The organism is Aurantimicrobium sp. INA4, from assembly GCF_027924525.1.
Lineage (GTDB): Bacteria > Actinomycetota > Actinomycetes > Actinomycetales > Microbacteriaceae > Aurantimicrobium.
Genome location: NZ_AP027040.1, coordinates 803,044 through 860,714 on the forward strand (window position 1 = coordinate 803,044; position 57,671 = coordinate 860,714).

A 57,671-nucleotide genomic window follows, 5' to 3' on the forward strand; every position below is an offset into this window, starting at 1 on the left:
AAATTCGTTGATCCACTTGACTGCAGTCTTTTCACCAACCTTGGGCACACCAGGCAAATTATCGCTCGTCTCCCCGACCAATGCTGCTATCTCTGGATATTGATGAGGTTGAATGCCGTAGCGCTCGAAAACTTTTGTAGCGTCATATCGCGTTAGTTCAGACACTCCTTGTTTAGAGGGATATAGCAAGGTGACATTGTCATCAATAAGTTGAATGGTGTCTCGATCACCAGAGACGACGAAAACTTTATAGTTTTGTGCAGAACCCTGTGCAGCGAGTGTTGCCAAAATATCGTCAGCTTCGAAATCTTCTTTGGTGAGTGTGGTGATGCCCATTGCATGAAGAGCGTCTTGAAGAAGTGGCACCTGACCAATAAATTCTGGGGGTGTTTCGCCACGGGTCCCCTTGTATTCGGGGTATTCCCGGGTACGGAAAGAGAATCGGGAGATATCGAAAGCTACTGCTAGATGTGTAGGTTTCTCTTTGGCCAGCAGATTGAGCATCATGGAAATAAATCCGTGAATAGCATTTGTGTGTTGTCCATCTGCAGTTTTGAAACTGTCAACTGGGAGGGCATAAAAAGCCCTGAATGCTAGGGAATGACCATCGATGACCATCAAGGTAGGCTGAGCTGTATTCGACACGTGCCCAGCCTACACAGCGGGCAAGACCTATTCAGGAGGAAACCGAATGTCAGCTGAATACGTTCGTCCCCCCGTTCTCAGCCTCGAACAGTTTAGAGGTTTTTCTGCCGGACCTTTGTGGGAAAAAATGGATATTCAGATACACGAGCTCACACCTGAATACGCCGAAGCCACAATGCCGGTTGCTGGTAATACGCAATCAGTGGGCATCCTTCACGGTGGTGCCTATGTGGTTATTGGTGAAGGTTTAGGGTCAATTTGTGCAAATATGTTCGCCGGTGAAGGCCGAGTGGCAGTGGGAATTGAAGTGAATGCCACACATACAGGAAGTGCACGTGAGGGCTATGTCATTGCTACCTGTCGTGCACTTCACTTAGGCAGAACCCTCACAACACACGAAATAGTTTGCACTGATCAAGAAGGCCGCAGGTTGTCGACGGTGCGATTGACCAATTTCATCAAAGATAAAAAGTAGCTATTTCGTTTTCTTTTTATCTGAGCCGAGTTGTTCAACAATGGTGATTGCAACGTCTTTCATCGTCAAGCGACGATCCATTGAAGCCTTTTGAATCCAGCGGAATGCTTCAGGTTCTGTAAGTCCCATCTTCTCGTTGAGAATTCCTTTGGCAATATCAACAATTTTGCGTGTTTCAAAACGCTCTGAAAGATCGGCTACTTCGTTTTCTAGTGCAACGATTTGTGCCCAACGTGACAATGCAATTTCTACAGCAGGCAGAAGATCATTAGGAGTGAAAGGCTTGACTACATAGGCTAACGCACCGGCCTCAGTTGCACGTTCAACGAGTTCTTTCTGGCTGAATGCGGTCAGGAGAACAACAGGAGCAATGTGTTCTTTATTGAGCTGATCTGCAGCTGAAATACCGTCCAACTTGGGCATTTTCACGTCCATGACGACCAAATCTGGACGAAGTTCCTTTGCTAGCGTCACAGCGGTTTCACCATCTCCCGCTTCGCCGACGACATCAAAACCATTGTCACGAAGAGTTTCTACAATATCCATACGGATAAGAGACTCGTCTTCTGCAACAACTACTCGACGTTTCGTGGGAGTTTGGATTTCTTGGTCAGCCATTACTCAAGCCTAGGATATTCTTATAGATGTTAAGAGCCGAATTGGCGGAATGGCAGACGCGGAGCACTCAAAATGCTTTGTCTTCGGACGTGTGGGTTCAAGTCCCACATTCGGCACAAACAAGAAAAGCCCCTCACATGAGGGGCTTTTCTATTGTGTTCTAGAGGTTTTCGTATGCGGGAGCCGCTGCGTTACGTGCATCCCCTACTTTGTGAACACGAAGGTCGTTGGTAGAACCTGCAATTCCGGGAGGGGATCCAGCAATAACGACGACCTTGTCGCCTGCTTCTGCCAGTCCTTCACCCAGAAGAAGGTCATCTACCTGACCAAACATCTGGTCAGTGTGTGTCACTGCATCTACCAAGTAAGATTTGACGCCCCACGTCAGAGCCATGCGGCGACGAATGTGCTCATGAGGAGTCAGAACAATCATGGGGATGTCTGAACGCAGGCGAGCCATGCGACGAGCAGAATCACCAGATTCGGTAAAGACACAGAGGTACTTTGCATCAACGAATTCAGCAACTTCCTTTGCAGCCAAAGTTATTGCTCCACCCTGGGTGCGAGGCTTGGTGCCAAGCGCAGGAATACGCTCAATACCGTGGTCTTCTGTGGATTCAATGATGCGTGCCATTGTGGCAACGGTGATTGTGGGGAATTCACCGACACTGGTTTCACCAGAAAGCATGACTGCGTCAGTTCCATCTAGAACAGCGTTAGCGCAGTCGGAGGCTTCTGCACGGGTCGGGCGTGGGCTCGAGATCATGGATTCAAGTACTTGAGTTGCCACAATGACAGGCTTTGCCCAACGGCGTGCGAGTTCGACGGCACGCTTCTGAACAATAGGAACAGCCTCTAAAGGAAGCTCGACACCGAGGTCGCCTCGAGCAACCATGATGGCATCAAACGCATCAACGATTTCTTCTAAGTTATCGACTGCTTGTGGCTTCTCAACCTTGGCAATGACAGGAAGACGAACACCTTCTTCGTCCATGATTTCGTGGACGCGCTTGATGTCTGCAGCATCACGAACGAAGCTCAACGCAATGAAATCCGCCCCCAGACGGAGACCCCAACGCAGGTCAGCTTCGTCTTTGTCAGACAGCGCAGGAACGTTCACTGCTACACCGGGAAGGTTGATTCCTTTGTTGTTGGAAACAGACCCAGGAACCTCAACAACTGTGGTGACTACGGTTCCATCTGTTTCCAGAACGCGGAGTGTGACCTTACCGTCATCAATCAGGAGAGGATCGCCTGGCTTGACGTCCTGAGGAAGGCCCTTAAAAGTAGTAGAGCTGATCTCCTTATTCCCAACGATGTCTTCAATGGTTATCTTGAAGATGTCGCCTTCGGCGAGGTCGTAGGGTCCAGCTTCAAACTTGCCGAGTCGAATCTTGGGTCCTTGGAGATCAACAAGGACGGCAACGGGCTTGCCTACATCTTCAGCAGCCTTACGAACGTTGCGGTAAACCTCTTCGTGAACGTCGTAGGAACCGTGTGAGAGGTTCATACGAGCTACGTCCACTCCAGCTTCGATGATTGACTTCAAGCTTTCATAGCTAGAAGTTGCTGGACCTAAGGTCGCAACGATTTTGGCGCGTCTCATGAAATGTCTCTTTCGTTTCAGTGGTGCCTGGTCGCAGGAGGGAGTTGCGACACAACTATCGTACTAAACCGCGAAGCCGCGGTCTGTGGGTGCTACCGGAGCTGGAAGCAACGTTTCACCTTCAAGGTAGCGGTCAACTGCTGCTGCAGCCGCGCGACCCTCGGCGATAGCCCAGACAATCAGAGATTGTCCGCGCCCAGCATCACCAGCAACAAAAACTCCAGGTTCTGCGGTTGCATAGTGATCATCACGATTGATGTTTCCACGCTGGTTGAGGCTTACGCTAAGTTCTGAGTTGGCAATGTCACCTTCTGGGCCAGTAAATCCGAGCGCTAGGAGGACCAAATCTGCAGGGATCTCTCTTTCAGTACCCGCCTTAGGAACGCGGGCACCATCGACGAATTCAGTCTCAGCTACTCGTACAGCACGAACATTGCCGTCTTTATCGCCCAAGAACTCAACGGTTGAGACAAGGTACTCACGAGTACCACCCTCTTCGTGTGCACTTGCAACTTCAAAAAGGTTGGGGAACGTAGGCCACGGTTGAGAATCAGGGCGCTCTGTTGGTGGTTGCTTGCCAATAGCCAAGTTGGTCACCGAAGCTGCCTGGTGACGGTGAGCAGTACCTATACAGTCAGCACCGGTGTCACCGCCACCCAAAATTACAACGTGCTTGCCCTGAGCGTGAATCTGGTTAGGAACATCCTGACCATCAACTGCACGGTTGGACTGTGCAAGATAATCCATAGCGAAATGAACACCGTTGAGGTCACGACCAGGGATGGGAAGATCACGAGGAACCATGGCTCCCGTTGCAACCACGACTGCGTCATAACGTTTGCGTAGGTCTTCCCAGGTAATGTCTGTGCCGATGTTGATGCCAGGGCGGAAACGTGTACCTTCTGCTTCCATCTGCTCTAGACGTCGATCGATGTGGATCTTTTCCATTTTGAAATCCGGAATACCATAACGGAGAAGACCGCCGATCTTTTCGTCACGTTCATACACAGCAACTGTGTGACCGGCACGCGTGAGCTGCTGTGCAGCTGCAAGACCTGCAGGTCCTGAGCCAACTACAGCAACAGTTTTACCAGACAGACGTTCTGGAATGAGAGGTGTAACCCACCCTTCATCGAAGGCCTTATCAATGATGGATACTTCAACCTGTTTGATGGTCACAGCAGGCTGGTTGATGCTCAATACACAGGAAGATTCACATGGTGCAGGACACAGGCGTCCAGTGAATTCTGGGAAGTTATTGGTCGCATGAAGGCGATCAATTGCATCTTTGTCATCTCCGCGCCAGGTGAGGTCATTCCATTCGGGAATGAGGTTGCCTAGAGGGCATCCCTGGTGACAGAACGGAATTCCACAATCCATGCAGCGGCCTGCTTGACGCACTAGCGTTTCACGATCACCTGCTTCATAGACCTCTTTCCAGTCCATGAGTCTGATGGGAACGGGGCGACGAGCTGGAAGTTCACGCTGACGAGTGTTTAAGAAACCTTTGGGATCAGCCACCGGTCACCTCCATAATTTTTTGCCAGGTTGCATCCCCGTCTGGGTCAATACCTGCTTTCTCAGCATCCTGACGTACTTCTAGTACCGCCGCGTAATCACGCGGAACAACCTTGGTGAAGTCATTAACGGATTTCTCAAAGTTGGCTAGAAGTGAAGCAGCTCGTGTTGACCCTGTCTCTGCAAGATGAGATTCGAGGATGTCCTTGAGGATTTCTGCATCTGCGCTTCCCAACTTCTCTAAACGAAGCTCGCCAGAACCAAGCGAATCTGCATTGACTTTATAGGGGTCTAGTGAATGTACGTAGGCAGTGCCACCAGACATGCCAGCGCCGAGGTTGCGACCCGTAGAACCGAGAATGACGGCAAGTCCACCGGTCATGTATTCAAGCGCGTGGTCCCCCACCCCCTCGGCAACAGCGGTTGCACCAGAGTTACGAACCAAGAAGCGTTCACCAACAAGACCGCTGATAAAGATAGAACCGCTGGTAGCGCCATAACCAATAACGTTTCCAGCAATAACGTTCTCTTCCGGAGCAAACGTTGCGGAAGGTGAAGGCTTCACAACGATAGTGCCGCCAGAAAGTCCCTTACCTACGTAATCGTTTGAGTCTCCAACCAAGCGCAAGGTGATTCCTGCAGGAACGAAGGCTCCGAAAGACTGCCCAGCTGTACCGGTTAGCGTGATGTCAATAGTTCCATGTGGCAATGCGTCCTGACCATACTTTTTGGTCAGTTCATGACCTAGCATGGTCCCCACAGCACGTTCTGTATTGCGGATAGGAAGCTCTATCGAGACAGGCTTGCCCTCAGACAATGCAGCACGAGACAGGTTAATGAGCTCGATGTCGAAGTGTTCTTCGAGTTCGTGGTCCTGTGCACGTGCACGGATACGAGGTTCATCTGCAAGGAACTTTGGTCCAACAAGAATGGGCTCAAGGTCTAGACCCTCAGACTTCCAGTGTTCAACTGCATCATTGACATTCAAGAGATCATTACGACCAATGATTTCGTCAAGGCTGCGATATCCCAGCTCTGCAAGGTATTCACGAACTTCCTGAGCGATGAACTCAAAGAAGTTAACCACGAACTCTGGCTTACCCGTGAAGCGTGCACGTAGCTCAGGGTTCTGTGTTGCAACACCCACAGGGCAGGTGTCTAGGTGACACACGCGCATCATGATGCAGCCAGAGACCACAAGAGGAGCAGTTGCGAAACCAAACTCTTCAGCACCCAGGAGTGCAGCAACAATAACGTCCCGGCCGGTCTTGAGCTGACCATCTACCTGAACGGATACGCGGTCACGCATACCGTTGAGCATGAGGGTCTGCTGTGCCTCTGCAAGCCCCAGCTCCCACGGCGTTCCAGCGTGCTTGAGAGAGTTCAGTGGGCTTGCGCCTGTACCACCGTCGTGTCCTGAAATCAGAATGACGTCAGCAAGGGCCTTAGAAACACCTGCAGCAACAGCACCAATACCGGACTGGCTTACAAGCTTCACATGCACGCGAGCAGCGGGGTTAGCGCGCTTCACATCGAAGATCAATTGCTTGAGGTCTTCAATGGAGTAAATGTCGTGATGTGGAGGTGGAGAAATCAGACCGACGCCGGCGGTTGCGTGACGTGTGCGCGCAATCCAAGGGTAAACCTTGTTGTTGGGTAGCTGTCCTCCTTCACCAGGCTTAGCACCTTGTGCCATCTTGATCTGAATGTCATCAGCGTGAGTGAGATACATGCTGGTGACACCAAAACGACCAGAAGCAACCTGCTTGATGGCAGAACGGCGTGTGGGGTCAAGAAGACGGGCAACGTCTTCACCACCCTCACCGGTGTTGCTCTTGGCACCAATAGAGTTCATCGCAATAGCGAGTGTCTCGTGAGCCTCAGGTGAAATCGAGCCATAGCTCATCGCACCAGTTGAGAAGCGTTTCACGATTGACTCAACTGATTCAACTTCATCGAGAGGCACAGGGTTACGCTTGCCTGTTTCGAGGGTGAAGAGACCTCGAAGGGTCATCAGTTCACGAGTCTGATCGTCGACCAGCTTGGTGTACTCACGGAATGTGTCGAAACGACGTTCACGTGTGGAGTGCTGAAGCTTGAACACAGTTTCAGGGTTGAACAAGTGCGGTGCTCCATCGCGACGCCACTGGAATTCGCCACCAGTGGTCAAACGCTCAGTTGTCAGCGGCGCACCATCGGAGGGGTAGGCAGAAGCATGGCGAGCAAGGTTTTCAGCAGCAATAACATCGATGCCCACTCCCCCAAGCTTGCTGTTGGTTCCAGTGAAGTACTGGTCAACAAATTCCTGAGAGAGACCAACTGCTTCGAAGGTCTGCGCGCCGGTGTAGGACGAGACGGTTGAAATACCCATCTTCGACATCACCTTCAGAACACCCTTACCGAGTGCCTTGATGACGTTCTTGGTTGCCTTCTCCGTCGTCACACCCGTGATGAATTCATCACGGACTAATTGCTCGCACGTTTCCATCGCGAGGTAGGGGTTGACAGCAGAAGCACCATAACCCAGCAATACAGCGACATGGTGAACTTCACGAACGTCACCGGCTTCAACAACAATGCCAACTTTGGTGCGGTTTTCAGTACGAATCAGGTGGTGATGAACCGTCGAAACCATCATCAAGGATGGAATGGGGGCCATATCTGAGTTCGAGTCACGGTCAGAAAGCACGATGAACTTGATGCCCTGAGCAATTGCCTCATCTACTTCTTCACAGAGCTGCGCTAGGCGCTTCTCCATGGCACGAGGACCCTTGTTGACTTTGTAGAGTCCCTTGAGTTTGATTCCTTCACGGGCACCGTTCTTTCCGCGAATGTGGAGAACCTTTGCCAGTTGATCGTTATCAATCACAGGGAAATCGAGAACAACCTGTTCGGTGTGCTCGGGACCAGCAGCGAGCAAGTTTCGCTCGGGACCCAGACCCAACTTCAGGCTGGTCACTACTTCTTCACGAATGGAGTCAAGAGGCGGGTTGGTTACTTGAGCAAACTGCTGAACAAAGTAATCGAAAAGTAAACGTGGACGAGAAGAAAGAACAGCAATAGGAGTATCTGTTCCCATAGCACCGAGAGGCTCTGCACCGGTTTTTGCCATAGGAGCAAGCATGATGCGGAGTTCTTCTTCGGTGTATCCGAAAGTGCGCTGACGACGAATAACCGAGCTACGGGTGTGAGCAATGTGCTCACGCTCGGGGAGTTCTTCGAGGTCAATACGCGACTGGTCAATCCATTCCTGCCAAGGACCAGAAGCGGCGAGCTCGCTCTTGATTTCATCATCGGAGATGATGCGACCTGCAACGGTGTCAACGAGCAACATCTTGCCTGGCTGCAAACGACCCTTTTGAACCACCTTTGCGGGGTCAACGTCGTAAACGCCAATTTCAGAACCCACGACAATGAGACCGTCATCGGTAACAAGGTAACGTCCAGGGCGCAAACCGTTACGGTCCAGCGTTGCTCCGACAAGAGAACCGTCAGTAAAGCAGATTGCTGCAGGACCATCCCAAGGCTCCATCAAGGAGGAGTGGTACTCGTAGAACGCACGACGTGTGGGATCCATATCTGGCTGGTTTTCCCATGCCTCGGGAACCATCATCATGATGGCGTGAGGAAGTGAACGGCCAGCCAAAGTGAGAAGTTCAACTACCTCGTCGAAAGATGCACTGTCCGAAGCGCCAGGGGTGCATATAGGAAGTAAATCCTTCATGTCGCCAAGGAGTTCGGACTCTAACTGCGACTGACGGGCACGCATCCAGTTACGGTTTCCCTGAACAGTGTTGATTTCACCGTTGTGACAGATGAAACGGAAGGGGTGTGCCAGCGGCCACGAGGGGAAGGTGTTCGTGGAATAACGAGAGTGCACCAGAGCGAGAGTGGAAGCAAAACGCACATCACTGAGATCAGGATAGAAAGGCTCCAGCTGCAAGGTGGTAACCATGCCCTTGTAAACAAGGGTGCGCGAAGACAAAGATGCAAAATAGATTTCACATTCACGTTCAACGCGCTTGCGTAAACGGTAAATCAGGCGGTCCAGTTCGATGCCGGAACGGTCTCCTGAAGAAGATGTCACGAAAGCCTGTTCAATAGCAGGCATCGCTTCACGTGCGAGCTTTCCGAGGTTCTCAGGAGCAGTTGGAACAACACGCCACCCTAAAACCTTGAGTCCTTCGCTGTGTGCAATTTCAGCAAAGCGAGCTTGAATCGCTGCTCGTTCGGATTCTTTCAAAGGAAGAAATGCATTACCAACGGCATAAGTACCAGCAGAAGGAAGCTCGAAGTCAACGACTTCACGCAAGAACGCATCAGGAATCTGAGTCAAAATACCGGCCCCGTCACCAGTACCAGCATCAGATCCAACAGCACCTCGGTGCTCGAGGTTACGAAGAGAACTCAATGCGACATCAATGATGTCGTGCCCAGGAATGCCTCGCAAAGTGGCGACCATGGCTAAACCACAGGCGTCTTTCTCTAGTGCGGGGTCATAAAGACCTTGGGCAGTGGGTGCTAATGAAAAGCGTTGATGGGGAGTCGCTAGCGACATGGAACCCTCCTCTCGAAACCGTTAATCGGGAGGGACAACGTTGGCCCTTAAGTCATCAGGAATAGTGGAACGTGGGAGTTTGTCGCTCGTGGGAACTTCCTTGCCGCTTGTGGCGGGGCGAAGTGTCGAAGTTACATCGATAACGGGGGCATCTTTGCCCGGATCCGACTGAAATAACTTACTTATCCAACTTTACAGCAGGACCACCCTCTACGTAGACACTGGGCTCTTTACCCGAGTGCCGACGGTTCTGAATGAAAATAATCAACACACCGACTAATACAGCAAGGAGGGCCGCCCACACATTGGTACGGATAGAGAAGAACGTTTCGCTCGAATCTAGGCGATATGTCTCGAAAACAGATCTACCAATCCCATACCAAATCAAATACACACCAAATGCTTTACCCCAACGAAGGTAGAACTTGCTTTCGAGTGCAAGGATGACAAACACTCCCAACAGATTCCACAGAATTTCATAGAGAAACATCGGGTGGAACAAGGTGCCTTCGGGCAATCCAACAGGGAATGCTGGGTTGGTTGATTCGATTTCAAGGCCCCACGGCAACGTGGTGGGCTGACCGAAAAGTTCATGGTTAAAGTAGTTTCCTAAACGGCCAGTTGCTTGTGCAATCAACATCGCAGGTGCAAGTGCGTCTGCGAATGACCAGAAACGAATACCGGTTTGCTTACAGCCGATCCACGCTCCAACTGCTCCACCCAAGAGTGAGCCGAAGATAGCGTTTCCACCTTCCCAGATATAGAAGACTTTCATCAGGTCTGCACCCTCATAAAAATAGTCAGCGGGGTGGGTGAAGACGTGATAAAAACGAGCGCCAATGATCCCTAAGGGCACTGCCCACAAGATGATGTCTAGGACAACACCTCGTTCAGCGCCACGCTTGGTAAGGCGCGCATCTGTAATCCACGCTGCCAAGGCAATGCCGGCAAGAATACACAGCGCATAAATGTGAATGCGAAGTAGACCTAGCTCGAAATATTGAATCGAGGGACTTGGAATACTCGTAATCAGATGCACAGTGCCAGTTTAGGTTGGAAAGAGAGCAAGAGGTTATTTCCCTCGAGCGAGTTCTTCTGCAACGGATCGAAGTGAATCAATACCTCCATCGTTGAGAGACTTGACAAGAGCAGAACCTACTATCGCACCATCGCCGTAAGCCAAAACCTCACTCACTTGGGCACCGTTCGAAATGCCTACGCCGACGCCGACATGGGTAGCTCCAACTGTGCGAAGACGTGCAACAAGAGATTTCGCAGCTACATCTACGTCTTGACGAGCACCAGTAATACCCATCGTTGAAACCGCATAAACAAAACCTCGACTGTTCTGTACCGCCTGTGCAAGACGTTCATCTGTGGAGGACGGAGCTGCCAAGAACACGCGATCTAGGTCATACTTTTCTGCAGCAGCAAGCCACTCTCCTGCTTCATCTGGGATGAGGTCGGGAGTAATAAGACCCGCACCACCAGCAGCAGCAAGATCAGACGCAAACTTGTCCACGCCATATTGAATAACCGGGTTGAAATAGGTCATCAATAGAACAGGAATATCAACACGAGCGGTGATTTGCTTCACTGCTTCGATGGCTTGGGGCAATTTGAATCCGTTTGCCAAAGCAACCTGAGTAGCTTCCTGAATGACCAAACCATCCATGACAGGATCAGAATAAGGAACACCCAACTCGAGGACGTCTACACCACTTTCGACGAGAGCTACTGCAGCTTCAATACTGTCTTCAAGGGTGGGGAAACCTACAGGAAGGTAGCCAATCAGCACCTTGCCTTTAGCGGAGATAGCTGCTTCAACCTTGGAACTCATGCTGCTCCCCCATCGAGAATGCCGAAGTACTTAGCAGCAGTTTCCATATCTTTGTCTCCGCGACCAGAATTATTCACCAAAATTATCGCATCAGGACCAAGCTCTTTACCTAGCTGCAGAGCACCTGCAAGGCCGTGTGCAGTTTCGATAGCGGGAATGATGCCTTCCGTGCGAGCTAAGAGACGCAACGCATCCATAGCCTCAGCATCTGTAATGGGGCGATAGTGTGCGCGACCAATGTCGTTCAACCAGGAATGCTCAGGTCCAACACCGGGATAGTCCAAACCGGCAGAGATGGAGTGAGACTCAATTGTCTGTCCATCTTCGTCTTGGAGCATGTAGGAACGAGCACCGTGTAGAACACCGGGGCGACCCTTGGTGATCGTTGCAGCGTGTTTAGGTGTGTCTACACCGCGACCCGCTGCTTCAAAACCATATAGGCCAACCGTGGGGTCGTCTAGGAACGCATGGAAGATACCTATGGCGTTTGAACCACCACCAACGCAAGCAGCGACAGCGGTAGGAAGTTGTCCAGTGATATCAAGCATCTGTTCACGAGCTTCTTCACCAATAATCTTGTGGAAATCACGGACCATGACTGGGAACGGGTGAGGTCCAGCTACAGTACCAAGCAAATAGTGAGTGGTGTCCACGTTGGCAACCCAGTCACGAAGTGCCTCATTGATGGCATCTTTGAGCGTGCGAGAACCGGTGGTGACCGGAATGACTGTGGCGCCGAGAAGACGCATACGGGCGACATTGAGCGCCTGACGTTCAGTGTCAACTTCACCCATGTAGACAACACATTCCAGACCAAAAAGGGCAGCTGCAGTGGCGCTGGCAACACCATGCTGGCCTGCACCGGTTTCTGCAATAATGCGTGTCTTTCCCAATCGCTTTGCTAAGAGGGCTTGCCCCAAAACATTGTTGATTTTGTGACTGCCAGTGTGGTTGAGATCTTCGCGCTTGAGGAATATACGAGCTCCCCCGGCGTGCTCCGCAAAACGAGGAACTTCCGTAATGATGGAAGGTCGACCGGTATAGGTGCGGTGAAGATCCGCTAATTCCTTCTGAAAACCGGGGTCAAATTTGGCAAGTTCATAGGCTACTGAAAGCTCATCCAGTGCAGCGATGAGTGATTCGGGAACAAAGCGTCCGCCGTATTCACCAAAGTAAGGACCAAGTTCATCGCGAAGAGCCATTTATACCGCCAGGAAGGATTGGAGGGTTGCTGCAGGGTCAGAGGTGACGAGAGCTTCACCTACGAGCACGACGTCAGCACCTGCGTCTCGATAGTGCTGAACATCTGTTGCGTTTCGTACTGCTGATTCTGCCACTTTGATGACGCCAGCAGGAATCTCGCCAACGAGTGAAGCAAAGAGATCTCTATCAAGCTCAAAGGTATTTAAGTTTCGCGCATTAACACCAATCAACTTCGCATCAATATCTAGCGCACGATGAAGTTCTTCACGTGAGTGTGTCTCGACCAATACGGTAAGGCCCAAAGAGAGAGCGAACGCGTTCAATTCGGCCAGAAGTTCTTGATCTAGTGCAGCAACAATGAGCAGAACAAGATCAGCTCCAGCAGCACGAGCTTCGAGGATTTGATATTTTTCGGCAATGAAGTCTTTACGCAAGACAGGAACAGAAACCTCGGCTCTGACAGCACGCAGATCATGAAGAGTTCCCTTAAATTTCCGGCCTTCTGTCAAGACACTGATAGTAGAAGCGCCATTGGCAGCGTAAGTGCGTGCAAGTGCAGCGGGATCAGATATTGGGGCAAGGTCGCCACGAGATGGACTTGCTCTTTTTACTTCAGCAATCACTTTGATGTGATCGCTAGGTGCAAGAAATTCAAGACCATTCAGTGCAGGAGTCTGCGCTAATGCTGCTGCTTCAACTTGTGCAAAGGATACAAATTCACGCCGTGCAGCCGCGTCAGCCAGTGCACCAGCTGTCAGGTCGGACAGCATTTAGTAGTGGTGTGGCTTGGGGGTGAACTTAGGACCGTTCACACCATAACCAAGCTTTGCCAGAAGGAATCCAAGTCCCCATCCGACAAAAATTCCGACGGCAGAAGCCCAGACAAGCCATTCAATCGCGAGGAAGAATGCGGTTGTCCCAATGACAAAAAATACCAACATGGTAATTACAGCGGTCCATGCTGCGGGCGAGTTGCCCTCTCCTGGATCAGCGATGTCGTTGCTCATGTCACTCCTCAGTAAAAACTTCACTCCCAATTCTAGTTGATAGTTGGGTCGATTCCGTGGCTCAACGAGTCCCAGGCATCAATATTTACCGAGGAAGTATCTTTGTTTTCTCCGACAGTGCTCTGTCGAGGCTTTGCTTGTAAAGAATCTGAGCTGCTTGGGTCAACTCTGTCAAACTTTCGACTACCGGTACCCCATTTACCTGCGGTGAACACAATGATGATTCCCAAAGGGACAAGAAGGATTCCTGCAACTACGGAAATACCCGGCCAAGCCGTTAACCAAGATGAAAGAACGAAAGTCCGTAACGTTTCAATGTCGCTGATTGCACTCAACGAAGTCAGCAATGGTGCTGCTGCAAGAACTGGGTCAGTCCAGGCAGAAAGGCTGATAAACACAACAGCGATGCCAAGTCCCAAGAGCAAAACACCCAGTATTCGACGAATGACAACTGATGACAGTGCAAGCGCTGCGGTAATTGCAAAGCCAGCTAGTCCAAATGCGCTCAAACCTGGTGCGGCTATCTGACCGGATACTGCCAGACCCTCAGAATTCTCAGTTGGAAAGGTAACTTCAAGGAAAAACCATGTTTGTGACCAGCTAATCAGAATTGCTGCTGACAGGACGAAAGCCGCAAACAGAGAGTATGTCTTGAACTTTCGGTAGTTCATGGTCACACCTTCTTCAATGCGTTAGCGATAGCCACAGCACGCAAGGGAGCAGCTGCCTTGTTTTGAGTTTCGAGATATTCGGTTTCAGGTACTGAATCCATCACGAGGCCAGCACCTGCCTGGACATAAGCCTTGTCGTCTTTGAGTACAACCGTGCGAATAGCGATAGCCAAATCAGCATCCCCTGCGAAGTCAAAGTATCCAACTACTCCCCCATACACGCCACGTTGAGCAGGTTCGAGGTCGTCAATGATTTCGAGGGCTCGGGGTTTAGGAGCACCGCTGAGCGTTCCTGCAGGAAAAGTGGCCCGAAAAACATCAACGGGACCCTTTCCTGCAACAAGGTCTCCTTCAACTGAACTTACGATGTGCATGATGTGCGAGAAACGTTCCACACGCATGAACTCAGTCACCTCTACTGAACCAGCATCACAGACCCGCAAGAGATCATTACGAGCAAGGTCAACAAGCATTAAGTGCTCAGAACGTTCCTTATCATCTGCCAGCAGATCAGTCTCTAATTCCAGATCTTGTTCAGGATTTGCACCCCGTGGCCTCGAACCTGCAATCGGGTGTGTAAAGACACGCCCCGAGGACACTTTGACGAGTGCCTCTGGGCTGGAACCCACAATTGAGTAGGGATTACCATCAACAGTTTCCAGCGCCAACAAATACATGTATGGGCTGGGGTTCAAGCTCCGGAGCACGCGATACACATCTTCAGGAGAAGCTGAATTATCAGCATCGAAGCGTTGTGAGATGACTACCTGGAACACATCACCATCGACGATGTGCCTCTTTGAAGCAACTACTGCGTCAAGGAAATCCTGTTTGGGTGTGCGAAGACGAGGTTTGGCGGCCGTATCAAGGTCAATGTGCGCCAAGCCGACGGGTCCAGGAACGGAAAGTCGGAGTTGCAGATCATCCAATCGCGCTTGTGCACTGGTGAAGAGTTCTTCAGATGAAGGTGAATCACCCAGAACAAGAACGTTGGAGATCAGTGTGACTGTTCCAAATTTGTGATCGAGAACGATGACCTCGCGTGAAAAACTTAAACCCTGTCGAGGAATAGAGAAATCAGCAGGAGGTTCACTTGGAAGTTTCTCCAACTCTCGAATGGCTTCCCATCCGATAAAACCTACGAGTGCACCCGTCAGTGGGGGCATCCCCTCGATGTGAGGTGTCTTCCAACGTCGGTAAAGAGCATCCAGCGCGCTCAGACCTGTCGCTGGGATCTCACTGCCGAAAGCATCTTGTGAAGACAGTCCATAATCTTGCCACTGAGGAGTTCCGTCATGATCGGTAATGACGCCATAGCTTGAAACCCCGACGAAAGAGAATCGGGACCAAATACCGCCCTGTTCTGCGGATTCGAGTAGAAATGATCCTGGTACACCCGAAGCAAGCTTCCGATAAATGCTGATGGGTGTTTCAGCATCTGCAAAAAGTGACCGTGTGACAGGAATTACTTTGTGTCCCTCAGCAAGCAATGAGCTGAATGACTGCAAGTTGGTGTCGTGCTTAGCCACTACTCCCCCTGACCAATCACAGAAGAGTCCACATCGTCGACAGCGGCAACCTCATATTTTTCAAAACAAGTGCGTGATCCGGTGTGGCACGCAGCACCAATCTGTTCAACACCGATGAGCAAAGTATCAGCATCACAGTCGTGGTGCACTGAACGAACGAATTGAGCGTGACCGCTAGTGTCGCCTTTTCGCCAATACTCTCGGCGGGATCGAGACCAGAAAGTGACTCGCCCTTCAGCGAGAGTTCTTCGAACAGCCTCAGCGTTCATGTATCCGAGCATCAGAACATCGTTGTTGGCAACATCTTGAATGATGGCGGGGATCAAACCTTGCGAGTCATACTTCAAGCTGGATGGATCGAAAGCTGACATTTATCGCACCTCAAACCCATCGTTTTTCAAAACTGATTTTACTTCTTCAATAGTGACAGCTTTGGAGTGGAAAATACTTGCAGCAAGTGCTGCGTCTGCTCCTGCGTGAATAGCAGGGGGAAAATCATCTGCTGACCCGGCGCCTCCACTGGCAATAATGGGGACAGAACTAATCTCTCGAATTGCTGAGATTAATTCGAGGTCGAAACCATCTTTAGTTCCATCTGCATCAATTGAATTCACCAGAAGCTCACCAGCGCCCCGATTAATGGCCTCGCGAGCCCATTCAAGCGCGTCAATGTCTGTGAGTTCGCGACCACCATGAGTCGTCACAACGAAACCAGACGGGGTCGACGAAGACCGAGTGATGTCCAAGGACAGCACAAGTACTTGTGCACCAAAGCGACTAGATATTTCATCCACCAACTCAGGTCGTTGAATGGCAGCGCTGTTGACACCGACCTTATCTGCACCGTGAGCGAGTAACTGAGCAACATCCTCAACAGTGCGAACACCGCCACCCACCGTCAAAGGGATAAAAACTGCATCTGCCGTGCGAGCAACGACGTCAAACATGGTGGAACGGTTTTCTACCGTGGCTTTGACGTCCAGAAACGTAATCTCGTCTGCACCTTGCTCGTAGTAATAACGAGCAAGCTCAACAGGATCTCCCTGGTCTTTCAGATTCAGGAAGTTGACACCCTTGACTACTCGACCATCAGCTACGTCGAGGCAGGGAATGATGCGAACAGCTACTGACATGGTTACAGGCGAGCAGCGTGGATCGCAGAAACCAATATGGCGCGGGCACCAAGGTCATAGAGCTTGTCCATGACGTCATTACGATCCGCACGTGGAACCATAACACGCACGGCAACCCATTCGGGGTCGTGCAGTGGGCTAACTGTGGGTGACTCAATACCAGGTGCAATCGCACAAGCTTCATCTAAGAACTTCTTGGGTACGTCGTAATCCATCAGGACATACTGTTTTGCCACAAGAACACCCTGCAAACGACGCATCAGGGTGCTAATGCCATCGATGGAGGCATCGCGACTAATCAATACTGCTGTGGATTCGAGGATGACAGGGCCGAAGATATCCAGACCTGCCTTACGCAGAGTCGAACCGGTAGAGACAACATCAGCAACAGCGTCGGCAACACCTAAGCGAACGGCCGATTCAACAGCACCGTCCAACTTGACCAGGTGTGACTGCACTCCGGCTTGTGCAAGGAAAGTACCCACGAGACCTGGGTAGCTCGTAGCAACACGCTTTCCTGCAAGATCAGAAAGATCTGAGAAAGTTCCTGCAGGCCCAGCAAAACGAAATGTAGAGTCACCGAATGAAAGTTCGGCAATTTCTTTAGCTTCTGAGTAAGAATCAAGCAGTAAATCGCGGCCTGTGATTCCTACGTCCAGCGCACCCGAACCAACATATGTGGCGATATCTCTCGGACGAAGATAGAAGAACTCAACACCATTCCGAGTATCGGAGTAGTGGAGATCTCTTTGATCTTTTCGACCGGTGTAACCGGCTTCGTAGAGCATTTCAGCAGATATCTCAGCTAGAGAGCCTTTGTTTGGAATAGCTACGCGCAACATTTAAGTAAACCTTTGTGAAGTGGAAAAGAAACTCAGTGTTTAGAGATGATGGTTGACTTCGTCGAGCGAGATGCCCTTGGCAATCATCAAAACCTGCACATGGTAGAGAAGCTGAGAAATTTCTTCGGCAGTTGCCTCTTGAGATTGGTATTCAGCAGCCATCCAGACTTCTGCTGCTTCTTCAACGATTTTCTTACCAATAGCGTGAACGCCAGCATCAAGTTCAGCTACAGTTCGCGAACCTTCTGGGCGCTCGACAGCCTTTGCTGAGAGCTCGGAGAAGAGGGAATCAAAAGATTTCACCTCTTAAGGCTACCCTGCTCGAACTAGTGCTTGTGCGCAGAGTGAGCTGCAGCTCTCAAACCAGCAATGGCCTTTTCTGGATTTCCAGAGTTATAGACGCTTGAACCAGCAACAAAAGTGTCTGCACCGGCTTCTGCGGCAATCACGATGGTGTCCAGAGTGATACCACCATCTACTTGCAGCCAGACGTCTAGTCCTGATTTCTTTCGAGCTTCATCGAGCAGCGCAAGCTTAGGCATGACATCGGGGATAAATGATTGACCGCCAAAACCTGGTTCAACGGTCATCACGAGAATTTGATCAAATTCGGAGATGAGTTCCAGATATGGCTCAATATCTGTCCCAGGTTTCACAGCAAGACCAGCGCGAGCACCGATTTCACGCAAACGGCGCGCGACTGCAACGGGATTGACTGTGGACTCAGCATGGAAGGTCACCGAATACGCACCAAGTTCTGCATAACCGGACGCCCAGCGTTCTGGATTCTCGATCATGAGGTGAACATCAAGTGGGATCGGCGAAACATCCTGTATGCGACCAACCATCTGAGGCCCAAAGGTGAGGTTAGGCACAAAATGATTGTCCATCACATCTACGTGCACAAGATCCGCAGTTGCTATGGAACCCAGGTCTCGCTCCATGTTGACGAAGTCAGCGGAAAGGATGCTGGGATTGATCCGAATGGCCATGTTCCCAGCCTATTCCGACTTAGTCAGAAGTGAGATGAACATGGCATCTGTGCCATGTCGATGCGGCCACAGCTGAACAGATAATGAATCTCCGGCAATATCCATGGATTCCATTGCTACTTCAGATAACACAGAACGCGCATCAAGCTCAGAAACATTCTGATTCTTTCGAAGTGCGCCTTCGACTACTGCTCGAGTCTCGGCAAGGTGCGGAGAACACGTGACATAGGCAAGAACTCCCCCGGGCTTCAGCGCTTGAAGCGCGCTGGTGAGAAGTTGAGACTGCAGCGCGGTGAGATCACCAACATCCTTAGGAGATTTTCTCCATCTGGCCTCGGGACGCCGTCGCAGAGCTCCTAATCCAGTACATGGAGCATCAAGAAGAATACGGTCATAGTTATTGGGCTGGACCAGTCCAATATCAACACCATCTCCGGTAACAACGTTAACGTCAGGAAGGATGGCTAAGGCTTTACGAACCAGGTCTGCACGTCCAGGAATAACTTCATTAGCTGTTAATACAGCTCCACCTAGTGTTGCTTCTGCAGCCAGAAGTGCCGCTTTGCCGCCTGGACCTGCACACATATCCAGCCACTTCTCGCCTGGTGTGATCTCGTGGTGACGAGAGAGCACGAGTGCAGCAAGTTGAGAACCTTCATCTTGAACACGAACGACACCTTCTCGCACGCGAGAAAAACGCGTTGGGTCACCACCAGTATTCAACGACATCCCTAGAGGTGAGTAGTTCGTGGGTTCACCTTCTACTTCGTCGTTGGCATCAACGAAACCTGGAAGCTCAACTAGAGTCACTCGAGGATTGAGATTGTCACTTGCGAGAAGACTCTCGAGCTCCTCACCTCTACCCTCTGCTTCCAAACTCTGTTTGAGAGCACGAACAATCCACACTGGATGCGAATACAGAGCAGCGAGTCGCTCATCTGAATTCGAGATGTCCTGGGTGATGAACTCTTGCCAGTCTTCTAGGTCGTGACGACTTGTGCGACGAAGGACAGCGTTGACAAAGCCAACCGCGCCGAGTGACGCCATGTGTTCGGCAAGGTTCACACTTTCATCAACGGCTGCATGCTGTGCCACTCGCATATTAAGGAGCTGATGAACTCCCATGCGAAGAATGTTCAAAACAACTAAATCAATGGTGTCGATATCACGAGCTGCGGCATTTGCAATGACACGGTCATAGAACCCTTGCATCCGCAATGTGCCATAAGTGAGCTCTGTGGCCAGGCCAGCATCATTTGAGCTGAGTCCAAACTCTTTGATCTTTGCGGGCAAGGCAAGGTTTGCATAGGCGTCATCAACATCAACGGCCATGAGTACCTCAAAAGCGACCAGACGCGATGGCGTAACTGGCCGTGAACGTCGTGGTCCTTTTGTATGCGGTCTTTTGTCGTTGTTCACGAAACGTGTACTACTTCCTGTCTGAGGCCACGAAACCAGTCCATGGCAGACATTCCTTGTTTACCAGCCGGTTGAACGCTGATCAGTTCTAGAGAACCAGTAACGCATCCCAGATAAAGCTTTTTAGAAACTGAGGTGATTGCAGAAGGAACTACCTCTTCATCCGTCCCTATTCGGGCCTCAATAATCTTGAGACGTTCGTCACCGATGAGGACGAAGGCACCAGGTTCTGGAGTAACACCTCTGAATTGGTTATAGACAAATTCTGAATCCTGAGAGAGGTTGAGGTGAGCATCTTCTAGAGAAAGTTTTCGAGCGTAGGTTGACTCACCAATTTGAGGCTTGGGCTCTGCAAACCTAGTGTCAATAGATCGCACTACATCTAAAACTTGCCGTGCACCAAGAACCGAGAGCCTCGTCAGCAACTCCCCCGCGGTTTCATCCGGAAGGATGGGCCACTCCCGTGAGTCATATACATCACCGGCATCTAGTTCTTGAACTAGTTGAAAGACAGAAGAACCAGCCTGTGATGCACCAGAAATGACCTGCCACTGAACCGGTGCAGCACCACGCCAGTGAGGCAAAGTTGAGAAGTGAAGATTGATCCAGCCTAGTTTCACAGATTCAAGAGTCTGCTGTGGGAGTAAAGCACCATATGCAACCACGACACCTAAGTCTGCCGCAGAATCTTCAATTGCTTTCTGAACTTCATCTTCAATGCGATTGGCGTAAATCACTGGAATACCCTGGGCAATTGCAACCTGTGCTACCGGAGACGGAGTCAAGATGCGCTTGCGACCTTGAGGTGCATCTGGCCTCGTCAACACGGCAACAACCTCGAAGTCACTGCTGATCAGGGCTTCGAGGGTGGGAACAGCGGCCTCTGGAGTGCCTGCGAAAATAATCTTCACAACACCCACCTCACACGAGAAAACATTAGAGCGAGTCGATATCAGGGTCGTCGAAACGCACTCTCAGTCTAAGCACTCGCGCAGCACGCTCTGACGAGGCAGGCGGCTTCTTCGAGCGTGTAGCAGACGTAATTACTGCTGCACGGAGATGTGTAGCTAACTTTTCGCCGTCTTTATACTCAAAGAAGACGAGAGCGCGGGAAGAACCATCTGGTTGACCGACCGGGCCAAGAACACGATAGTCCGCAAGCGTAGGCAGTTCATCACAGGTCGTCCGAACCATCTCTGCAGAGCCAGAAATCGAAACCACGCGCACGGCTGGTGGCAAATGTAGCTGCATTCGATCAGCTAACTCATGCGCTGCCCACCGAACTTGTGCAGAATCAACCAAAGTCCGACCAAGAGCCACTCCAGCACCATTAATAAACACTCTGGCATCTGGCTTAGCCAGGGCAATGGTGTTACTCCAATTACGAAGTACATCTTCGTCAACTCGGAAGGCCTCTCTTCCTCTCAGGCGTTCACCGTCTAAGAGCAAGATGGCAGCATAACCACCTTCAGCAACCGGTTCTGCACCAGGAGTCGCAACAACAACTGCGGGTGTAGCTGGAACGGACGTGATGATGTGCCCACCATCCGCAACAATCACTTTCACACCAGGAAAAGCTCGACCTATTTCATCAGAAGTTCGCTCTGTACCAGCAGCAATCGGTCGAAGTTGTTTTCCGCCACAGCCCTGGCATGTCCATGCAGCATTGAGATTGCCACACCAACGACAGCTAGGAGAGAAATTGCGATGAGCTAAGTGCAATGGCCCATTACAGGAAGAACATGTTGCTCGCTCATTGCATCCGCTACACACCAGTGCGGGTGAAAATCCTGGACTAGCAACTTGAACGAGCACAGGACCTCGTTCCAATGCTTTCCTAGCGCCTAACCATGCGGCACTTGGAATACGTGAAGGTGTGGTTCCCTCCTCTAGATGTGCATCTGTGAGGACAATCTCGGGCTGAGCAACATCGCGGACTGGCGCCTCAGTGAAGAACCCAAGTTCAACTAGGCGCTGGGTTTCAAGTGATCGTGTGTGCGAAGCAAAGAGCAATGAGCAGCCAGTGAGTGACTGACGAACTAAGGCGACATCTCGTGCGTGTGCGTAAGGAGCAAGAGGTTCCTCGAAGTTGTGGTCTCCGTCATCCCACACAACCACGAGTCCCACATTATGGGCAGGAGCCAGAGTTGCAGACCTGTTTCCGAGAATGATGAGAGGTTCTTCTGTGAGAGATCGTAAGTAGTTGACGTATCGCTCTTGCCCCGAAAGCTTTGCGTCAACACGAATGAAATGACCTTCTAGACCTGCCTCAATAAAGACTTTTTCAAGTTTCTCTATATCCCTAAAGTCAGGAACAGCAAAAATAGTGCTGGAACCCTGAGCTAACTGTTCTGCGGCAAGAGCGACAAACAGTTCTACCCAATTCGACGAGGTTGCTTGTGAGGTGATTTCAAGCCGGGGTGGCACTTTGAGGGCAAGTCGAGAACCAGCAGAGACATCGAGTGCGGTGAATTCAGCGGGTTTCTCGGGAATTTCGCCACTGTATTGCTCTCGCTTCACAGATTCTGCAAGAAAAGCCTTTTCTGCTCGTACATAGCGTGCGGGGATGATCAAACGGAGAACATCCATGGCAGATCCTGCTTGTCGGTCCGCTATTTTGCGAGCGAGTTCGAGTGTGTCAGGTTTCAACAACGAAACAGGAGAAATAACTTTCTCGATGAACTGCAGGTCTCCGGTGAACTCAGGTTTTTCGCTCAGGGCAGTGACATACGCGTCAGAAAATCGTGCGCCGCCCCGCAGTGGGACAGAGACTTTTGAACCCACACGGACATCGCCAAGGAGTGACTCAGGGATACGGTATTCAAATACGTGGTCAAGCTGAGGTAACGAGGTGTCTAACAACACACTCGCAAACCCAGGTTGTGGGTTCACGTATTACAGACCAGCCAAACGGCGAAGTTCGTCAACCTTGTCGAGCTTTTCCCAGGTGAAATCAGGAAGTTCACGGCCAAAGTGACCATATGCAGATGTCTGACGATAGATCGGACGAAGAAGGTCTAATTCTCGAATGATGCCTGCTGGGCTGAGATCAAAGGTGTCCCGTATTGCCTTAATAATGACAGAGTCATCAACCTTGCCCGTTCCAAAGGTTTCCACGTAAAGACCTACTGGCTGTGCCACACCGATGGCATACGCAATCTGTACTTCAAGCTTTTCTGCAAAACCTGCGGCTACAGCATTCTTTGCGACATGGCGCATTGCATAAGCAGCCGAACGGTCGACCTTTGAGGGATCTTTTCCAGAGAAGGCACCGCCACCATGACGGCTTGCACCACCATACGTGTCCACGATGATTTTGCGCCCTGTGAGACCAGCATCACCCTTGGGACCGCCAATTTCGAACTTGCCCATGGGGTTGACCATGAAGTTTGTGTCGGCAGAGCTAAAACCAGCGTCTGCAAGAACAGGGCGAATGATGTGATCAATGACATCTGCGCGCAGGCTCTCAAGTGACGATTCTGCCTGTGGTGCATGTTGGGTAGACACCACTACCGTCTCGATGGTTCGAGGAATGATTCCCTCATAACCCACAGTGACCTGAGTTTTTCCATCAGGACGAAGATAAGCGAGCTGTCCGCTCTTGCGAGCTTCAGTCAAGCGTTCAGCAATGCGGTGTGAAAGATAGATTGGCAGCGGCATGAGCTGTGCAGTCTCTGTGGTGGCATATCCAAACATGATGCCCTGATCGCCAGCACCCTGCTCTTCTTGTCCGAATACGAGGTTGGCAATGTCAGGTGACTGTTGTCCGATGGAAACTGAAACACCACAGCTATCGCCATCAAAACCGATGTCTGACGAGGTGTAACCGATGTCTTTGACCACGTTGCGGACGATCTCAGGAATCTCCGCATAACCTTCGGTTGTAACCTCACCGGCAACGTGGACCAAACCGGTAGTAACAAGGGTTTCAACGGCTACTCGACTGCCCTTGTCCTGTTCGAGCAGATTATCCAGAATGCTGTCTGAAATCTGGTCACAAATTTTGTCGGGGTGTCCTTCTGTGACAGATTCGGAAGTGAATAGTCGTAAAGCGCTCATGGCGATTAGTCCTCTCGTGCGTAGACGTTGGATTGTGCCACGCGAATTACGCGATGTGGAATGGCGGTGTTGCGATGCAATCGAGAATAGTGTCCGCTACAGACATCTTTGATCCGGTTGCAGTAATCAGAATATCTCCACCACAAGCTAACACTGTGACGGTGTTACTTTCTGTTCCAAAGCCTTGATCCCAACCAACCTGATTGAGGATCAAAAGGTCGCACCCCTTACGGGCAAGTTTTTCCTGCCCGATTCGAATGAGTTCATCTTCCGTTGCGGTTTCTGCTGCAAAACCAATAATGAGTTGCTTTGCTGATTTAGACGAAGACAATTCTTTAAGGATGTCTGGGTTTTCAACGAGAGTGAGGTGGAGCACTCCACCGTTGTCTGATTTCTTCAACTTTGAACCAGAGACTGTATCCATACGATAGTCAGAAACTGCTGCTGCCATGATGACAATGTCGAACTCTGGTGAAAGAGTCATAACTTCACTGTGCATCTGCGCCGCAGTGGATACAGAAACGAGATCCACTCCGGCAGGCGGTTCAACTTCGAGATGTGCTGCTATGAGTGTGACATCAGCACCACGTTGCATCGCACGTTGAGCGAGTGCAACCGCTTGCTTACCCGATGAGCGATTGCCAATAAAGCGAACAGGATCTAGTGGTTCACGCGTGCCACCACCGGTGATCAAGATTCGCTTACCGACGAGGTCATGCTTTGTTTCACCGGAAACTGCCTCGTAGGCTGCCGCAATGATGTCTTCAGGTTCACTCATTCGACCTGGGCCAGAATCTGAACCAGTGAGTTGGCCCACACCAGGACCTACAACGACAACACCACGAGACCGCAACGTAGAAATATTCGCTTGTGTTGCGGGATTTTCCCACATCTCCGTGTGCATTGCTGGTGCTACAACAAGCGGACCACGTCGAGCGAGAACAGTGTTCCCCAGAAGGTCAGGAGCTAATCCAGCAGCAAATTGTGCGAGTGTATTTGCGGTAGCTGGAGCTACTACGATGACGTCTGCTTGCTGTCCCAGGGCAACATGGCGAACTTGAGCTACATCGTCATACAGGCCGACATTAACGGGGTTACGACTGATTGCTTCGAGTGTAGGACGACCCACAAATTGCAGTGCGGCTTCAGTTGCTACCACGTCTACATGGTGTCCGTCTTTGACAAACCCTCGAACGACAGAAACTGCCTTATACGCAGCAATGCCGCCGGTTATCCCGACGACAATGCGTAAAGGTGTGCGCGACACTTCAGGTGTCGATTCGGTTATTAGGCCGAAAGTGGACGAGCGATGAGCTTGTCCTCGTTGATTTCGTGCAGAGCGACGGAAAGCGGCTTGTCGTCAATGTTGGAGTCAACGAGGGGACCAACATTGTCGAAGAGGCTTCCTTCGTGAAGATCAGAGTAATAGTCATTGATCTGACGAGCACGCTTAGAGGCGAAAATCACCAAAGCATACTTTGAATCAACCTTTGAGAGCAGGTCATCGATTGGTGGATTGATAATTCCTTCAAGCTTGGTAGCCATGTTTTACTCCTTGATAAGTCCCATTAAGTCTACGACCTGTTGGGCAGCTTCGGTGACGTCACGGTTAATTACTCGTACGTCAAATTCATCTTTCGCAGCAAGTTCGCCGTAAGCAGTTTCCAATCTGCGTTGGATTTCTTCTTCGGATTCAGTTCCACGTTCGCGTAAACGTCTAACAAGTTCATCCCAGTCGGGAGGCAAAAGAAACACGAGACGAGCCTCTGGCATGGTTTCGCGAATTTGTCTCGCACCCTGAATATCAATTTCAAAAAGAACACTTCTGCCCTGAGACAACGCATTCTCAATAGGCCCACGAGGTGTTCCATATTTGTGTTGTCCGTGGACTTCCGCCCATTCGAGGAGTGCTTCTGAATAGATCATGGCGTCGAATTCTCCATGATCAATGAAGTAGTAGTTGACGCCGTCCACTTCACCTGGGCGAGGGTCGCGCGTGGTTGCAGAGATGGAAAGGTGAACTTGAGGATGGTTGCGAACAATGTGGTTGACAACTGTTCCCTTACCTACACCGGAAGGACCCACGAGTACAACAGCTTTTGGCGGCCAAGTCTCTTTTCGTTTTGCTTGGTAGGCAAGTATCCATTTACGCAAACCTGCTCGCTGGTGTTTTCCTAAACCACCAAGGCGTTTGCGGGGAGAAATATCTAGCTCTTCAAGAATGCGTGGAATCTTGTTGACTCCCACACCACGCAGTGATTTCAAGAAATCAGTAACCCGAATAGTTGCTTCGGAAGACGACGGATCAATCGTGGCAACAACAAAGACATCAAGCGCAGATCTGCGACCCTCAAAAACATCCGCCTTAATTGCGGCACGTTTGCGACGCGCCACGACTCCCGCCTGCGCTGCAGCGCGGCGGTCAACCTCAGGCATGACGTTAGGCAAGGGCGGAAGCGACCTCTCCTGCACGACGAGTAACTGATTCAACAACACCCTCACGACCAGCTGAGAGGACACTTCTCGTTTCCGACACAATCAAGTTTGTCGAAAGGTTCCCAAACAAGCGTTGAGCATCTTCAACACGAGCGCCCTGGAAGCCGAAACCTGGAGCAAGTACGGGAAGTGCAGGATAGTCATCTGGCTGAATTCCCAAACTTGGCAGGTCGAGGGTTGCGCCGAGAACTGCACCAACTGAATTCAGCGGCGTTGATTCAGTTGCCAACCTTGCAACGTCACTCAACATGGCAGCCGCGACAGTCTTACCTTGATGAATTCCTTGAGTGACCTGTGCAGTCTGCAGAAGCGCAGCTTCCGGGTTACTGGTCGCAGAAAGAATGAAGACACCCTTATTGTGTGAGAGCGCATACTCAACGGTCTGTGAGAGGGCTCCCGAGCCCAAGTACGGGCTGACAGTAATGGCATCAGATTCCAGATTCCATCCTGGAGTCAGCCATGCCTGAGCATAAGCTTCCATGGTGCTGCCAATGTCTCCGCGCTTACAGTCGGAGATCACCAACAATCCAGCATCACGAGCACGTCGAATGATGTATTCGAGGGCTTCCATGCCTTTGGCGCCGTGACGTTCATAGAAGGCAACCTGTGGTTTGATGATGCCAACTTGACCGACACACGCATCAATGACTCGCAGTGAGAATTCACGCAGGCTCACAGAGGTGTCTTCAAACTCCCACTCTTTGAGTAGGAACGGATGTGGATCAATACCCACACACAAGTGTCCAAACTGCTGGAAGGCAGCTTGGAGACGATCCCCGAACCCTACTTCACTCATACTTTGGCCAGAGCCTCACGACGCTTGATGGCATAGTCCTGCAAACTGCACACATCAAAACCTTCGCGGATTGTGTCGATAGATGCAACAGCTGCACTAACCTGAGCCATGTTGGTAAAGAGAGGCTTATCGGCAGCAATAGCGGAGGCACGAATCTCATACCCATCAGCACGAGCAGTTGAACCACTCGGTGTGTTGATCACAATGTCGACCTCGTTACGGTTGATGAGTTCAACTATGGTGTCATCGCCCAACTTTGCGCTTACCTTGCCGATGATGCTTGCAGGGATGCCATTGCGCTGAAGTATTTCAGCAGTTCCTTCTGTGGCCACAATCTTGAATCCCAATTGCGAGAAACGAAGTGCAGGCAAAATGATGTTGCGCTTGTCTCGATCTGCAACCGAGATGAACACTGTGCCTGATGATGGTAGCCCACCGTAAGCTCCAGCTTGAGCTTTAGCAAAGGCAATGGGGAAATTCACATCCATACCCATGACTTCACCGGTTGAGCGCATTTCTGGGCCGAGAAGCGAGTCCACTACCTTGCCTGCAGGGGTGCGGAATCGCTTGAACGGAAGGACTGCTTCTTTCACCGCGATAGGGGCATCCATAGGAACTACAGAACCGTCTTGAGCTGGAAGAAGACCCTCGGTTATCAGATCACGAATACTCTCCCCCACCATGATGCGGCTCGCAGCCTTGGCAAGAGGAATACCTAGCGCTTTAGAGACAAATGGAACCGTTCGAGATGCACGTGGGTTGGCTTCGAGCACGTAGAGAACTCCGGCACCGATCGCGAACTGGACGTTGAGCAAACCTTTAACGCCGATTCCCTTGGCAATAGCCAAAGTTGCTTCACGAACGCGATCAACATCTTTCTTTCCCAGTGAAATGGGGGGAAGAGTACAAGCTGAGTCACCGGAGTGAACACCTGCTTCTTCGATGTGCTCCATCACACCGCCGACGTAGAGTTGTTCTCCGTCGAAGAGCGCATCCACGTCAATTTCTATAGCGTCATCCAAGAAACGATCTACTAACAGTGGAGATTCTGGTCCAACAATGGCTTGGCCATCGATGCGGACGAAATAATCACGCAAAGTGGCGGTGTCGAAGACAATCTCCATACCGCGACCACCGAGCACATAAGAAGGACGGACGAGTACGGGATAACCGATCTCTTCTGCTACCTTCACCGCACCTTCGACATCCGTTGCGGTTCCATTTCGAGGAGCCAGAAGGTTGGCTGCGTCCAGTATGCGACTGAATTCACCACGTTCTTCGGCAAGGTCAATTGCTTCAGGAGTGGTTCCCAATATAGGAACACCAGCTGCTTTGAGGCCCTTCGCAAGCCCTAGAGCTGTTTGCCCACCGAGCTGAACAACAACCCCGACAAGTTCTCCCGACTTGCTCTCGGCATGAATAACCTCGAGAACATCTTCCAACGTGAGAGGCTCAAAATAGAGGCGATCACTGGTGTCATAGTCTGTCGAGACTGTCTCAGGGTTGCAGTTGATCATGATGGTTTCGTAACCAGCATCCGAAAGTGCAAACGAGGCATGAACACAGGAGTAGTCGAACTCAACGCCCTGACCAATACGGTTCGGACCAGAGCCGAGAATAACGACCTTCTTACGATCACTCGGCATCACCTCTGTCTCAAGGTCATAGCTTGAGTAGTGATACGGGGTGAGGGCCGGGAATTCACCTGCACAAGTGTCTACCGTCTTGAAAACGGGTCGAATATCGAGGGCATAACGCTGGTTACGAACCTCCTGCTCGGTTAGTCCACGAAGCTCTGCGATTTGGGCATCAGAGAAGCCAAAGTCCTTGGCATAGCGGATGACTGAGGCATTCAGTTCAGGTGCTGCTTGAACTTCAGCAGCAACTTCGTTGATCAAAACGATCTGGTCAATAAACCAAGGGTCAATCTTGGTGGCATCGAAAACTTGTTTCGGCGTTGCGCCCTTACGCAAAGCCTGTTGAACGGTCACAATACGTCCGTCAGTAGGAACCTTGGAGATAGAAAGAAGCTCTTCTACAGAACGGGTTTCCTCTCCCCAGTGGAATGAGCTTCCACGCTTCTCCAGAGAACGAAGAGCCTTCTGAAGCGCGGTCGCATAATTACGGCCAATAGCCATTGCCTCACCGACAGATTTCATGGTGGTGGTCAATGTGGCATCTGCTGCAGGGAACTTCTCAAAAGCAAAGCGAGGAACCTTGACCACAACGTAGTCGAGGGTGGGCTCGAAGGAAGCTGGAGTCACCTTAGTGATGTCGTTAGGGATTTCATCGAGGCGATATCCAATTGCCAACTTGGCAGCAATCTTGGCAATGGGGAAACCGGTTGCCTTGGATGCCAGCGCAGATGAGCGAGAAACACGAGGGTTCATCTCAATCACGATGACACGGCCATCCTTGGGATCGACAGCGAACTGTATGTTACATCCACCTGTGTCAACGCCAACGAGACGAATAATCTCTATGCCGATGTCACGAAGGTTTTGGTACTCACGGTCAGTTAGCGTTAGCGCTGGCGCCAGAGTAATGGAGTCACCGGTGTGAACACCGACGGGATCCACGTTTTCAATGGAACAGACGACAACGGTGTTGTCGGCGGTGTCACGCATGAGCTCGAGTTCGTATTCTTTCCAACCCAAGATGCTCTCTTCGAGAAGAACCTCACTTGTAGGGCTTGAGTGAAGTCCATCACCAGCGATGCGGATGAGATCTTCCTCGTTGTAAGCAAAGCCTGAGCCCAAACCACCCATGGTGAAGGACGGACGAACAACGAGGGGGTAACCCAAGTCTTTTGCTGCTTCGAGGCACTCTTCAAGGGTGTGGGCGATGTAGGACTTGGCAACATCAGCACCCGAGGCAAGAACGAGTTCCTTGAAGATCTGGCGGTCTTCACCCTTACGTATGGCTTCGACTTTTGCGCCAATGAGCTCAACACCGTGACGCTCAAGAGCACCATTCTCGTGCAGTGAGATGGCAGCGTTGAGTGCGGTCTGTCCGCCAAGTGTTGGCAAAATGGCGTCTGGCTTTTCCTTGATAATGATTGCTTCAATGACCTCAGGAGTGATGGGCTCCACATAGGTTGCATCAGCGAAATCAGGGTCGGTCATAATGGTGGCGGGGTTCGAGTTCACAAGAATTACTCGAATGCCTTCTTCACGCAGCACACGGCAGGCCTGTGTGCCTGAGTAATCAAACTCGCAAGCTTGACCAATCACGATTGGACCGGAGCCAATTACGAGGACTGAATTGATGTCTGGACGACGTGGCATTAGTTTGATGCTCCCGAGGTAGTAGCGGATGCGAGGACCATGTCGCGGAAACGGTCAAAGAGATAGTTGCTGTCGTGTGGTCCCGACGCAGCTTCTGGGTGGTATTGGACAGAGAATGCATTGATGTCGAGGCAACGAAGCCCTTCAACAACTTGGTCGTTCAAGCTGTAATGGCTCACCTCGACCCGGCCAAATCCGGCTGGAGATTCAAGCACTCCTTCGATCGGGGCATCCACTGCAAATCCGTGGTTCTGGCTAGTGATCTCCACACGACCAGTTGCCTTGTCTAGCACTGGCTGGTTGATACCGCGGTGACCGAAGGGCAGTTTGTAAGTCTTGAAACCAAGCGCGCGACCTAACAGCTGGTTACCGAAGCAGATACCGAAGAACGGAATTCCTGCCTTGAGGACGGTGCTCAGAAGTTCCACATGTTTGTCACTGGCTGCAGGGTCACCAGGACCGTTAGAGAAGAACAGTGCTGAAGGCTTCATGGCAAGAATTTGCTCTGCCGTCACTGTCTGTGGCAATACGTGAGCATCAAAGCCGCGCTCTGCGATGTAGTTGACCGTGGAGGTCTTGACACCGAGGTCAAGAATCGCGACAGAACCGATCTTCTCCCCCACTGCGGGAACGACATATTCTTCTTGGGTAGAAACCTGGGCAGAAAGGTTCTTTCCAGCCATTTGGTCGGCTTCAAGCACCTTTTTCAGTTGAGCTTCAGGAGTTTCTGCCGCTGATGCTCCTGAGAATATTCCAGCGCGCATGGCACCCTTTGAGCGAATGTGGCGGGTAACTGCGCGGGTGTCGATGCCTTGAATACCGACGATACCTTCGTGATCAAGGTCGTTATCCAGGCTTCGTTCAGCACGGAAGTTCGAGACGATACGTGAGGCATCTCGCACGACATAGCCGGCAACCCAGATACGTCGAGACTCCATGTCCACATCGTTCATTCCAGTGTTACCAATATGCGGCGCTGTCATGAGAACAATTTGTCCCGCATAGGAAGGGTCAGTCAGGGTCTCCTGATAACCGGACATGCCAGTGGCAAAAACGATTTCACCGAAGGTGGTTCCTTCGGTGCCATAGGCACGGCCTTCGAAACGTGAACCGTCCTCGAGAACTAATACAGCATTGGGGGTCGTCAGACTCACGAGGAAACCTCTTTCGATGTGGCGTTGGGGAAGTTGGAAACGAGTGCCTTTTCGCAGGCGAGACGGATTTCAGGGATTGAAAAGCGGAAAAAGGAGGTAAATTCGACAGATTCACCTCGTGCGGTATCCCAAGCTGACCATGAAATTGCCGTGAGGCCGTCTTTTTCAACAGCCTTGTCTATAGCAACTTGTGTTCGATGAATCTGAACAATCTGGGCAGAAGGAATAAACGTATTCTTTTCACCTCGCGGAGCAATAGTAATTCCATCTGAACTAACCAAAAGATGGGCATCGGCACGGAAACCCAAACCTGGAAGTGTAAGTCGATAAAGAGGATCTGCAGCCAACGTTGTTGCGACGTAGAATCCGGAAAATTCAACCGGTGCAGAAGTGTGATCAGTGACAGAGGTTCCAGGCAACACTATTTGAAAACGAGAATCCCGCTTGACTTTCTTTCGCCAAGACAAGACCATTCCCAGTATTGCCAGTACAACAAGTACAAGAACGATTCCTGTTACGAGTGCTTTATCCACGTGACACCTCCAGTGCAGAGGCAGAAACAATTGATGAATCCACTACTTGCTTGTCAGCTGCAGTCAGATAACCCTGGTGAATGGTAGTGACAACTTGTCCAGCAAGTTCAACACCTAGGTATGGAGAGTTGTGTGACAGGCTAGCAAGGTCCTCAATCCCAAAGTTTCGACGAATCGAAGGATCCACCAAAACAAGTTCTGCTTGAACTCCGGGTTGTATTTTCTGACCGTGGGTCTCCAATCCCCCAATTTGAGCTGGGGTTTCAGATAGAACGCGCGCAACGTCATTCCAGCCCATCAACCCTGTTTCAATCATGGTGGTTTGGACGACCGCGAGAGCTGATTCAAGTCCTACCATTCCGAAAGCAGCCGCACCCCATTCACAGTCTTTGGATTCAACTGGATGAGGGGCATGATCCGTTGCAACGATGTCAATGGTTCCATCTGCAAGAGCGTCACGCAGGGCCATCACATCCTCAGTGCGTCGAAGAGGTGGGTTTACCTTATACCGAGCGTCGTAACTTTCTGCACATTCGTCAGTGAGGAGCAGGTGATGTGGTGTGACTTCTGCAGTGACGTTGATGCCTCGTTTCTTCGCCCAGCGAATGACGTCAACGGAACCTGCCGTGGATAGGTGACAGATATGTAGACGAGATCCAGTGTGTTCAGCCAGGAGAACGTCGCGAGCAATGATGGATTCTTCAGCAACCGCTGGCCAACCTGCTAAACCGAGGCGAGCAGAAACTTCGCCCTCGTTCATCTGGGCGTCAACAGTGAGACGTGGTTCCTGAGCATGCTGAGCAATGACACCGCCAAATGTCTTCACATATTCAAGTGCACGTCTCATGATGAGTGGGTCGAAAACACACTTTCCATCATCGGAGAAGACGCGGACTGTAGCGCGCGAGTTGGCCATGGCGCCCAACTCAGCAAGCTGGAGTCCTTCCAGACCTTTTGTTACAGCACCAATAGGGCGCACTGTCGCATAGCCGGCTTCATCGCCGAGGCGAAGCACCTGTTCGACTACACCTGCAGTGTCTGCAACGGGAAGTGTGTTTGCCATCGCAAAGACGGACGTGAATCCACCCAGTGCCGCAGCTTGTGTGCCGGTGAGTACTGTTTCAGACTGCTCGTAACCAGGCTCACGAAGGTGGGTATGGAGATCAACCAAACCAGGAAGTGCGATTAAACCATCTGCATCTATCTTGGTAGCTGAGGTCGAGCTGAGTCCTTTACCTACTGCAGAAATACGTGTTCCTTCAACAAGGATGTCGGCACGAGTTCCATCTGGGAGGGTCGCTCCGGTGATGAGTAGATCTGGATTAGTCATGAGTTACCTCTCGTTCACCGGTGAGAACCATGTAGAGAGCTGCCATGCGCACGGACACACCGTTGGCAACCTGTTCAAGAACTGTTGATTGTGGTGAGTCAGCAGCTACAGAGCTGATTTCTAGACCTCGGTTCATAGGACCGGGGTGCATCACCATAGCTTTCGCTGGAAGTGAGAAAAATCGCTCTTGAGTCAGTCCCCACATATTGGAGTATTCACGCTCATTGGGGAAGAAAGCATCGTGCATGCGTTCTTGCTGAATACGGAGCATCATCACCACATCAGGTTTGCTCTGAGCAAGAGCTTCGTCAAGGTCATAGCTAAAAGAAACTGGCCACGTGTCGACAGCATGAGGCAAAAGTGTGGGCGGGGCCACGAGCTGCACCTCAGCTCCCAACGTTTGCAAAAGCCACACATTAGACCGGGCCACACGAGAGTGCAGGATGTCCCCTACGATCGTCACCTTCACACCGTCGAGACCTTTACCGCGTGAACTAGCACCATGTAATCGCTTGCGCATCGTGAAGGCATCCAAAAGCGCTTGTGTGGGGTGTTCGTGGGTGCCATCACCGGCGTTGATGACAGGTGCGTCAATCCATCCACTTTGAGCAAGAACTTGTGGCGCACCAGATGCACCATGACGAATCACAACTGCGTCGATTCCCATTGCTGCCAAAGTTTGAGTGGTGTCCTTGAGGCTTTCCCCTTTAGACACGCTTGAACCTTTCGCAGCAAAGTTAATGACGTCTGCAGAAAGGCGTTTCTCGGCTGCCTCAAAAGAGATTCTCGTTCTAGTGGAGTCTTCGAAAAAGAGATTCACAACTGTTTTGCCACGCAGGGCTGGGAGTTTTTTTACCTCGCGCTCATTCACAGCAGACATGTCCTCAGCGATATCGAGGAGTTGTATTGCTTCGTCGCGGGAGACATCTCGGGTGCTCAGAAGATGCTTCATGCGCTCACCACCTCTTCGATCTCTACGCCATCTTCGCCATCGTGTTCGACCAGAAGCACGTTGATCCGCTCGCCGTGAGCTGAAGGAAGATTCTTTCCAACAAAGTCGGCACGAATGGGAAGTTCTCGATGGCCACGATCTGCTAGGACCGCTAAACGAACAACCTTGGGTCGGCCAAGATCGGTGAGGGCGTCGAGCGCTGCACGGACTGTGCGGCCACTGTAAAGAACATCGTCTACCAGGACTACCGTTGTGTCATCGATGCTCACAGGAACTTCTGTGGGCGCTGTAGAACGTGTGGGCTGCTGATAAAGGTCGTCGCGGTACATCGTGACGTCCAAGGAGCCAACGGGCACTGAAGATCCGGGAACGATGGATTCAAGAATGACAGAAAGTCGGTGTGCAAGTGTCACACCACGAGTAGGAATGCCAAGCAGAACGAGTGACTGAGCTCCTCGATTAGATTCGAGGATTTCGTGAGCAATCCGCGTCAGTGCGCGTTGCATGTCAGTCGCCTGCATGATGGCTCGTGCAGTCATTCTGACCTCCTTCCCCGCCTCTCTGGACGGAAATTAAAGGATGTCTAATTGGTTCTAGTGTATCAGTTTGCAGTGGAAGCGATAGTAGCTAATAAGCCATTAACAAAACCGGCTGATTCTTCGGTTGATAAAGTTTTGGCAGCTTCAACGGCTTCATCGACAGCCACAGCTGTCGGAACCTCTGTGTTGTAAAGAATTTCCCACACGGCGATGCGAACAATGGCACGATCTACCGCAGGCATGCGCTCTAAAGACCAGCCACGGGCATACGTTTCAATCGTTTCGTCAATTTCCACACCGTGGTCAATAACGCCGTCAATGATTTCGCGAGCATAAAGCCACGAATTAGCACGATCGGGTTCGTTTACTGCCCTTTTTGCTTCTGCTTCGAGTGCTTCCGACAGTGAAATATCTCTCACATCAGCAGAAAAGAGCACATCTAGTGCGCGCTTTCGCGCTTTTGTTCGTGCGCTCATAAATTAGTCGTTTACGCGACCTTGGTATGAGCCATCTCGAGTGTCGACTTTGACCTTTGTACCGATTTCAAGGAAGAGAGGAACCTGAATTTCTAGACCAGTTTCGACTGTTGCAGGCTTGTTGCCACCAGTCGAGCGGTCACCTTGCAGACCAGGCTCGGTGTAAGTGATTTCGAGAACAACTGTTGCAGGAAGATCAACATAAAGAGGCGAACCCTCATGTAATGCAATCTGAACGTCTTGGTTTTCCAGCATGTAGTTTTTTGCATCTCCGACAACTGCAGCAGAAACAGGAAGCTGCTCGTAGTTGTCCTTGTCCATGAAGACATACTCATTGCCATCGTTGTAGAGGTATTGGAAGTCACGACGGTCAACATTAGTGATGTCAATCTTTGTACCAGCGTTGTATGTCTTGTCGACAACTTTGCCTGTCATGAGGTTCTTCATCTTTGTTCGGACGAAAGCACCACCCTTACCAGGCTTGACGTGCTGAAACTCGATGATGGTCCAGAGTGCGCCATCGATGTTGAGAACGATTCCGTTCTTAATGTCAGCAGTAGTTGCCATAAGTATTCCTTTAGATGTGAGTAAACGGTTGGGCTCTCATTTTTCAGCGCCAAACATCAATTCTATGTCTGGACTGTAAGTAGCAAGAACCTGAGAGGTTATCTGGTGAGTTGTGTCAGTGCGAGTCGATAAGAATCAAAACCAAATCCCGCAATGACCCCCGTAGCAACAGAAGAAATAACACTGTTATGACGGAACGTTTCACGGGCGTGTGGGTTAGAAATATGGACCTCAATAAGAGGGATACCTGCACTGGTCACCATTGAAACTGCATCACGCAAAGCATAGGAATAATGTGTGAAAGCAGCTGGGTTCAAAACAACCGGGGTACGGGTGTCAATTGCTTCAAAAAGCCACGACATAAGTTCGGGCTCAGAATCTGTTTGACGCAGGTCAATTTCGTCGTTTGGAGCATCAGAAACAAGAACTTTGCGAAGGTCATCCAGATTATGGGAACCATAGACTTCTGGCTCTCTGGTTCCCAGACGACCAAGGTTAGGTCCGTTAAGTACGAGGATTCTTGCCATGAAATAAGACTAACGAACTTATTCAGTGAGCTCTTGGTAAGCGGTGTAGAGGATTGACGTGTCTGGCACGTTCAAAATTGTTGGTTGAGCAATGTCTCTGAGAACTACAAAGCGCATCATTGAGCCACGGGCCTTTTTATCCCTTTTCATTGTGCCCAGGAGATGTTCCCAAGCTTCAGCCTTATAGGTAGTTGGCAAAGTTAATGATTCAAGTATCTTCTTTTGTCTATCTACAACAGAGTCAGGAAGATTTTGGGTCATACGCGAAAGTTCAGCGGCAAACATCATTCCAATACTGATAGCAGCACCGTGGCGCCATGTGTACCGTTCTGCATGTTCAATCGCATGACCTAAGGTGTGTCCGTAGTTAAGTATTTCTCGCTGTCCCTGTTCGGTGAAGTCCTCAGACACAACGCGGGCTTTAACTCCCACAGAAAGTTCAATTAACCTCTGAAATTCAGGTGATGCTGGATCAGTAGCACGGTCTATATCTGACTCAAGAATTGTGAGGATCTCTTCGTCTGCAATAAAACCGCACTTAACAACCTCAGCAAATCCAGCAAGTAACTCATTTCGAGGAAGATTTTCGAGTACATCAAGATCGCAAACAACTGAATGCGGGGCATAAAAGGCGCCCACCAAATTTTTACCCTCTGTTGTATTGATTCCGGTCTTACCGCCAACAGAAGCGTCAACCATTGCCAAAACAGTAGTAGGAATTTGGATGAGTTTTACACCTCGTAACCAGCTAGCAGCTACGAAACCTGCAAGATCGGTAACTGCTCCTCCGCCCAAACCAATGATGGCGTCGGAGCGTGTGAAATCGGCTTGCCCAAGAATTTGCCAACAAAATGCGGCAACCTCAATTCGTTTCGCATTTTCCGCATCAGGTACTTCAGCTAACAGAACTTCTCGTTCACCCATTAACTTTTCACGAAGTTTGGCTGCCACAGCCCCCAAGGTTGGCGGGTGAATAATGAGAACTTTGTTGACCGCGGGCCCGAGAATAGGGCCCAAAAAGGATTCTGCCTGGGAAAGCATGCCATAACCAATATTGACCACGTACTCTCTACCACCAGTTACTGTGATGTGCGAAACACTCATGACAAGCTACTTTCTCGGGGGTATCCGGCTCGAATCCATTCCGCAACACTGTGAGCTACAGCATCAAGATCTCCGTCTGACGTATCGAGAGTTAGCCAAGCAAGTTCTTGATAAATCGGCAATCGTTCAGAAACTAGTTTTTTCCATGCAGAAATACCATCCCGAAGTAATGGACGTTTCGGGTCCTGAATTCGTTCTGCAACAGCCTCTTCGCTAACTGTGAGAAGAACGACGGGAACTCTTCTCAATTCACTTTGGCTCTCTTCATTGAGAACAGCGCCCCCGCCCAAGCTCACTATTGCTTCCTCTTGAAGCGCATTTTTGACAGCTTCTCTTTCATATTTTCTAAAGGCAGTTTCCCCTTGAGTGTCAAAAATCTCAGAAATCGGCCCATATTCTGCAACAACGAGTTTGTCTGTATCTATGCGAGGAACATTGAGCACTGCTGCAACACGTTTCGCTACTTTTGATTTACCGGAAGCAGGAGGTCCGATAAATACAGCGAGAGGGATAGCCATACTGGCTACTTTGCTACTACCGTGTGCACAGAAGACGGGATGTTAGCGAGATAACCCTCTAGATTACGTTTGGTTTCAGAAATGTTATCTCCACCAAATTTTTCCAAAACAGCGTTAGCCAGAGTCAAAGCAACCATAGCTTCTGCGACAACACCTGCAGCAGGAACAGCGCACACGTCGGAGCGCTGATGATGAGCGGGAGCGGCTTCTCCCGTTGAAGTATCGATCGTGCGAAGAGCATGAGGAACTGTAGCAATCGGTTTCATTCCTGCACGAACTCTCAGCACTGTTCCGGTACTCATCCCGCCTTCTATGCCACCGGCACGATCTGTTTCACGCAAAATACCCTCTTCAGAGGCGAAGAGTTCATCGTGAGCTACTGATCCGCGTCGTCGTGTTGTTTCAAATCCGTCACCAACTTCAACACCTTTGATGGCTTGAATTCCCATCAAAGCTGCAGCTAGTTGCGAATCTAATCGTCGATCCCAGTGCACATGTGAACCAAGACCTGGAGGTAATCCATAAGCGAGAACTTCGACAACACCACCAATGGTGTCACCGTCTTTGTGGGCCTGGTCTACCTCGGCATACATCAGGGCGCTAGTTTCCTTATCGAAACAGCGCAGCTCATCAGCGTCCAAAGTAGCAACATCTTCTGCGCGTGGCAGTGGTTTACCCTCTGGAACAGAAACCGGACCAATCGCGATGGTGTGGCTTACAAGAGAAATACCCAGTTCAGAAAGAAATGATCGCGCCACAGCACCTAGGGCTACACGAGCTGCAGTTTCTCGAGCACTGGCCCGTTCAAGAATGGGACGTGATTCGTCAAAATCATATTTTTGCATTCCGACAAGATCTGCATGTCCGGGACGAGGACGAGTGAGGGCAGCACCTCTTCCGGATTGCAAAACTGCAGGATCTACTGGCGCAGGATTCATGACATCGACCCATTTGGGCCATTCACTGTTTCCTACCCGTAAGGCAATTGGTCCGCCTAGGGTTTTCCCGTGACGTACTCCCCCAGAAATGGACAATTCATCCTGCTCAAACTTCATTCGTGCACCACGGCCATAGCCGAGACGGCGGCGTTGGAGATCTGCCTGGATATCCTCTGCAAGCACTGGCACACCAGCAGGAAGACCCTCGAGAATTGCAACTAGTTCGGGGCCGTGAGATTCACCTGCAGTAAGCCATCTAAGCATGTTTCAATTTTGTCACAGTCACAGAGAAGTATTGACCGACTTATTCGTGCCGTCAGAGTGAAACCGCTTCAAACATTGCAGTTTTCACAGTTTCTTCGTTTGGTAGCTTCTCGAAGGGGTTTCCAAGAACAAAAATTCGCACCTGTATCAATGCTTGATGAGCAAGCATTCGAAGCCCACTGATAACCTCTCCCCCTAAGCTGGCCCATTCAGTTCCTCGCCGACTTGGCCAAGGACTGTATGCCACATCCAGGAGCGCGGCATGAGGAACTCGGGAAAGTTGATTAAGTGACTGCTCAACCTCACCCGGCAGAGTTGAAATAGCTAAGTCAACAGGCGAAACAGTTTGAATCTGTGACAGTGGAGTTACCGAAACGCTAACTCCTGCGCGTTGACCAACTTGCTCAAGTTTGAAGGCATTTTGCGGGGTGCGGGCAATAACAGAAACGTGTTCGGCACCTAGTTCTGCAGCGCCGACAACTGCAGATGAAGCCGTTGCACCACTTCCAACAACAGCAACGTGACGTGCGGATTGAACCCCAACATCATGACACGCATGAACAATTCCTGAAACATCAGTATTGAAGCCGTGTGTTACTCGTAGCCCAGAAGAATAATCGAACATCAACGTGTTCACAGATTGTGTTTGTTCAGCAATCAGATCAAAATGATCTGCAATTTCGAGCGCAGCAGTTTTATGTGGCATGGTGACTGAGAGGCCCCGGAGTGTGACATCAGCTGAATCAATAAAGTTAGTCAACTCTCCAGGCTGAACATCAACTGCCTCATACTTCCAGTCGAGACCGAGTGCCTGATAAGCAGCTCTGTGAAGTACAGGTGAAAGAGAGTGACCTATCGGATGACCAACGACAGCCAAGGTCGTTATGGACGTCATGATTTATTTCACTGCATTCGGGTTGTCTCGCCGCCACTGGAGGTATTGTTCAACAGCAGCATCGTGCTCTGCCGAGGTTTCTGAGAACACTGTCTCGCCGGTGGTGAGATTGACGGTCACAAAAAATAGCCATGGACCATCTGCGGGATGATACGCCGCATCTATTGCTAGAGCTCCAGGGTTTGAAATTGGTCCGATAGGAAGACCTGGGAGAACACGAGTGTTGTATGGATTTGTTTTGTCATCTAGGGCTGCCTGCGTTATATCCAAGCAAGCAATTCCAGTTAGGCCCGCTCCATAACAGGTCGTGACGTCAGAACCGAGAACTTCGCCAATATCCAAACGGTTATGGAAAACCCGAGAAACCTTATACGCATCTCCTTCGATCGGACCGCTTTCTCGCTGGATGATGGAAGCAAGTCGAATGACATCCCAACGCTCTTCAGCAGGCACGCCAAATTCGTCCAATGTCGCAATAGATTTATCGACCAGAGTGTGTAGGACTGTTTCCGCGGTTACACCCGGAGAAAAGGTATAGGTTGCAGGGAAAAGGAAACCTTCAAGATTGGTGGCTTCAGCAGGAACATTAAAGTTTGATGGTGTTGCTCCAGCTGATTCAAAATCTGAGAGAGGAATTCCTAGTTCTTCCGAAAGAATTTTGTAGACATTCTTGAGCGTGGTCCCCTCAGGGATTGTAGCTTTGAGCTCAACTCTGTTCGCAGGGTCCTGTAAGGCATCAAGAGCTGACTGTGCAGACATTTCTTTCTTGAGTTTGTATACCCCAGGGATGAAAACAACTTCGGGCTGTTCTAGAAGAAGGGAATAAAATGCTTCGAAGCTTTTTGTAACTCCAGCTTCGACGAGATTGTTAGCTATGGCATCGCCATATTCGCCTTCACTAATCGTGAAGAGGACTTCTTCCTGGCCGCTGCCTGAGTAGTCGTCTTGGGTGGACCCTAAAATCCCTGCCGCAAATAATCCACCAATGACAGCTCCACCAAGGGCAAATAATGCCAAGAAAGATCCGATAACCACAAAGACCTTCTTTGAGCTATTCACTGATTGTCCCTTTGCTGTGTGTTGTGGCGCAGAGACGCCGTTATTGGTTCGGTGACGAGGATTCAATCCAGAAGTGTTCTCTTCCATAGTTCGTCCCAACTTTGTAGCAATCTCTCATTTCGAGAGTACACACTCTTTTTAGGCTGGCTCTGGAAACTCGCTGAGAGCCTTACCCGCCGGTTTTCCCGTTGATCGTTCGGAATCAAGGGCTTGTTGCAAAATCAGTACTGCGGCTACTTGGTCAATAACAGGTCGTGATTTTTTCTGATTTTTTCCGACTGCTTTCATGGCCGAATGCGCAGAAACAGTGGTTAATCTTTCGTCAATCAACCTAATTGGAATCTCAGTAGCGGAACCTAACGCCCGAGCAACATCAAGTGCGTCAGAAGTTGATGCGGTGTGCTCTCCCGACAGTGACAGGGGCAAACCAATAACAATCTCGAAAACTGAGATCTCTTCTAGAATCGCCAAAAGCCTGTGGAGGTAGTCCGGCGATCTCTCGAGAGTTTCATAAGGTGTTGCCAACAGACCATCACGGTCGCTACGAGCAATACCAATTCGAACCGTGCCAACGTCTATTCCAAGACGTACACCCTCACGCATTAGAGGGAACGTAACTCCGTGAGAACAGCGTCCAGAGCTGTTTGGAGCTGACCAGTATAGGCACCTCCACCTTGGGCAAGGTCGTCTCTACCGCCACCGCCACCACCGAGAACTCCGGCAGCTAATTTTGCTAATGCACCTGCTTTGGCACCATTGTCACGAGCAGCTTCAGTAGTAGCAACGATGACAACAGGCTTGTCATCAACTTCTGCTCCGAGAGCAATCACGGTGTTTGTTGATTGCACTTTCTCACGGACCCCAGTGACCAAATTACGCAAGTCATCCACTGAGGCCACACCTGTTACGCGCTCAACAATTGCCGTGACATTGCCAGCTGGAGCTGCAGCATTGACCAAATTGGGAATCTGTTGACGCACTGCGGCAGCCTCGAATTCAGCAATTTTGCGCTCTGCTGCTTTCAAGTTCGCCATCAGATCTGCAACACGAGTTGTGACCTGATCTCGTGGCGCTTTGAGCGAAGAACTGAGTTCGTGCACGATAGCACGTTCCGCAGCGAGAGACTTGAAAGCATCAGCGCCAACCAGTGCTTCGACACGGCGGTTTGACGAACCAACAGAGGATTCGCTGATCAAATTAATGAGACCTACCTGCGACGAATGTGAAACATGTGTTCCAGCGCACAACTCACGTGACCATGGACCACCGATGTCTACCATACGAACGGTTTCACCGTACTTTTCGCCAAAGAGGGCCATGGCACCCATCTTTTTCGCTTCGTCCAAAGCCATTTCACGAGTGACAACATCGTAATCGGCCAAGATGGCATTGTTTGCAATCTCCTCGATTTCTGTCTTCGTTTCAGCAGACAGGGCGTCGTTCCAGGAGAAGTCAAAGCGCATATATCCAGCTTTGTTCAGAGACCCTGCCTGGTGAGCTGTTTCGCCGAGTACTTCGCGAAGCGCAGCGTGGACCAGGTGAGTTGCAGAGTGAGCTGCAGCTGCAGCTGCACGGTAGTTCTTGTCAACAACAGTGGTTGCAGCAGCACCAGCATTTACCTGACCACTTCGTACCTCGACAGTATGAGACACGAGTCCCTTAACCGGCTTCTGAACATCCAATACTTCGAGATCAAAGCCGTCGCCAACTATAGAACCAGCGTCAGAAACCTGACCACCAGATTCTGCATAGAGTGAGGTGGCCCCAACAATGACTTCAACTACATCACCGGCGGATGCGCTCTGCACAGGCAGACCGTCTTTGAGGAGACCCAAAATACTGGTTTCAGTTTCAAGGTCGGTGTAACCGGTGAAGACGGTCTCGCCCTTGGCGCGTAGGTCTGTGTAGATCGACAGGTCTGCAAGGATCGACTTCTTTGCTTTAGCGTCAGCTTTAGCTCGTGTTCGCTGGTCCAACATGAGCTTGTCGAAAGCGGCGCGGTCAACTGACAGGCCGGCTTCTTCAGCCATTTCTAGAGTCAGATCAATGGGGAAACCAAAGGTGTCGTGAAGAAGGAATGCAGTTTCGCCAGCAAGTGCATTGGCACCGGACTTCTTGGTTTCAGACACAGCGGTATCCAGAATCGTTGTTCCTGATGCCAAGGTCTTTAGGAATGTTTCCTCTTCGCCATAAGCAATCTGAGAAATACGTGAAAACTCAGTTTCAACATCTGGGTAAGCAGCCTTCATAGCGTCACGGGATGCAGTAAACAATTCTGGGAAAGTTGCGGTGTCGACACCCAACAATCGCATCGCACGTACAGAACGTCGTAATAGGCGACGCAAGATGTAGCCGCGACCTTCATTGGATGCCTGAACACCATCAGCCATGAGCATGAGGGCAGAACGCACGTGGTCAGCAACAACACGTAAACGAACATCGTTATCGTGATCAGAACCGTATTTGACCCCTGCAAGCTCTGCAGCACGGTCAAGAACTGGGCGAACCTGATCGATTTCATACAGGTTCTCAACACCCTGCTTGAGGAAAGCAACACGCTCAAGCCCCATACCGGTGTCGATGTTCTTGTTGGGAAGTTCACCTAATATTTCGAACTCGGTTTTGCTGGTTCCTTCTCCGCGAAGGTACTGCATGAATACGAGGTTCCAGATTTCGATGTAGCGATCTTCATCGGCAACTGGACCGCCCTCGATGCCATAGGCGGGACCGCGGTCAAAGTAGATTTCTGAACATGGTCCCGCTGGACCTGGTTGACCAGTAGACCAGTAGTTGTCTTCTTTGCCTCGACGCTGAATTCGCTCATCAGGAAGACCTGCGGTCTTTTTCCAGAACGCTATTGCCTCGTCATCGTCTTCGTAAACGGTGACCCAGAGGTCCTTTTCTGCAAAACCAAGTCCACCATCTGCTTCAGAAGTAGTCAGAAGCTCCCAGGCATAGTCAATAGCTTGCTCTTTGAAATAGTCACCGAATGAAAAGTTTCCATTCATTTGGAAGAACGTACCGTGACGAGTAGTTTTACCGACCTCTTCAATGTCTAGGGTACGAATGCACTTCTGAACACTTGTTGCGCGTGGGTATGGTGGTGGAACAACTCCCGAGAGATACGGAATAAACGGAACCATTCCTGCAACGGTAAACAGCAGCGTGGGGTCGTCGCTCACCAGAGATGCAGAAGGCACAACTGTGTGCCCGCGGGCAGCGAAAAAATCAAGCCATCTCTGGCGAATCTCAGCTGTCTGCATGATTAGCTGTTGCGGTTTGCGCGAAGTTCAGCTTCACGCTCTTTGTAGCCGTCGACGAGAGCATCTGTGAAGTCACGAGTTTTCGCATCTAAATTGGCAAAGAAGGCCCTGCCCTGCTCTGTTTCGTTCACCTTGTGGGCAACGATAAAGCCAGCAACTAAGCCGATAATGAGCCAAAAAAATTGCTTCATGATTTCTCCAGAGAACGTACGCAAATGCTAAAACCCAGTCTATGCGAGCAAGGGTCGAGAGTTAAACGCAGAAGGGTGCAGATCCAAAGACCTACACCCTTCCAGAAGGTTTGTTTAGCGGGCTGCGTAGTACTCAACAACCAACTGAACGTCACAGGTGACAGGAACTTCCGCACGCTTGGGGCGACGCACCAAAGTTGCGTGAAGTTTGTCGAGTTCAACCTCGAGGTATGCGGGCACGGGAGGAAGGACCTCTGCGTGTCCACCAGCTGCAGCAACCTGCAGTGGCTCAAGAACCTCAGAGCGTGGCTTGACGTGGATGAGCTGTCCAGGCTTTACGCGGAAAGATGGACGGTCAACCAGCTGACCATCAACGAGGATGTGGCGGTGCACAACCAGCTGACGAGCCTGAGCAGTGGTACGTGCGAAACCTGCGCGCAGTACGAGAGCGTCAAGACGCATTTCGAGGAGCTCTACAAGGTTTTCACCGGTTAGACCCTGGGTCTTGCGAGCTTCCTGGAAGACGTTGCGAAGCTGAGCCTCACGGATACCGTACTGAGCGCGAAGACGCTGCTTCTCACGCAGACGAACTGCGTAGTCAGAGTCTGCCTTGCGCTTGGTGCGGCCGTGCTCACCTGGAGCGTAGGGACGCTTTTCCAAGTACTTTGCTGCCTTAGGGGTCAGTGCGATGCCAAGGGCACGCGAAAGACGAGTTTTACTGCGGGTACGTGACTTAGTAGACACAATTTCCTTTTCGATTGAACAAACAAAATGAACACGCCACTAAGTGGCGAAAATCGAGGGATTTGTCACGGTGCCCGGCTACAGGGCGATCCAATTCTTTCGCTACTGTGTTGCAGCCGCGCTACACAGTCGAAATAGACGAGTAAACACTATCACGAGTTTTTAGTCGGAGAAGAATCCCGCCTAGTGATTGCTCGGAGTTTTTCAAGACGAGCACGAATATCTCGTTCACTGCCGTGTTCAGTAGGTTCATAGTAAATACGACCCTTCAACGAATCTGGCAGGTATTGCTGCTGTACGACTCCAAGAGGATTGTCATGTGGATACAGATATCCTTTTCCGTGACCTAGCTTCTTCGCTCCTGAATAGTGTGAATCACGCAGATGGATGGGGACCACACCTGTATTACCGGCTTTGACATCACTAAGGGCAGCATCGATTGCCAGATAAGACGCATTAGATTTTGGCGCCGTTGCCAGGTAGACCGTTGCTTCAGCTAAAGGAATACGACCTTCGGGCATTCCAATGAAAGCCACAGCCTCTGCTGCCGCTGTGGCAATACTCAACGCTTGAGGATCTGCTAAACCAATGTCCTCCGAGGCAGAAATGACAAGCCGACGAGCAATAAATCGGGGATCCTCCCCCGCAGCGATCATTCGCGCTAGGTAATGAATGGCGGCGTCAGGGTCAGAACCACGTATGGATTTAATGAATGCACTGATGACGTCATAATGTTCATCACCGTTGCGGTCATAGCGCAACAGCGCACTGTCGACCGCAGCGGCAACATGTTCTGGGCTGATCGTGACCTGTTTTGTCTTCTTTTTACTCGTTTGCTTCGCAATTCTTGCTGCAGCTTCAAGTGACGTGAGAACTCTACGAGCATCCCCAGACGCAAAACGAATAATTGCCTGAGCGGCTTCTTCTTCGAGCAGAAACTCCTTGTTGAGACCGTAAGGTTCCGTCAAAGCTCGATCAATCAAAGAAACCAATGCGTCATCGGTCAAAGGCTCCAAACGCAGAAGCAATGAGCGTGATAGCAAAGGGGTAACAACGCTGAATGAAGGATTTTCGGTGGTAGCGGCGATGAGTGTAACCCAGCCGTTTTCAACTCCAGGGAGTAGGGCGTCTTGTTGCGCTTTACTAAAGCGATGAATTTCGTCGAGAAAGAGAAGAGTTCTCACTCCATAGAGATCACGTTGATTTTGCGCCTCGTCCATCACTGAACGGACATCTTTAACACCGGCCGTTACTGCCGAGAGTTCAACACAGCGCCTGTCAGAGGATGCGGCAATGGCGTGAGCCAGAGAAGTCTTACCCGTACCGGGGGGACCCCACAGAATTACTGAAACTGAGCTGGTCGACCCTGGTTGCGCTAGAGCATGAAGAGGAGATCCTGGAGTCAATAGTTTTTCTTGACCTGCTATCTCACTTAAGATTCTTGGTCTCATCCGAACCGCAAGCGGGGCTGTGTTTCCGCCGAGTGTCGATTCGCCTTGGGCCATAAAGACAGATTAGCGTTGACAGCTATGGCACAGAAGAATGACAACCGCGTATCTAAAGATGTCCTCAACAGAGCGAAAACGTATGAAGAACGTAAAGCGGCTCACGAGAAGTCCCTTCAAAAGAAAAAGCGCATACAAAAAACTGCAGTCTGGTCTTCTGCACTCGTCGTTGTTCTCGCATTAGGAATTGGCATTTTCTCTGCAGTATTCACAACCTTGACTCCTGAACCTGTTCCCACCACGACAGAGTCAGGTTCTTCTGCTCCAGACCCTGCTTTGAGCGAAAATCGCACATGGACTGGTTCCATGGATGTAGCTGGTGTACCCATCACTTTTGAACTCGATGGGGCCGCGTCGCCTCAGGCAGTTGCAAGCACAGTTTCCCTCGTGAACAGTGGCTTCTATGAAGGGATAAGTTGTCACCGCCTCACAACTGAAGGGATCTATGTTCTTCAATGTGGAGATCCTAACGGGGACGGATCTGGCGGACCTGGCTACAGCTACGGGCCTGTAGAGAATGCTCCAACGGATGACTTCTATCCCGCCGGAACAATCGCGATGGCTCGGCAGGGTGGCAACGGATCTTCGATGGGGAGCCAATTCTTTATCGTGTATCAAGACAGCATTATCCCCAGCGATGAAGCCGGCGGATACACCGTCATCGGCCGTATTACTTCCGGGCTACCTGAACTCATCAGCAACGTGACAAGTCTAGGAACGGAAAATGGTGGAACTGATGGGAAACCAAAGATTCCCGTGACAATCTCTTCAATTTCTGTTCAGTAACGACAATGTTGAAACGTGACTCAGTGCCATAGGCTTAAAGCTCACGTTCTTCGTTCACAACTAGAGGTAGAAAAATATGTCTGAAAAGACACAAGCACGCGTTGATTCTGATGGCAATGTTTATGTTGTTGAAGGTTCGGGCGAACGGCTGATTGGTCAATATCCAGATGTAACTGCCGAAGAGGCCATTGCCTTCTTTGAACGTAAATTCAATGACACCAACTCCGCTCTCGTCCTCTTAGAACAGCGTGCGAAAAATGGCGCATCTGCATCTGAAATTGCAGAAAGTATTGCAAAAATCTCAGAACAGATTGAAGCGCGGGCAGGTATTGGAAACTACGAAGCTTTAGCTGATCGTGCAACCAAACTCTCAGCTTCCCTTGTTGAACTTTCTGCTGCTGAAAAAGAAATGCAAGCCGAGGCTCTCGAGAGGGCTAAAGCCGAACGAGAAGCCATCGTCTCTGAAATGGAAAAATTGGCCGCTGTTGATCCGCAAAAGATTCAATGGAAGCAAACAACCAAAAAGGTTGATGAACTTTTTGCCCAATGGCAGGCTGCACAAAAAAATAGTCCACGTCTGAACAAAACCGATGCCAACGAACTTTGGAAGCGCTTCCGAGATGCTCGCCATAAACTCGACCAGCACCGTCGTGCATTCTTTGCAGATCTGGATGCAAAAAACAAAGGAGCAAAGTCCGCTAAGGAAGAACTCATTGCACAAGCTGAGGCGCTTGTTGCAGATGGCACAGGAAATGTTGCTGCTTACCGCTCATTGCTGGATAAATGGAAACTGGCTCCTCGTGCTGGAAAGAAGATTGATGATGCACTGTGGTCTCGATTCAAGGCTGCAGGAGATGCCATTTATGCGGCAAAGAAGTCAGTTGATGATGCAGAGGATGAATCATTTGCTGGCAACCTAGAGGTCAAACTAGCGCTTCTGGTAGAAGCAGAGACTCTCCTCTCAGCAACCGATCGCGTAGAGGCTCGATCTAAACTCAATGCTATTCAAAAGAAGTGGGATGCAGCAGGCAAAGTTCCCCGTGCTCATTTCAAGAGCACAGAAGACCGTCTGCGAAAAGTAGAACAAGCAGTTCGTGCCCTAGAAGATAACCACTGGAATGCATCCAATCCTGAAAAGATTGCTCGATCAGAGGGCCTAGCTGGACAAATTCAAGACAAAATTGCTGCTCTGGAGACAGAGCTTGAATCTGCGAAAGTTGATAAGAACACTACGAAAATTGCCGAAATTGAAGCGGCAATAAAGACTCAAAACGAGTGGCTCGCAGTTCTATCAAAATAGTTTCCACAAGCTGTTCATTTGCTCAACGTTGTTGTGATTAATCCATGACAATTTGCAAATGAAACTTACGGTAAACAAATTCGATTATTCGCCCGCTGAACTTTCAAGTCTCATTCTTGATGGTGAATACCACAGCGGTCTTCTCGTTGATATCCCGCAGAGTTGGCAAGAACAAAGCCGAAGTGTTCTCATCTTTGAAAATGTCCCCATGGTTCTCACCAGTTTTGCAGCTTCATGGGCACTAGGTGTTGGCAATAAACCACACCCACTCACCGCATCAGCAGTTACGCCACACAGGTTAAGGGAAGCTCACAATGGTGAGATAACTATTGAGGAAAGAACTCTAGCTGCGCACCACTATTGGATTGAAGGAAAATGTGGGGTAACGACTCCACTGCGAACAATCTCGGATTTATTGAGATGCCCCGCTCAAAACTGGTCTCACAGTAAAAATCTGATAACTAGACTCGTTTCCAATTATCAATTACATATAGAAGACATCGAGATTTTTATCCGTGGCAGAGGCAAAATTCCTCACAAACAACTGGCGCTTACGCGCGCAAAAGATATTGATTATCCTTCAGAGACGCGATAAACGTCATAAACAGCATCAATACGTCGCACTGCGTTCAATACGCGATCAAGATGCATGACGTCGCTCATTTCAAAAACAAAACGACTCAGCGCTAAACGATCCTGTGACGTACTAACTGTTGCAGAAAGTATGTTGACGTGGTGTTCAGAAAGTACACGAGTGACATCAGATAACAATCCTGAACGGTCCAATGCTTCTATCTGAATTTGAACCAGAAAAACACTCTTCGACGAGGGGGACCATTCAACCTCGATCATGCGCTCAGGCTCGTTGAGCATGTTCTGCACATTGTGGCAACTAGTTTGGTGAACGGAAACTCCTTGACCGCGTGTAACAAAACCAGAAATCGCATCGCCTGGAACTGGAGTGCAACACTTTGCAAGCTTGACCAAAATATCTGGCGCACCCCTCACCAAAACTCCAGAGTCGCTGTGCAGTAGTGGTTTAGAGGGCCCGCGTGTGGGGAAAACAAATTCGACTTCTTCTGTGTCTCCATCTTCATGGATGCTCGAAAGAATCTTTTCAATCACAGATTGAGTTGAAACGTGACCTTCTCCAACAGCTGCATAGAGCATCGAGACATCTTCATAGCGAAGAGTGCTGGCAACTTCTGCTAGAGAATCTTGTGTCATGAGCTTCTGAAGTGGGAGGTTTTGTTTACGCATTGCGCGCGCGATGGCATCTTTGCCTTGCTCTATCGCTTCATCACGGCGTTCCTTCGTAAACCACTGTTTGATTTTGTTGCGCGTGCGCGTGCTCTGAACAAAGTTCAACCAGTCTTTACTCGGACCTGCATCAGGGTTCTTTGAGGTAAGAATTTCGATTACGTCACCACTGGAAAGTTTGCTTTCAAGTGGAACGAGTCGGCCGTTGACTTTAGCCCCCATCGTCCTGTGACCAATTTCGGTGTGCACAGCATATGCAAAATCGATAGGAGTTGCACCTGAAGGAAGGCCGATTACGCGGCCTTTTGGTGTGAAAACATAAACCTCTTTGGCACCAATTTCAAAGCGAAGAGAGTCGAGGAACTCCCCTGGATCCTCGGTTTCAGCTTGCCAGTCAGAAATATGTGCAAGCCAAGCCATATCTGTGTCTTGAACAGAAAGCTTGTCATCACTCTTACCCGAAGCCATACGGTCTTTGTACATCCAGTGCGCAGCTACCCCGAATTCTGCACGATGGTGCATCTCAGGTGTACGAATCTGAATCTCCACCGGCCGGCCCTTGGGACCCATCACAGTAGTGTGCAGGGATTGATACAAGTTGAATTTAGGAGTAGCGATGTAATCCTTGAATCGACCTGGAATAGGATTCCACCTGGCGTGAATAGAACCAAGGATTGCGTAGCAGTCGCGCACACTATTGACAATTACTCTGATGCCAACAAGGTCATAGATCTCATCAAATTCACGACCTCGAAGCACCATCTTTTGATAAATCGAATAAAACTGCTTTGGCCGCCCCTTGACTTCTCCACGAATACGGGCAGCCTTAAGATCTTGTTCAACATCACTGATTACAGACTGCACAAAAGACTCTCTTTCGGGAGTTCGTTGAGCGACAAGATTTTCAATTTCTTGATAAATCTTGGGGTGTAGCACTGCAAATGACAGATCTTCGAGTTCCCACTTCAGCGTTTGAATACCCAAACGGTGAGCAAGCGGGGTATAAATTTCAAGAGTTTCGCGAGCCTTACGCTGAGCAGACTCAACTGGCATTAATCCCCATGTACGTGCATTGTGGAGACGATCTGCAAGTTTGATTACTAGCACGCGGATGTCTTTGGACATCGCCACAATCATTTTGCGAACAGTCTCAGCTTGAGCGCTGTCACCATATTTCACTTTGTCGAGTTTTGTTACCCCATCGACAAGCATGGCTACTTCAGCACCAAACTGTTCCCGGCACTGTTCAAGTGTGTAGTCCGTGTCTTCAACTGTGTCGTGGAGCAAAGCTGCAATGACTGTTTTGGGCCCAATTCCCAATTCAGCAAGAATTTGAGCAACAGCTACAGGATGGGTTATGTAGGGTTCACCAGAACGACGTTTTTGACCTTCATGAGCGCGAAATGCGACTTGGTACGCTTCCTCGATTTGGAGCACATCAGCTCGAGGGTGGTGCTGTTTAACAGTTTTGACCAGCCGCTCAAAACCGCCTGTTGGCTGAGCTTTGCTAAAAATTCGAGGCACAAGGCGACGTAGTGATACAGAACTTGTTGTTGTATCTACCATGGCGCCTCCCTGAAGTTTCTATTATCTCGGGAAAACCTGAGAACTATGCTGAGGTTTTGGACTGTTCAGCAAGAACCTTCTTGTCATACTTTTTGATAGCAGGCTCATTCTTTCTCATCTGAACGTACAGCGGAGTTGCCAAGAAAATTGTTGAGTAAGTTCCGACAAAAATACCAATCAACAAAGCCAAAGAAATATCACGGAGCGTTCCAGCACCGAGAACAAATGCACCGATGAAAAGAATCGCTGCGACAGGCAATGCTGCGACGACGGATGTGTTTATGGAACGGACCAGAGTTTGATTGACGGCAAGGTTTACTTGGTTGGCAAACGTCAAAGACGCCTCTTTGGTTGATCCTTGAGTGTTTTCACGAATCTTGTCGAACACAACAACTGTGTCATAGAGGGAATAGCCCAAAATGGTCAACAGACCAATCACAGCGCCAGGAGTTACTTCGAACCCAGTAATGCCGTAAATTCCTGCCGTGATTACAAGGTCGTGAAGAAGAGCCACGATAGCAACGAATGACATCTTCCAGGTGCGGAAATACAGTGCCATCACGAGGGATGCAAGAACTAAGAAGACAAGAAGACCGCGAATAGCCTGAGTTGTAATGTCAGAACCCCAGCTTGCCCCAATGTAGGAACTAGTGACATTACTGATCGGTACAGCGTAAGTATCCGCCAAGTTAACTCGAATTTCGCGGTTTTGTTCAGCAGTGAGCTGTCCGGTTTGAACACGAATGGACGAATCACCCAAGGTAGAAACTTTAGGAACCATATTTGGTTCGACGGCTTGAACAGCCTGTGTTGCTTTTGTTTGCGACATATCTGTCACATCAGAAACAACGAATTCACTACCACCAGTGAACTCAATACCGAAGTTAAAGCCACCTTTGAGAATTGGTCCAATGATGCTGACAAGAATCAGGACTGCAGAGATGGTGTACCAAATCTTGCGCTTACCAACAATATTGAATGAACGATCCCCCGTGTAGAGGTCATTACCGAACTGAGTAAAACTAGCCATTAGTTTTCCTCCTTCGCTTCAGAGGATTGTTGGGCTTTACGCTCGGCAATTGTCTGACGCTTTAGCGCTTCTTTCGAGGACTTAGCCAGCTTCTCAGTTGAGACACGTTTTGCGGGAGCAAATTGTGCACGCCCACGATATGTTGCACCCAAAGCTTGAGGATTCAGACCCGAGAAGGTACTTCCCCCGTTGAAATAACGAGTTTGTCCCAAAAGTTGAAGCATCGGGTGAGTAAAGAGGGCAACGACAAAAAGGTCGACAATTGTGGTCAAACCCAATGTCAGCGCGAAGCCTCGAACGTTACCAACAGCAAGAATGAAGAGCACTATGGCCGCCAGGAAGTTGACCGTGTCACTGGCAACGATGGTTCGGAATGCACGCTTCCAACCTGCCTCGATTGCAGATTCAAGACCTCGTCCGTCTCGTAGTTCGTCTCGAATTCTCTCAAAGTAGACGATGAATGAATCGGCGGTAATACCGATAGCCACGATCAAACCAGCGACACCAGCAAGAGAAAGTCGATACCCTTCACGCCACGACAAAATCGTGACGAGAAGATAAGTCATCAGTGCTGCAACTGCAAGTGAAGCTACTGTAACCAAACCCAATGCACGATATTGAATCAATGAGTACAGAACAACAAGAATCAAACCAATAGCTCCAGCTAAAAGACCACTCATGAGCTGGGTTGAACCCAAGGTCGCTGAAATTGTTTCTGAGGATTGAACCTGGAAACCGATTGGGAGTGCACCATACTTCAATTGATCTGCAAGAGTTTTTGAACTCTCTTGAGTGAAGCCACCAGTAATTTGAGCGCTACCAGTGGTGATGGCGGCATTGGTTGAAGGTGCTGTGAGTACACGACCGTCAAGAACAATTGCGAACTGGTTTTGAGAACCGGTAAGACCAAATAAACGGGTTGTAACATCACCAAAAGCTTTGGTGCCTTTGTCATTGAAGGAGAGATCAACTGCCCACTGGCCTGTACTAGCACCCGTAGAGGAGGTGACCATCCCTGCTGAAGCATCCGAGATATCAGAACCAGAAACTTCAACTGGCCCCAGTAAGTACTTCACCGTGTTTGTGAAATCGCAGGTAATCAAGGGTTGGTCTTCTGGAGCTGTGCTTGCGGCTTGAATGTTCTCGTCAGCGCAATCAAACTGCTCATACTGGGCTTGAAGAGCTGGTGTAATCCAGTTCAAGTCACTTCCGTTGGAAGGTGCGACAGCAGGCACAGAAGACAAATTAGGATCAATTGGCCCTTGAGGAACGGGTGTTGCCGTTCCATCTGCTCCTACAACAGAGGTTGTCGGTGCACCGGCAATGAGGACAGCCCGGAAATCTAGTTTCGCTGAAGCTTCAATTCTGGCCAGCGTTGCATCATCAGGTTGACCTGGAATAGAAACAACAATGTTTTGATTTCCCTGAGTATTTATTTCAGCTTCAGAAACTCCTGCGGAGTCAATTCTCTGTCGAATAATGGATACCGCTTGGGCCATTTGTTCTTCTGAAACCTTTTGGCCACTCTCGAGCTTGGGGGCAAGAACAATCTGGGTTCCACCCTCAAGGTCAAGTGCAAGTTTCGGAGTCCATGAACCCCCGCCCCAGATCACACCGGCAGCGTTAATTCCGACCAGGCCGGCAATCAATACAAGAAGCCACGTAAGGGATCGAAGAGCCTTACGCGTAGTTTGGGAACGCGCCATTACTTTTTGTTTTTTGGCTTGCGCTCACCAAATTGAGGATCAATTTCGAGTGCACCAGCTTCTGCCTCTGGGTCTAGAGCGAGTTTGGTGATATCTGCGCCAATTGATTCACCGGCGGATGGAGCGACAGCAGCGTTTTCTACAACACGTGCAATAGCTTGGCGGTGAAGTTTGAGAGTGTTTTTGGGAGAAGTCTCGAGAACAACAATGTTCTCAGCGTCATCAATGGACTTGATTGTTCCGTAAACGCCAAAAGTGGTCATCACGTGCGCCCCGGGAACCACTGTCTTCTGAAGCTCTTCAGCAGCTTTCTTACGCTTTTGTCCATTGCGGAACATGAAGAAGACCAAAACGGCCAACACAGCCATCATGAAAAGTGTCATGGGATCCATGAGAAAGTCCTTAGGGAGTCAAATCCGATGCAAACACATCTCTAACGAGTATAGGTCACAGATGCTATGGGTTTATTGAGGGAGGAGTCAGGCCTAAATGGGCCCATCCTTGTGATGTTGCAATGCGTCCACGATGGGTGCGGCTCATAAGCCCTTCTCGGATAAGAAATGGCTCGACTGTGGCCTCAATCGTTTCTGATTCTTCACCGATTGAAATTGCCAGAGAATTCACACCAACCGGTCCCCCATTGAAGCGTTCGACGAGAGCAGAAAGTACGGAGCGGTCTAGACGATCAAGTCCGCGTTCATCAACGTCATATAGAGCTAAGGCAAGTTCTACAGCGTGTGCTGCATCTTCACTTGAGTGAACTGTCATGTAATCACGAACACGGCGTAATAGTCGGTTGGCGATTCGTGGTGTTCCCCGGCTTCGACGTGCAATTTCGAGAAGAGCTGATTCCGGAATGGTGATGGATAGGAGTTGGGCTGATCGTGTGAGAACAGTCCTGAGTTCTTCAACTTCATAAAACTCAAGATGAGCAGTAAATCCAAAACGGTCCCGAAGTGGACTCGCCAGTAGTCCAGTTCTCGTAGTGGCTCCCACAAGCGTAAATGGGGGTAAATCAAGAGGAATGGAGGAAGCTCCCACCCCTTTACCAACCATGATGTCAATGCGAAAATCTTCCATGGCGAGATACAGCATTTCTTCTGCAGATCGGGCCATGCGGTGTATTTCATCAATGAAAAGAACTTCACCAGGAACAAGTGAGGAAAGCAATGCTGCTAAATCACCTGCATGACTAATGGCGGGGCCACTAGACATCCGAAGTGATCGACCAGATTCATGCGCAACAATCATGGCCAGCGTTGTTTTCCCTAGGCCAGGTGGGCCCGATAACAGGATGTGGTCGGGTGTTCGAGAATCCATTTCGGCAGCTTTGAGAAGCAACCCCAATTGACTGACGACTTTGTGTTGTCCAACAAATTCAGTTAATGATTGAGGGCGAAGCGCACCTTCAAAGTCTCGTTCACTGTCGTTGAGTGGTTGCCCAGAAGTCACAGCGTCGCCAGACATTTACTTTTTTCCAGCCAAGAGCGCAAGGGCTTCTTTGAGGAGAACTGAAGAAGAGGATCGGTCTAACGAAGTGCCTGAAAGGGTTTGTAGAGCGTCTTGGGCTATTTTTTCATTCCAGCCCAGACCAACCAAGGCATTGAGAACAATTGTTTCCGCTTCAGTAGATGGGTGAGGCGAGGCAGTTGCGTGGGAAGAATGTGACAACGAACTAATCTTGCCTGCTAACTGAACAATAATCAGTTTTGCTGTTTTGGGACCAATTCCAGAAACCTTTTTGAACGCCGCATCATTCTCATCAACAACAGCAGTCAATATTTCTGCTGGTGAGAGCTCAGAAAGAATCGCCAGAGCAGAGCGTGGGCCAACACCAGAGACAGAAAGTAATACTTCAAAAATTTCTGTGCTTTCAGGCGACTCAAATCCAAAGAGGGTCATCGAGTCTTCACGAACCACAAGTGAAGTGAAAAAGACATGCTTCTCCCCCACCGCTAGGGTTCTTTTGTGCCCTGAGGTGATGTGCACGAGATAGCCGACACCGTTGACATCGACGATGCAAGTTGAGTCTCGCACAGCTGAAACTGTGCCATTGAGGGAGGCAATCACGTGCTCAGCATAGAGCGGTTATCCTCGTTTTTTGGCCTGACGCTCCGCCTCACGCCAACGTTGCTGTGCAGGAGTGAGTGCGCCCTGAGGAACAGTCATTGACCCGCCACGCCACGCGTTACAAATTGCCAAAGCAAGGGCATCTGTGGCGTCGGGAAGAAGTTTGCCTTCGGGCAGAACTAAAAGTCTCCCAACCATTGATGCTACTTGGGCCTTGTTGGCTCGGCCGGTTCCCGTTATCGATGCTTTTACTTCACTCGGAGTATGAAGATCTACTGGAAGACCTCGTTGTGCAGCTTCAAGAAAAGCCACAGCACTGGCTTGAGCAGTTCCCATTACCGTCCGAAGGTTGTGTTGTGCGAAAACCCGTTCTACAGCTATGCGTTGCGGTTCGTACTTGTCAATCAGCTGTGCCAAATCGTTTTGTAACAGAAGAAGTCGCTCGGGTAGATCGAGTTGTTTATCAGTAGTGAGCACAGAAACATGAACGAGCGAAACAGAACGGTCAGCTTTCGCATCAATAACACCCACGCCACAACGGGTGAGTCCCGGATCAACTCCGAGAATACGCAAGTTATTCCTGCTCTAATTCGGCAAGTACAGATTCGCTCAAATCGAAATTGCTGAAGACATTTTGAACGTCATCCGAGTCTTCGAGAGCGTCAATAAGCTTGAACACTTTTCGTGCAGTGTCAGCATC

56 protein-coding genes and 1 tRNA gene (2 of these 57 only partly in view) are annotated in these 57,671 nt (G+C 50.1%); 5 read left to right on the forward strand and 52 right to left on the reverse strand.

All coding sequences use genetic code 11. The features are described 5' to 3' along the window. A protein-coding gene (gene polA / locus AINA4_RS03990; RefSeq protein WP_281786236.1) for a DNA polymerase I crosses the window boundary here: on the reverse strand, positions 1 to 645 show its beginning. The gene continues 2,073 nt to the left of window position 1, outside the view; 645 of the gene's 2,718 nt are visible here — the first part of the coding sequence; its start codon is at positions 643 to 645; its stop codon lies beyond the left edge, outside the window. A 127-nt stretch (positions 646 to 772) separates the two neighbouring features. Here polA and AINA4_RS03995 point away from each other — a divergent pair, with 127 nt between their 5' ends. Continuing rightward, on the forward strand, positions 773 to 1,120 hold the full coding sequence (locus AINA4_RS03995) for a hotdog fold thioesterase (RefSeq protein WP_281787638.1): 348 nt from the start codon (positions 773 to 775) through the stop codon (positions 1,118 to 1,120). Here the strand turns inward: AINA4_RS03995 and AINA4_RS04000 are convergent, their stop codons facing one another. Continuing rightward, complete coding sequence (locus AINA4_RS04000; RefSeq protein WP_281786237.1) at positions 1,121 to 1,738, reverse strand: response regulator; 618 nt, start codon at positions 1,736 to 1,738, stop codon at positions 1,121 to 1,123. Between the two features lie 35 nt (positions 1,739 to 1,773). Between AINA4_RS04000 and AINA4_RS04005 the strand changes: the two genes are divergently transcribed. Further along, positions 1,774 to 1,854: transfer RNA gene (locus AINA4_RS04005), tRNA-Leu, on the forward strand. Positions 1,855 to 1,898: 44 nt separating this feature from the next. On the opposite strand, the gene pyk is transcribed toward AINA4_RS04005, so the two are convergent. From pyk to AINA4_RS04215, 42 genes are all read right to left on the reverse strand, one after another. Further along, on the reverse strand, positions 1,899 to 3,344 hold the full coding sequence (gene pyk / locus AINA4_RS04010; RefSeq protein ID WP_281786238.1) for a pyruvate kinase: 1,446 nt from the start codon (positions 3,342 to 3,344) through the stop codon (positions 1,899 to 1,901). Between the two features lie 63 nt (positions 3,345 to 3,407). Next, a complete protein-coding gene (locus tag AINA4_RS04015; protein ID WP_281786239.1) occupies positions 3,408 to 4,865 on the reverse strand; it encodes a glutamate synthase subunit beta in 1,458 nt (485 codons plus the stop codon). After that, positions 4,858 to 9,420, reverse strand: a complete 4,563-nt coding sequence (gltB, locus tag AINA4_RS04020) for a glutamate synthase large subunit (RefSeq protein ID WP_281786240.1) — start codon at positions 9,418 to 9,420, stop codon at positions 4,858 to 4,860. The genes AINA4_RS04015 and gltB overlap by 8 nt, the downstream gene beginning before the upstream one ends. A 178-nt stretch (positions 9,421 to 9,598) precedes the next feature. Next, entirely contained in the window at positions 9,599 to 10,453 is an 855-nt protein-coding gene (gene lgt / locus AINA4_RS04025) for a prolipoprotein diacylglyceryl transferase (RefSeq protein ID WP_281787639.1), read from the reverse strand. Between the two features lie 39 nt (positions 10,454 to 10,492). After that, a complete protein-coding gene (trpA, locus tag AINA4_RS04030; protein WP_281786241.1) occupies positions 10,493 to 11,260 on the reverse strand; it encodes a tryptophan synthase subunit alpha in 768 nt (255 codons plus the stop codon). Continuing rightward, a complete protein-coding gene (trpB, locus tag AINA4_RS04035; RefSeq protein ID WP_281786242.1) occupies positions 11,257 to 12,462 on the reverse strand; it encodes a tryptophan synthase subunit beta in 1,206 nt (401 codons plus the stop codon). The genes trpA and trpB overlap by 4 nt, the downstream gene beginning before the upstream one ends. Beyond that, positions 12,463 to 13,233, reverse strand: a complete 771-nt coding sequence (trpC, locus tag AINA4_RS04040; RefSeq protein WP_281786243.1) for an indole-3-glycerol phosphate synthase TrpC — start codon at positions 13,231 to 13,233, stop codon at positions 12,463 to 12,465. Continuing rightward, the gene (locus AINA4_RS04045) at positions 13,234 to 13,470 is read right to left on the reverse strand and encodes a DUF6704 family protein (RefSeq protein WP_096381100.1); all 237 of its coding nucleotides are present in this window, start codon (positions 13,468 to 13,470) and stop codon (positions 13,234 to 13,236) included. It lies immediately after the preceding gene. 32 nt (positions 13,471 to 13,502) lie between these two features. Continuing rightward, the gene (locus AINA4_RS04050; protein WP_281786244.1) at positions 13,503 to 14,141 is read right to left on the reverse strand and encodes a Trp biosynthesis-associated membrane protein; all 639 of its coding nucleotides are present in this window, start codon (positions 14,139 to 14,141) and stop codon (positions 13,503 to 13,505) included. 2 nt (positions 14,142 to 14,143) lie between these two features. Further along, the gene (locus AINA4_RS04055; protein ID WP_281786245.1) at positions 14,144 to 15,670 is read right to left on the reverse strand and encodes an anthranilate synthase component I; all 1,527 of its coding nucleotides are present in this window, start codon (positions 15,668 to 15,670) and stop codon (positions 14,144 to 14,146) included. Continuing rightward, a complete protein-coding gene (gene hisI, locus AINA4_RS04060) occupies positions 15,670 to 16,041 on the reverse strand; it encodes a phosphoribosyl-AMP cyclohydrolase (protein ID WP_281786246.1) in 372 nt (123 codons plus the stop codon). The genes AINA4_RS04055 and hisI overlap by 1 nt, the downstream gene beginning before the upstream one ends. Beyond that, on the reverse strand, positions 16,042 to 16,803 hold the full coding sequence (gene hisF / locus AINA4_RS04065; RefSeq protein WP_281786247.1) for an imidazole glycerol phosphate synthase subunit HisF: 762 nt from the start codon (positions 16,801 to 16,803) through the stop codon (positions 16,042 to 16,044). 2 nt (positions 16,804 to 16,805) lie between these two features. Then, positions 16,806 to 17,645, reverse strand: coding sequence for an ATP phosphoribosyltransferase (gene hisG / locus AINA4_RS04070; protein ID WP_281786248.1), 840 nt, complete (start codon positions 17,643 to 17,645; stop codon positions 16,806 to 16,808). Between the two features lie 39 nt (positions 17,646 to 17,684). Beyond that, the gene (locus tag AINA4_RS04075; RefSeq protein WP_281786249.1) at positions 17,685 to 17,948 is read right to left on the reverse strand and encodes a phosphoribosyl-ATP diphosphatase; all 264 of its coding nucleotides are present in this window, start codon (positions 17,946 to 17,948) and stop codon (positions 17,685 to 17,687) included. A gap of 23 nt (positions 17,949 to 17,971) precedes the next feature. Continuing rightward, entirely contained in the window at positions 17,972 to 18,637 is a 666-nt protein-coding gene (gene rpe, locus AINA4_RS04080; RefSeq protein WP_281786250.1) for a ribulose-phosphate 3-epimerase, read from the reverse strand. A 9-nt stretch (positions 18,638 to 18,646) separates the two neighbouring features. Beyond that, on the reverse strand, positions 18,647 to 20,056 hold the full coding sequence (locus AINA4_RS04085) for a transcription antitermination factor NusB (protein WP_281786251.1): 1,410 nt from the start codon (positions 20,054 to 20,056) through the stop codon (positions 18,647 to 18,649). Beyond that, on the reverse strand, positions 20,053 to 20,967 hold the full coding sequence (gene fmt, locus AINA4_RS04090; RefSeq protein WP_281786252.1) for a methionyl-tRNA formyltransferase: 915 nt from the start codon (positions 20,965 to 20,967) through the stop codon (positions 20,053 to 20,055). Before fmt ends, AINA4_RS04085 begins: the two co-directional genes overlap by 4 nt. A gap of 25 nt (positions 20,968 to 20,992) precedes the next feature. Then, on the reverse strand, positions 20,993 to 22,948 hold the full coding sequence (locus AINA4_RS04095) for a primosomal protein N' (protein WP_281786253.1): 1,956 nt from the start codon (positions 22,946 to 22,948) through the stop codon (positions 20,993 to 20,995). 3 nt (positions 22,949 to 22,951) lie between these two features. Then, positions 22,952 to 24,115: a methionine adenosyltransferase gene (gene metK / locus AINA4_RS04100; protein ID WP_281786254.1), complete on the reverse strand. Its 1,164-nt coding sequence runs from the start codon at positions 24,113 to 24,115 to the stop codon at positions 22,952 to 22,954. A gap of 46 nt (positions 24,116 to 24,161) precedes the next feature. Further along, a complete protein-coding gene (gene coaBC / locus AINA4_RS04105) occupies positions 24,162 to 25,382 on the reverse strand; it encodes a bifunctional phosphopantothenoylcysteine decarboxylase/phosphopantothenate--cysteine ligase CoaBC (protein WP_281786255.1) in 1,221 nt (406 codons plus the stop codon). Between the two features lie 20 nt (positions 25,383 to 25,402). Then, a complete protein-coding gene (gene rpoZ / locus AINA4_RS04110; protein WP_096381067.1) occupies positions 25,403 to 25,660 on the reverse strand; it encodes a DNA-directed RNA polymerase subunit omega in 258 nt (85 codons plus the stop codon). 3 nt (positions 25,661 to 25,663) lie between these two features. Beyond that, positions 25,664 to 26,551, reverse strand: a complete 888-nt coding sequence (gene gmk, locus AINA4_RS04115; protein WP_281786256.1) for a guanylate kinase — start codon at positions 26,549 to 26,551, stop codon at positions 25,664 to 25,666. A 4-nt stretch (positions 26,552 to 26,555) separates the two neighbouring features. Continuing rightward, positions 26,556 to 27,407, reverse strand: a complete 852-nt coding sequence (gene pyrF / locus AINA4_RS04120) for an orotidine-5'-phosphate decarboxylase (RefSeq protein ID WP_281786257.1) — start codon at positions 27,405 to 27,407, stop codon at positions 26,556 to 26,558. Further along, a complete protein-coding gene (gene carB, locus AINA4_RS04125) occupies positions 27,404 to 30,694 on the reverse strand; it encodes a carbamoyl-phosphate synthase large subunit (protein WP_281786258.1) in 3,291 nt (1,096 codons plus the stop codon). Before carB ends, pyrF begins: the two co-directional genes overlap by 4 nt. Then, positions 30,694 to 31,848, reverse strand: a complete 1,155-nt coding sequence (gene carA / locus AINA4_RS04130; protein ID WP_281786259.1) for a glutamine-hydrolyzing carbamoyl-phosphate synthase small subunit — start codon at positions 31,846 to 31,848, stop codon at positions 30,694 to 30,696. Before carA ends, carB begins: the two co-directional genes overlap by 1 nt. Further along, a complete protein-coding gene (locus tag AINA4_RS04135; RefSeq protein ID WP_281786260.1) occupies positions 31,845 to 32,381 on the reverse strand; it encodes a hypothetical protein in 537 nt (178 codons plus the stop codon). Before AINA4_RS04135 ends, carA begins: the two co-directional genes overlap by 4 nt. Beyond that, positions 32,374 to 33,711 (reverse strand): dihydroorotase, encoded by a 1,338-nt coding sequence (locus AINA4_RS04140; protein WP_281786261.1) that lies wholly within the window; start codon positions 33,709 to 33,711, stop codon positions 32,374 to 32,376. Before AINA4_RS04140 ends, AINA4_RS04135 begins: the two co-directional genes overlap by 8 nt. Next, entirely contained in the window at positions 33,704 to 34,663 is a 960-nt protein-coding gene (locus AINA4_RS04145) for an aspartate carbamoyltransferase catalytic subunit (RefSeq protein ID WP_281786262.1), read from the reverse strand. The genes AINA4_RS04140 and AINA4_RS04145 overlap by 8 nt, the downstream gene beginning before the upstream one ends. Next, positions 34,660 to 35,202 carry a bifunctional pyr operon transcriptional regulator/uracil phosphoribosyltransferase PyrR gene (gene pyrR / locus AINA4_RS04150; RefSeq protein WP_281786263.1) on the reverse strand — a complete coding sequence of 181 codons (543 nt, stop codon included), beginning with the start codon at positions 35,200 to 35,202 and terminating at the stop codon, positions 34,660 to 34,662. The genes AINA4_RS04145 and pyrR overlap by 4 nt, the downstream gene beginning before the upstream one ends. Positions 35,203 to 35,264: 62 nt before the next feature. Continuing rightward, positions 35,265 to 35,678: a transcription antitermination factor NusB gene (gene nusB, locus AINA4_RS04155; protein ID WP_281786264.1), complete on the reverse strand. Its 414-nt coding sequence runs from the start codon at positions 35,676 to 35,678 to the stop codon at positions 35,265 to 35,267. Positions 35,679 to 35,681: 3 nt separating this feature from the next. Next, complete coding sequence (gene efp / locus AINA4_RS04160) at positions 35,682 to 36,245, reverse strand: elongation factor P (protein ID WP_096381045.1); 564 nt, start codon at positions 36,243 to 36,245, stop codon at positions 35,682 to 35,684. Between the two features lie 98 nt (positions 36,246 to 36,343). After that, on the reverse strand, positions 36,344 to 36,772 hold the full coding sequence (locus tag AINA4_RS04165) for a type II 3-dehydroquinate dehydratase (RefSeq protein WP_281786265.1): 429 nt from the start codon (positions 36,770 to 36,772) through the stop codon (positions 36,344 to 36,346). Positions 36,773 to 36,790: 18 nt separating this feature from the next. Next, entirely contained in the window at positions 36,791 to 37,876 is a 1,086-nt protein-coding gene (gene aroB / locus AINA4_RS04170; protein ID WP_281786266.1) for a 3-dehydroquinate synthase, read from the reverse strand. Further along, positions 37,873 to 38,394, reverse strand: coding sequence for a shikimate kinase (locus AINA4_RS04175; protein WP_281786267.1), 522 nt, complete (start codon positions 38,392 to 38,394; stop codon positions 37,873 to 37,875). Before AINA4_RS04175 ends, aroB begins: the two co-directional genes overlap by 4 nt. A 5-nt stretch (positions 38,395 to 38,399) precedes the next feature. Then, positions 38,400 to 39,596, reverse strand: a complete 1,197-nt coding sequence (aroC, locus tag AINA4_RS04180; RefSeq protein ID WP_281786268.1) for a chorismate synthase — start codon at positions 39,594 to 39,596, stop codon at positions 38,400 to 38,402. A gap of 52 nt (positions 39,597 to 39,648) precedes the next feature. Continuing rightward, positions 39,649 to 40,491, reverse strand: a complete 843-nt coding sequence (locus AINA4_RS04185; RefSeq protein ID WP_281786269.1) for a shikimate dehydrogenase — start codon at positions 40,489 to 40,491, stop codon at positions 39,649 to 39,651. 3 nt (positions 40,492 to 40,494) lie between these two features. Beyond that, complete coding sequence (mltG, locus tag AINA4_RS04190) at positions 40,495 to 41,637, reverse strand: endolytic transglycosylase MltG (protein ID WP_281786270.1); 1,143 nt, start codon at positions 41,635 to 41,637, stop codon at positions 40,495 to 40,497. 51 nt (positions 41,638 to 41,688) lie between these two features. Further along, a complete protein-coding gene (gene ruvX / locus AINA4_RS04195) occupies positions 41,689 to 42,153 on the reverse strand; it encodes a Holliday junction resolvase RuvX (RefSeq protein WP_281786271.1) in 465 nt (154 codons plus the stop codon). Then, positions 42,153 to 44,813 carry an alanine--tRNA ligase gene (gene alaS, locus AINA4_RS04200; protein WP_281786272.1) on the reverse strand — a complete coding sequence of 887 codons (2,661 nt, stop codon included), beginning with the start codon at positions 44,811 to 44,813 and terminating at the stop codon, positions 42,153 to 42,155. The genes ruvX and alaS overlap by 1 nt, the downstream gene beginning before the upstream one ends. A 2-nt stretch (positions 44,814 to 44,815) precedes the next feature. Continuing rightward, positions 44,816 to 45,004 (reverse strand): hypothetical protein, encoded by a 189-nt coding sequence (locus AINA4_RS04205; protein WP_281786273.1) that lies wholly within the window; start codon positions 45,002 to 45,004, stop codon positions 44,816 to 44,818. Between the two features lie 114 nt (positions 45,005 to 45,118). Next, positions 45,119 to 45,748 (reverse strand): 30S ribosomal protein S4, encoded by a 630-nt coding sequence (gene rpsD, locus AINA4_RS04210; RefSeq protein WP_096381021.1) that lies wholly within the window; start codon positions 45,746 to 45,748, stop codon positions 45,119 to 45,121. Positions 45,749 to 45,900: 152 nt separating this feature from the next. Continuing rightward, complete coding sequence (locus AINA4_RS04215; protein ID WP_281786274.1) at positions 45,901 to 47,253, reverse strand: replication-associated recombination protein A; 1,353 nt, start codon at positions 47,251 to 47,253, stop codon at positions 45,901 to 45,903. A gap of 24 nt (positions 47,254 to 47,277) precedes the next feature. Here AINA4_RS04215 and AINA4_RS04220 point away from each other — a divergent pair, with 24 nt between their 5' ends. From AINA4_RS04220 to AINA4_RS04230, 3 genes are all read left to right on the forward strand, one after another. Further along, positions 47,278 to 48,039, forward strand: a complete 762-nt coding sequence (locus tag AINA4_RS04220) for a peptidylprolyl isomerase (protein WP_281786275.1) — start codon at positions 47,278 to 47,280, stop codon at positions 48,037 to 48,039. A gap of 76 nt (positions 48,040 to 48,115) precedes the next feature. Then, positions 48,116 to 49,339, forward strand: a complete 1,224-nt coding sequence (locus AINA4_RS04225) for a DUF349 domain-containing protein (RefSeq protein ID WP_281786276.1) — start codon at positions 48,116 to 48,118, stop codon at positions 49,337 to 49,339. A 58-nt stretch (positions 49,340 to 49,397) separates the two neighbouring features. Continuing rightward, positions 49,398 to 49,934 (forward strand): hypothetical protein, encoded by a 537-nt coding sequence (locus tag AINA4_RS04230; RefSeq protein WP_281786277.1) that lies wholly within the window; start codon positions 49,398 to 49,400, stop codon positions 49,932 to 49,934. On the opposite strand, the gene AINA4_RS04235 is transcribed toward AINA4_RS04230, so the two are convergent. The 8 genes from AINA4_RS04235 to AINA4_RS04270 form a co-directional block, all read right to left on the reverse strand. Continuing rightward, positions 49,913 to 52,165 carry a bifunctional (p)ppGpp synthetase/guanosine-3',5'-bis(diphosphate) 3'-pyrophosphohydrolase gene (locus tag AINA4_RS04235; protein WP_281786278.1) on the reverse strand — a complete coding sequence of 751 codons (2,253 nt, stop codon included), beginning with the start codon at positions 52,163 to 52,165 and terminating at the stop codon, positions 49,913 to 49,915. The two genes, AINA4_RS04230 and AINA4_RS04235, sit on opposite strands and share 22 nt — an antisense overlap. Positions 52,166 to 52,208: 43 nt before the next feature. After that, on the reverse strand, positions 52,209 to 53,195 hold the full coding sequence (secF, locus tag AINA4_RS04240; protein ID WP_281786279.1) for a protein translocase subunit SecF: 987 nt from the start codon (positions 53,193 to 53,195) through the stop codon (positions 52,209 to 52,211). Continuing rightward, positions 53,195 to 54,901, reverse strand: coding sequence for a protein translocase subunit SecD (secD, locus tag AINA4_RS04245; RefSeq protein WP_281786280.1), 1,707 nt, complete (start codon positions 54,899 to 54,901; stop codon positions 53,195 to 53,197). Before secD ends, secF begins: the two co-directional genes overlap by 1 nt. Continuing rightward, positions 54,901 to 55,293, reverse strand: coding sequence for a preprotein translocase subunit YajC (gene yajC / locus AINA4_RS04250; protein ID WP_281786281.1), 393 nt, complete (start codon positions 55,291 to 55,293; stop codon positions 54,901 to 54,903). The genes secD and yajC overlap by 1 nt, the downstream gene beginning before the upstream one ends. A gap of 64 nt (positions 55,294 to 55,357) precedes the next feature. Beyond that, positions 55,358 to 56,368: a Holliday junction branch migration DNA helicase RuvB gene (ruvB, locus tag AINA4_RS04255; protein ID WP_281786282.1), complete on the reverse strand. Its 1,011-nt coding sequence runs from the start codon at positions 56,366 to 56,368 to the stop codon at positions 55,358 to 55,360. Further along, positions 56,369 to 56,971: a Holliday junction branch migration protein RuvA gene (gene ruvA, locus AINA4_RS04260; RefSeq protein WP_281786283.1), complete on the reverse strand. Its 603-nt coding sequence runs from the start codon at positions 56,969 to 56,971 to the stop codon at positions 56,369 to 56,371. It abuts the gene before it with no gap. Positions 56,972 to 56,989: 18 nt separating this feature from the next. Beyond that, positions 56,990 to 57,544 carry a crossover junction endodeoxyribonuclease RuvC gene (gene ruvC / locus AINA4_RS04265; RefSeq protein WP_281786284.1) on the reverse strand — a complete coding sequence of 185 codons (555 nt, stop codon included), beginning with the start codon at positions 57,542 to 57,544 and terminating at the stop codon, positions 56,990 to 56,992. Between the two features lies 1 nt (position 57,545). Then, positions 57,546 to 57,671 carry the end of a YebC/PmpR family DNA-binding transcriptional regulator gene (locus AINA4_RS04270; RefSeq protein ID WP_281786285.1) on the reverse strand. 633 nt of this gene lie beyond the right edge of the window, so the window shows 126 of its 759 coding nt (coding positions 634-759); the start codon falls outside the window, past its right edge — the gene reads right to left on this strand; the stop codon is at positions 57,546 to 57,548.

Bases quoted from the DNA above. Each gene is read 5' to 3' on its own strand.
- hisG (WP_281786248.1), bottom strand. From the start codon at position 17,645: ATGTTGCGCGTAGCTATTCCAAACAAAGGCTCTCTAGCTGAGATATCT.
- AINA4_RS04205 (WP_281786273.1), bottom strand. From the start codon at position 45,004: ATGAAGCAATTTTTTTGGCTCATTATCGGCTTAGTTGCTGGCTTTATC.
- AINA4_RS04165 (WP_281786265.1), bottom strand. From the start codon at position 36,772: ATGGCAAGAATCCTCGTACTTAACGGACCTAACCTTGGTCGTCTGGGA.
- pyrR (WP_281786263.1), bottom strand. From the start codon at position 35,202: ATGACTGCACGAGCCATCATGCAGGCGACTGACATGCAACGCGCACTG.
- AINA4_RS04175 (WP_281786267.1), bottom strand. From the start codon at position 38,394: ATGGCTATCCCTCTCGCTGTATTTATCGGACCTCCTGCTTCCGGTAAA.
- yajC (WP_281786281.1), bottom strand. From the start codon at position 55,293: ATGGATCCCATGACACTTTTCATGATGGCTGTGTTGGCCGTTTTGGTC.
- AINA4_RS03995 (WP_281787638.1), top strand. From the start codon at position 773: ATGGATATTCAGATACACGAGCTCACACCTGAATACGCCGAAGCCACA.
- rpe (WP_281786250.1), bottom strand. From the start codon at position 18,637: ATGGCCATTCGGATCAATCCCAGCATCCTTTCCGCTGACTTCGTCAAC.
- gmk (WP_281786256.1), bottom strand. From the start codon at position 26,551: ATGCCTGAGGTTGACCGCCGCGCTGCAGCGCAGGCGGGAGTCGTGGCG.
- hisI (WP_281786246.1), bottom strand. From the start codon at position 16,041: ATGTCAGCTTTCGATCCATCCAGCTTGAAGTATGACTCGCAAGGTTTG.
- carB (WP_281786258.1), bottom strand. From the start codon at position 30,694: ATGCCACGTCGTCCAGACATCAATTCAGTCCTCGTAATTGGCTCCGGT.
- AINA4_RS04235 (WP_281786278.1), bottom strand. From the start codon at position 52,165: ATGGTAGATACAACAACAAGTTCTGTATCACTACGTCGCCTTGTGCCT.
- AINA4_RS04140 (WP_281786261.1), bottom strand. From the start codon at position 33,711: ATGACTAATCCAGATCTACTCATCACCGGAGCGACCCTCCCAGATGGA.
- AINA4_RS04230 (WP_281786277.1), top strand. From the start codon at position 49,398: ATGAAACTTACGGTAAACAAATTCGATTATTCGCCCGCTGAACTTTCA.
- trpB (WP_281786242.1), bottom strand. From the start codon at position 12,462: ATGGCTCTTCGCGATGAACTTGGTCCTTACTTTGGTGAATACGGCGGA.
- ruvX (WP_281786271.1), bottom strand. From the start codon at position 42,153: ATGCGTGAGGGTGTACGTCTTGGAATAGACGTTGGCACGGTTCGAATT.
- trpC (WP_281786243.1), bottom strand. From the start codon at position 13,233: ATGCTGTCCGACCTGACAGCTGGTGCACTGGCTGACGCGGCTGCACGG.
- AINA4_RS04215 (WP_281786274.1), bottom strand. From the start codon at position 47,253: ATGGCCCAAGGCGAATCGACACTCGGCGGAAACACAGCCCCGCTTGCG.
- AINA4_RS04045 (WP_096381100.1), bottom strand. From the start codon at position 13,470: ATGAGCAACGACATCGCTGATCCAGGAGAGGGCAACTCGCCCGCAGCA.
- gltB (WP_281786240.1), bottom strand. From the start codon at position 9,420: ATGTCGCTAGCGACTCCCCATCAACGCTTTTCATTAGCACCCACTGCC.
- metK (WP_281786254.1), bottom strand. From the start codon at position 24,115: ATGAGCGCTTTACGACTATTCACTTCCGAATCTGTCACAGAAGGACAC.
- pyk (WP_281786238.1), bottom strand. From the start codon at position 3,344: ATGAGACGCGCCAAAATCGTTGCGACCTTAGGTCCAGCAACTTCTAGC.
- mltG (WP_281786270.1), bottom strand. From the start codon at position 41,637: ATGGAAGAGAACACTTCTGGATTGAATCCTCGTCACCGAACCAATAAC.
- AINA4_RS04145 (WP_281786262.1), bottom strand. From the start codon at position 34,663: ATGAAGCATCTTCTGAGCACCCGAGATGTCTCCCGCGACGAAGCAATA.
- pyrF (WP_281786257.1), bottom strand. From the start codon at position 27,407: ATGAGTGAAGTAGGGTTCGGGGATCGTCTCCAAGCTGCCTTCCAGCAG.
- efp (WP_096381045.1), bottom strand. From the start codon at position 36,245: ATGGCAACTACTGCTGACATTAAGAACGGAATCGTTCTCAACATCGAT.
- trpA (WP_281786241.1), bottom strand. From the start codon at position 11,260: ATGAGTTCCAAGGTTGAAGCAGCTATCTCCGCTAAAGGCAAGGTGCTG.
- AINA4_RS04185 (WP_281786269.1), bottom strand. From the start codon at position 40,491: ATGACGTCCATAACGACCTTGGCTGTCGTTGGTCATCCGATAGGTCAC.
- aroB (WP_281786266.1), bottom strand. From the start codon at position 37,876: ATGAGTGTTTCGCACATCACAGTAACTGGTGGTAGAGAGTACGTGGTC.
- aroC (WP_281786268.1), bottom strand. From the start codon at position 39,596: ATGCTTAGATGGCTTACTGCAGGTGAATCTCACGGCCCCGAACTAGTT.
- nusB (WP_281786264.1), bottom strand. From the start codon at position 35,678: ATGAGCGCACGAACAAAAGCGCGAAAGCGCGCACTAGATGTGCTCTTT.
- alaS (WP_281786272.1), bottom strand. From the start codon at position 44,813: ATGCAGACAGCTGAGATTCGCCAGAGATGGCTTGATTTTTTCGCTGCC.
- secD (WP_281786280.1), bottom strand. From the start codon at position 54,901: ATGGCGCGTTCCCAAACTACGCGTAAGGCTCTTCGATCCCTTACGTGG.
- AINA4_RS04225 (WP_281786276.1), top strand. From the start codon at position 48,116: ATGTCTGAAAAGACACAAGCACGCGTTGATTCTGATGGCAATGTTTAT.
- AINA4_RS04050 (WP_281786244.1), bottom strand. From the start codon at position 14,141: ATGAACTACCGAAAGTTCAAGACATACTCTCTGTTTGCGGCTTTCGTC.
- secF (WP_281786279.1), bottom strand. From the start codon at position 53,195: ATGGCTAGTTTTACTCAGTTCGGTAATGACCTCTACACGGGGGATCGT.
- hisF (WP_281786247.1), bottom strand. From the start codon at position 16,803: ATGTCAGTAGCTGTTCGCATCATTCCCTGCCTCGACGTAGCTGATGGT.
- AINA4_RS04220 (WP_281786275.1), top strand. From the start codon at position 47,278: ATGGCACAGAAGAATGACAACCGCGTATCTAAAGATGTCCTCAACAGA.
- rpoZ (WP_096381067.1), bottom strand. From the start codon at position 25,660: ATGGCTACCAAGCTTGAAGGAATTATCAATCCACCAATCGATGACCTG.
- AINA4_RS04000 (WP_281786237.1), bottom strand. From the start codon at position 1,738: ATGGCTGACCAAGAAATCCAAACTCCCACGAAACGTCGAGTAGTTGTT.
- ruvB (WP_281786282.1), bottom strand. From the start codon at position 56,368: ATGTCTGGCGACGCTGTGACTTCTGGGCAACCACTCAACGACAGTGAA.